Below are 57,671 nucleotides of genomic sequence, written 5' to 3' on the forward strand. Positions count from 1 at the left end.
AGTGACCGACTTTACCGGTATATCCGAGATGATAGAACATGGCATCGGCGACCTGCAAACCGTCTCCGCGCGTGCCCTCAATGCCGGTGTAGACATGGATATGGTAAGCGAAGGCTTTGTCGGCACACTCAAGAAGTCCGTCATGTCGGGCAAGGTAAGCATGAAAACCCTCGATGCGGCCTGCCGCCGTATCCTCGAAGCCAAGTATAAGTTAGGACTTTTCGACAATCCCTATAAATACTGCGATGTGAACCGTCCCGCACGCGACATCTTCACCAAAGAACACCGCGCCGCCGCACGCCGTATTGCCGCCGAGAGCTTTGTATTGCTAAAGAACGGCAGCATCAAGCAACATCCGGGTTCTCTGCCCGAGCCGCTGCTTCCGCTGAAAAAAGAAGGAACCGTGGCCGTCATAGGCCCGTTGGGCAATACACGCAGCAATATGCCCGGAACATGGAGCGTAGCCGCACGCCTCAACGACTACCCCTCTCTGTATGAAGGACTGAAGGAGATGATGTCCGGCAAAGTGAACATCACATACGCCAAAGGCAGCAACCTCATCGGCGATGCCGCCTACGAAGAGCGCGCCACCATGTTCGGACGTTCCCTGAACCGGGACAACCGTACGGACAAAGAACTGCTGGACGAAGCCCTGAAAACAGCCGCCGGCGCGGACGTTATCGTAGCCGCGCTCGGTGAATCTTCCGAAATGAGCGGCGAGAGTTCCAGCCGTACCAACCTTGACCTGCCCGACGTACAGCGTTCACTGCTGGAAGCCTTGCTGAAAACAGGCAAGCCCGTAGTACTCACCCTCTTCACCGGACGCCCGCTGACACTGACCTGGGAACAGGCCAACGTGCCCGCCATACTGAACGTATGGTTTGGCGGAAGCGAAGCCGCCTATGCCATAGGCGATGTCTTGTTCGGAGATGTCAACCCCGGCGGCAAACTGACGATGACCTTCCCGAAGAATGTAGGACAAATACCGTTGTTCTACAACCACAAGAATACCGGACGTCCGCTGCAGGCAGGCAAATGGTTCGAGAAGTTCCGCAGTAACTACCTGGACGTGGCCAACGAGCCGCTTTATCCCTTTGGATACGGCCTGTCTTATACCACCTTCGAATACAGCGACATCGCCCTGAGCACCCCGTCGATGGGACAGAACGGTTCCATAACCGCCGTAGTCACCGTAACCAACACCGGAAAACGCGACGGTGCGGAAGTCGTACAGCTATACATCCGCGACCTTGTAGGAAGCATCACCCGCCCCGTACGCGAGCTGAAAGGCTTTGAAAAGGTATTCCTTCGTGCAGGCGAAAGCAAGACCGTTTCCTTCAAGATTACTCCGGAGCTGCTGCGCTTCTATGATTACGACCTGAACCATGTAGCCGAGCCCGGAGAGTTCGACCTCTTCATCGGGGGAAGCAGTCAGGCCACCAAGACGGCGCGCATCACCTTGAAGTAAACAATCCGTCTCTCCTGAGGATACCAACCGTTTTATCCGGGGGAATCTCAGTTTCCTACCGGGGAAACCGAAATTCCCCACCGGGGAAACGGGTGTTTCTCCCTGAGGGAACCGCCGTTTCCTTACGGGGAAACAAAATTCTCCCGCCAGTATATAAATCATTGCACGTAAACAGTATGAAATCAGTAAACATCTATATCCCGCTTCTCCTGCTATTGTTCCTCGCAGGAGCCTGCGGTACAAAAAAATCCGACGGAACGTCCGGCACGTTGAGCGACGACGCCCTGCTGGACACAGTACAGCGCCGAACCTTCAATTACTTTTGGGACGGGGCCGAACCCAACAGCGGACTCGCGCGCGAGCGCATCCACATGGACGGGGTATACCCCGAAAACGACCAAAACGTAGTGACATCCGGCGGCAGCGGTTTCGGTATCATGGCAGTGCTCGCAGGTATCGACCGGGGCTACGTCACCCGTGAAGAAGGACTGGCGCGCATGGAACGCATCGTTTCTTTCCTCGAGACCGCCGACCGCTTTCATGGAGCTTACCCCCATTGGTGGTATGGCGATACGGGGCGGGTAAAGCCCTTCGGGCAGAAAGACAATGGCGGCGACCTTGTAGAAACCGCTTTCGTAATGCAGGCTCTCCTTGCCGTACACCAGTACTATGCAGGCGGCAGCCCGCAAGAGAAAGCCCTCGCCGCCCGCATCGACAAGCTATGGCGGGAAGTAGACTGGAACTTCTACCGCCAGGGCGACCAAAACGTACTCTACTGGCATTGGAGTCCCGAATACGGCTGGGAGATGAACTTCCCCGTACACGGTTACAACGAATGCCTCATCATGTACATCCTTGCCGCCGCCTCGCCTACGCATGGCGTACCTGCCGCCGTATACCACGAAGGTTGGGCGCAGAACGGCGCCATCGTCAGCCCGCATAAGGTAGAGGGTATCGAACTGCATCTGCGATATCAAGGTACGGAAGCCGGCCCCCTGTTCTGGGCGCAGTACTCTTTCCTGGGACTTGACCCCAACGGACTGAAAGACGAATATTGCCCCGGTTACTTCGGCGAAATGCGTAACCTGACGCTTGTAAACCGCGCCTACTGCATCCGTAACCCCAAGCATTACAAAGGTTTCGGACCGGACTGCTGGGGGCTGACCGCCAGCTACTCCGTAAACGGATATGCCGCCCACTCGCCCAACGAGCGCAACGACCGGGGAGTCATCTCTCCCACCGCCGCCCTGTCATCCATCGTATATACGCCGGAGTACTCATTGCAAGTGATGCGCCACCTCTACGGAATGGGCGATAAAGTATTCGGTCCTTACGGATTCTACGACGCTTTCAGCGAAACGGACAACTGGTATCCGCAACGTTATCTTGCCATCGACCAGGGCCCGATAGCCGTAATGATTGAGAACTACCGCAGCGGACTGCTCTGGAAGCTCTTTATGAGCCATCCGGACGTACAGCGGGGATTGCAGAAGTTAGGATTCACCGCCCCGCAAGCCACAGCCGAAGAATAACTTCGTTCTTTCTTGTACCTGTAAAGAGGATACGCCGAAGCTGATTTTGCTATCATAATCAGAGTTTCGCCGTATCCTCTTTTTGTTTTCCGGATAAAACTAAGTATCTTTGGAGCAACACCAATCAATCATCATCATGAAAAAGTTCCTATCAGCCCTCTGCGTGACGGCGCTGTCACTCCTTGTCTACGGACAGGACGGCCACCCCTCTTCCATCTCCGGCAACCGGCGGAATTTCTCCTTTGCCTGGCTCACCGATGTTCATCTCAACTCTTTCGCCTACGCCGAAGACGATTTACGGCAAGCCGTTGAGGATATCAATGCCAACCCCGATGTGGATTTCACCATTCTGAGCGGAGACGTGACGGAATTCGGCGATACAAAAGAGTTTCAATTACTCGAGGAGATATTGAAAGGCTTCCGGAAACCCTACCTGCTGTTGCCCGGCAACCACGACGTGAACTGGAGCGAGAACGGATGTACGATGTTCGATAAGATATTCCGGGCGTCACATTTCTGCTATGACTGGCAGGGGGTACGCTTCATCGGTTGCGGAGCAGGTCCGAGCCTGCGGATGGGACCACCCCATATCCCGCGTGAGGAAATCCTCTGGCTCGACTCCGTATACAATGCCACACCTGCGGCGCAACCCGTCATTTTCGTCAATCACTTCCCGCTGAACGCCGATTTAAGCAATTGCCGGGAAGTTCTTCGGATTCTTAAGACACGCAATACGCAGGCCGTACTCGCCGGACACCTGCACGTCAACCGCTCATACGATGCCGACGGCATTCCGGGAGTGATAGGACGCTCTTCCCTCAGACGGAAAGACCCGATAGGCGGATATAACCTGGTAAGCCTGAAGGGGGATACCCTGCTGTTCCGCGAACGCATCATCAAGACGGAAACCCGCCCGGCATGGGACACTATCGTCTTTCATCCCGCCATCCGGGAAGTATGGACTGTCAAGGATGTTACGGATATCGCTTCGCAAGGAAGCATAGACGGCAACCTGTACATCTATACCAATACCGCCGGAGTGGTTCGTGCGCTGGACGCCGACAACGGAAAAACCTTATGGAAGTACCGCACCGGGAATAAGATATTCTCCGCTCCTTTCATTACTCCGCAACTGGTAATCGTTTCTTCCTGCGACGGCTGTGTCTACGCCCTGAACAGACAGGACGGAAGCATGCGCTGGAAATACGATACCGGCTACCCGATTGTAGCCTGCCCTACGGTAGCGGATGATACCGTCTATATCGGCAGCGGCAACGGGAAGTTTTATTCCATCAATCCGGCGGACGGTACGGTCAACTGGATTTGCGAGGGATTGAAAGGGTATATCGAATCACGCCCCGCCACAGACCGGGAACGGGTTTATATAGGTACGTGGGGAGCAATGTTCTATGCCATCGACCGGAAAACGGGAAAGAAAGTCTGGGAATTCGACACCCGACGCGGCAGATACTTTTCACCGGGAGCCTGCTGGCCGGTAGTTCTTCCATACACCGCAAACGGCGGAAAGCAACAGGAACAGGTTATCGTACTCAGTTCCGACTATTTCGTACGCGCTTTCCAGCCGTCGACAGGAGAGATTCTCTGGGCTTCGGACGAAGCCAAAGGGCGAGAATCGCTCGGTTTCTCACCGGACGGAAAGACGATGTATATCAAAGGCATCAAGAACAACATCACCGCGGCAGATATTTCAAAAGGCGTTTACACACCGCTTTGGAATACCGCAATGCCTTACGAAAGCAACTTTATCCCTACCCGTATGGAGACGACGGAACAATACGTGTTCATTCCCACGGAGTTCGGGGTTGTCCACGCCGTACGAACCGACGGAAGCGGAATATCCTGGCAGTGGAAAGTGGCTCATTCGGCCGTCACCTCCTTGAAGAACGCAGGAGAAAGGCGACTGATTGTCATGACGATGGACGGAACGGTTACCTGTCTCAAATACTGAGTCTTCTACCTGTCTCCACCACCGCCGCCGATTGGAGACGGTGGTATCCACATAGCGAAAAGTCTGTTGATTTACAGGAAGTAAAAGAATAACAGCAGAAGCACATTGGCAACTATGACGCATCCGAAGCCGCCCAATATCCACGAGCGCAACGAACTCTTCTTACCGGAGAAAAAGAGTGCGTAACACATATTGACGGCGATATTACTTACTATCGCCTGCATACTGCAAGCCGTTATCAGCGAAACAGGCACGCTGCCCGTACCTTGCAGAAGATTCAGAATGAACGGGGTGATGTCGCTGAAACCGGAAACAAAGGAGAGTAAGGTCAGTCCGCCCTTACCGGCATATATCAGCGTATAATGGGTAGCTATCGTAAATACCACAAAAAGTACGGCAAAAATAAGCGCTACCTTAAATTCCAGCGGGTTACTGCCGTCCTCGTCTTCATCGGTCACTCCCGATACGGCGGGACGCTTCCACTTGGAATGCAGGAACCAGGCTGCTCCGGCGGAAACAGCGGACATAATCAGCAGATAGGGATAGATAACCGTCAAGGTAGCTACGCTGAATATGCCGATCAGTATCAGGAACCGCAAGAACATCATACTGACCGCCAGCAACATGGCGGCCACATATTCGGGCGCTTCCTGAGGTGACGCCTTACGGCTTTTACGCGCCAGCACGGATATGGTGGCGGTACTGCTGTACAACCCGCCGACGATACCGGATACCAAAATGCCGGATTCACGAAAGACGTATCTCTTCAGCAGATAAGAAAGATAGGAAATACCGGAAACCACTACCGTAGCGAGCCATATACCATAAGGCGTAAGATTGACGTCCGGTATCAGATTTTCGTTGGGCAGCATCGGAAGTATGATACCGCTAATGGCCAGGAACTTGGCGAGCGTAATCATTTCATCGTTCTTCATCCGCTGCGCCAGTTCGGTGAATGTATGTTTCAACTCCGTAAAGAGCAACACGGTCACAATCACCATTACATAAAACCAAGAGGGCTGCGTGGCGACAATAGGCGCAATGCAATACGTGATGAGCGCAATGACAATGGTGGTAACCCCGAACACGTGGAACTGGGCTTGCTTGACGTAATAGTTCAAGGCAAGCAACACTCCCAAGACAGCCCCGCCACCCATAAACAGACGGTAGTCCACCGGATCGAGAATATAGAGGAGATAACCCAGAATGCCGATAAAAGTAAAGGTACGGTCTGTACCGAACAAGGTGGTCTCCCCTTCGCGTTTCAAACTGATACGTCGCAAGGAAAGGCCTATAAGCAAAGAAAATACCGTCACCAAAATAAAAGTGACGAGTTCTTCCGGCAGGTATTGATATAGTTTCTCCATATACGAATTAACAATTACGGGACGCGATTAGTTTACTTCCATTCCTTAAACGGACGCTTCATCAACTGTGAATTGTAATAACGAATATCTCCCGTTACTTCCTGCCCGATAAAGTCCGGCTTCTCAAAAGGCTCGTTCTCCGAGGCCAGCTCCACTTCGGCAATTACCAACCCTTCATTCTCTCCATAGAACTCGTCTACCTCAAAAACATGGTTTCCACTGCGTACCAGATAACGGGTTTTATCAATAATGCCCGGTTCGCACAGTTTCATCAACTCCCCGGCCTCGGCCAAAGGAATCTCTTTCTCCCATTCGTAACGGCTGATTCCGGATGTATCGGATGCCCCCTTGATGGTAAGGTACCCCTGCCCGCCGCGTATACGTACTCTTACCGTCCGTCCGCACGCGCTACTGATATATCCCTGAATGATACGGTTCTGCGCGTATGCTTGCGACTTATACTCTCCTTTTACGAGAAACTTCCGTTCTATCTCCTGCGGCATATTTATCTTTAATTAGCCCAAGAAGGAATAACCGACCAACATGGCAACTACCAATACCAAAGCGGCAACTCCGATAATCAGCAGTACTTTCTTGGCTTGTTGTTCTTCTTTCCGGCTGTGCATTACTTTCTTTTTACTCTTTCCCATGGTGTTTCTTTAGTTTAAAGTTCAACGATAAACAAAGTAAAAGGAAATTCGGGAAGTTTGCAAGCATTTATAAAAGAAAAAAGCGGTAAGTTAACATCATTGATTATATGATGTTAACTTACCGCATATACGATATTAACTTGTTACCCGCAACCCGGTTAACTTGTTCCGGTCAATGATGTTAACCTGCCGAAGGACTAAATGTTGTCTCCGCCCGCAAACTCCATCAGGTAAGCTTTGACGAAACCGTCTATCTTACCGTCCATTACTCCGTTTACATCCGAAGTCTGGAAATTGGTACGGTGGTCTTTCACGCGGCGGTCGTCGAACACGTAGCTGCGGATTTGCGATCCCCACTCGATTTTCTTCTTACCGGCTTCCACCTTTGCCTGTTCCGCCATACGGTGTTGAAGTTCCTTATCGTATAGGATAGAGCGCAACTGACGCATCGCATTCTCGCGATTCTTAGGCTGGTCGCGCGTTTCGGTATTTTCAATCAGGATTTCCTCTTCCTCGCCTGTATAAGGGTCTTTGAACTGATAGCGCAGACGCACGCCGGATTCCACCTTATTTACATTCTGTCCACCGGCACCGCTAGAACGGAAAGTATCCCAAGAGATACGCGCCTGTTCGATATTCACTTCAATCGTATCATCTACCAGCGGAGTAACGAAAACAGACGCGAAAGATGTCATACGCTTACCCTGGGCATTATAGGGAGATACACGCACCAGACGGTGTACACCGTTCTCACCTTTCAGATAGCCGTAAGCATAATCACCCGCTATCTCAATGGTACAAGCCTTGATTCCGGCTTCATCGCCTTCCTGCAAGTTGGCGATGGTCGCCTTATATCCATGAGTTTCGGCATATCGCAGATACATACGCATCAACATGCTTGCCCAATCCTGGCTTTCCGTACCGCCAGCGCCCGAATTGATTTTCAGTACGCAGTCCATCTGGTCGGCTTCCTCACGAAGCATATTCTTGAGTTCAAGAGCTTCTACGGCGGCAGACGCTTTTGCATAGGCTTCATCCACCTCTTCTTCCGTTACCAGCTCATCCTTGTAGAAATCGAATGCAAGTTGCAGTTCGTCCGCCATAACCTTGACTTCATTATAGCCGGAAATCCATTGCTGCAAACCTTTTACTTTCTTCATCTGTGCTTCGGCTGCTTTCTGGTCATCCCAAAACCCCGGAGCCTGGGTGCGTAATTGTTCCTCTTCGACTTGTATTTTCTTTCCTTCAATGTCCAGATAGCGGTTCAACGCTTCGGTACGTTCCTTGATATCTTTCAGTTGTTCAATGGTAATCATATGCTTTCAATTCTATCTTTTCGGAGCGCAAAGATAGTGCAAAAGTCTGAAAAAATCGCATAAATCCGCTGCAATCAATGGAATAAGAGAGAGGGTGGACTATTCCGCCGCTACGTCCCAACCCGAAAGTACATCACCGTAGAAATAGAAAGTAACTTTAAAGACTGTCTCGCTATTCCCATCCGCCACCCGATAGCAACGGGTAGCATCGTAAGATTCCGTTTGCTTATATTCACCCAAAGCCAACGAGGGCAGTTCCTCTGTACCGGACGTTTTGGCTATAATCTGCCGCATACGTTTCTCTATCAACTCCATGACGCCTTTATGGGCAAAAGGATTCGCATCCGCCACATGAGGATAAACAGCTTCAATGATGCCGCCATTAGCTGCACGTACCGCCTTGACGCTGTCTGTATAAGCCTTGAACCGCTTCTTTACTTCAGGAGAACGCAGACCCGCCACCGTAAATACGGCGATACCTTGGGCGCCGCTATTCAAGGCGGTGTCCATACATTCAAACATCTCCGGACCGTCGGTGGCGGTCATACCACAGTACAACACGGTTTTATCATTCTTGTCGCGCGCATTCTCAACGGTACAATCGGAAATGAAGCTGACATCTTCCGTATAGAAAGTATGGTACACCATCGGGAAGACGATATCCAGATTCCATTTACCCCAGTCCTGCCGCACCATGCGTGAAGCCATTTTCGGAGTAGGAAACGGAGATGCCGCCATTGTCTTGCCGTACGAATGTACCACCTCGGCAATCATATTGGCAACTTCCGTTATCCGGTCGCAACGGAACTGCCGCCACTTCACGTCCGACGAAGGGTCTTCCTGCCCACGCGGATCATAACCATATTGTTCCTTGAACTCTTCGAGCATGGCGGGATGGTAACCGTAATCCCACGCGGCATATTCGCGATCCTGTACAATACCGTAATGCGGCCATAACGTGGTAGGAAGCACGACATCCACAAAACGGTTGTAATCAATGGCAATCCCGTTCAGTCCTTCGACTTCACAATACGACTTAATTTTCTCTTTGATAAATTCGCGTACCTCAGGCAACGCAGGACACAGGAATTTATAATAGTCCACGTATGCCGTAGTATCCGCGAGACTTTTTCCGTTACGGTTCACACTGAACCATTCGGGATGTTCCGCCAGAATCTTGTCGCGGTCATGCTCCAAATTCATGGTCCATAGCCATGCATATACTTCAATGCCGTGTTTATGGGCAATAGGAATCGCGATACGATAATCGTCGGGAGTGGGTGCGTTCAGCATTATCCCGTCCATGCCGATGTCATTCATCACTTGGCATACCGAATCAAAATTCATGCAAGGATGATAATCCAGCCATGTCCAGAACATGGGGTATTCCTTAACGGTAACTTCTTTTTCCTGTCGGCATGCATACAGGCCTACTATCAGAAACAGCACTAAGAATGGTGTCAAAAAGTTCTTCATCATATTAAACTAAGATTAAATATAAAATTCGGGAAAACTCCTCTTATATAAAGACAGGTGACAACGCTCCATCCCTAAGAAATCCGGTAAAAGTTTTCGTTAATAAATTCAAAGACGGGATTTTCCAGCCGGACAGAGAGAACATAAAAAAGGCAGAAGAACAATCATCTCCTGCCTGTAATATAATGTATTGACAATCCTTTATTCTTCGTACATCTTGTCAATCAGTTCCTTATAGTTCTTTGACACAACGGAGCGTTTCAACTTCAATGTATTGGTCAATTCTCCCCGTTCCATATTAAACGGTTCGGGCAATAAAGTGAAACGTTTCACTTGCTCGTAATTGGCAAACTGTTGCTGCAACGTATCGATACGGGCACGAAACAAAGCCTGCACTTTAGGATGTTGCAATAAATCGGCCATATCCTTATACTCAAGACCTTTTTCCTTAGCGTAGTTCTTTACCAAACCATACACAGGAACAATCAGGGCGGATACAAACTTGCGCTGATCGGCGATAATGGCAATCTGGTCGATATAACGGTCGATTGCCAGTTTGGTTTCCAAAGCCTGCGGAGAGATATATTTGCCATTGGAAGTCTTGAATAAATCCTTGATACGTTCGGTCAGATACAAATGATCATCTTTCAGATAACCGGCATCACCCGTATGGAACCAACCGTCTTTATCGATGGCTGCCGCAGTGGCTTCCGGTTTCTTATAATAGCCGGTAGTAATCGTCTTACCCCGGAGCAGGATTTCATTATTCTCTCCAATCTTTACTTCAAGATCGGGCATGACGGTTCCGACCGAACCGATTTCATATCCCTTGTCAAGGAAGCAGGAAACGGTAGCGGTAGATTCCGTCAGTCCATAACCCACTACCATATTAATGCCCACCGAATGCACGAATTCGCAGATTTCATCGGACACAGCCGCACCGGCGGTCGGGAAGAAATTACCGTTCTCAATACCGATTGTCTTTTTCAGCAGGGCATAGATAGTCTTTTCGTAGAACTTGTACTTCAGATGAAGCATCAGAGGCGGCGTCTTGCCCACACGCAGGTAATCGATGTTATGCATCTTGCCTACTTTGATGGCGTCCAGCATCATTGCTTTCCGCAATCCGGTTTCCTGCGCAATCTTTTCCTGTACGCCCGCATAAACCTTCTCCCAGAAACGGGGAACGCTGCACATCAATGTAGGACGCACTTCCTTGATAGTAGTCTGAATATCCGCCGGACGAAGATTGATACAAACCTGTACCCCTCTATGAATACAGAGATAAGTCCAGGCTTTCTCAAACACATGCGTCAGCGGAAGGAAGTTCATGGATACATCCTTATCCGTCATGGCGGTCAAACGAATATCATGGATACGGATAGCCTCCCTGTAATTGAAGTGGTGTAACATCACACCTTTCGGCTCTCCGGTAGTACCGGATGTATAAAGGATATTCGCGAGGTCGTCATCCGATGCGCGGGCGCTACGCTCTTCCACAACATCATTGTGGGGAAGCCCCTCACCCAATGCAAGAAAATCATCGTAGTAAATGGATGTCTTATCGCGGGGATCGAGCACCACGCTACGGTCGAAGATAATAAGTTTCTGCAAAGAATGGCAAAAACCGAATGCGCTGAAAGCGGCATCGTACTGAAACTGCTCGCCTACGAAAAGGAAACGTATCTGAGCGTCATTAATAATATACTGCGCCTGAGCCGAAGAACTGGTAGCATACAACGGTATGGTCACCAGACGATTGGCAAAAGCCGCAAAATCAGTAAATAAACATTCCGGTTTATTTTGTGAGAAGATACCGATATTTCTCTGTTCCTCTACACCCAAAGCCACCAACGCATTGGCTGCCTGACGTACCGTTTGAGAGAATTTATTCCAAGTGATGGGTATCCATTGTGATGTTTCATAGTCCCTGTATTTAAGGGCTACTTTGTCTCCATACTTCTCTGCCTGACGATGTACCATGACAGACAAATGATGATAAGTCATATTTTTAATAAATTGGTAAATATGGGCGCAAAGGTATTAGTTTTATTTGAAACTATCTCCCTTTTTCGGGATTTATCCGTAAGTTTGCAGAGTAATAACGAATATATAACTAATCTTGACGATGACAACCGACATACAGACTTTAGTTTCCGAAGCAACCGGACTGCTTAAATCATTGATAGCTATCCCCTCATTAAGCCGCGAAGAAGAACAGGCCGCGGACTTTTTACAGAACTATATCGAAATGCAGGGAATGACAACCGGAAGAAAAGGTAACAATATATGGTGCCTCGGCCCGATGTTCGATTTGAATAAACCGACGCTGCTGCTCAACTCTCATATCGATACGGTGAAACCCGTAAACGGATGGCGGAAAGCTCCGTTCAGCCCGTCGGAAGAAAACGGAAAGATTTACGGTTTAGGAAGTAATGATGCCGGAGCAAGCGTAGTCAGCCTGTTGCAGGTGTTCCTGCAACTTTGCCGGACTACGCAGGCATACAACCTGATTTATCTGGCTTCCTGCGAAGAAGAAGTATCGGGCAAGAACGGCATAGAGTCCGTATTGCCGGAACTGCCTCCCATACAATTCGCCATTGTGGGCGAGCCTACGGAGATGCAACCCGCCATCGCCGAAAAAGGATTAATGGTACTGGACATCACCGCTTACGGCAAATCGGGGCATGCCGCCCGAAACGAAGGCGATAACGCCATATATAAAGTATTAAACGATATCGCCTGGTTCCGCGACTACCGTTTCCCGAAAGAATCGTCTTTATTGGGGCCGGTAAAGATGAGTGTAACCATGGTAAATGCGGGAACCCAGCATAATGTCATACCCGACCGCTGTACATTTGCGGTCGACATCCGCAGCAATGAATGCTATACCAACCGGGAACTTTTCGACGAGATACAGAAGCATATCGGTTGTGAAGCCAAAGCCCGGTCTTTCCGTTTGAGTTCTTCGCATGTTTCTCCCGAGCATCCGCTGGTAAAAAAGGCTGTTGCGATGGGCAGAACGCCATTCGGTTCCCCTACTCTTTCAGACCAGGCGCTGATGTCCTTCCCGTCCATGAAAATGGGACCGGGCAAGAGCAGCCGTTCCCATACGGCAGATGAGTTTATCTTCATCAAAGAGATTGAGGAAGCCATTACACTCTATCTGGATTTGCTGGACGGGGCGACAATATAAGGCTACCTGTTCAGCCAAGGTTCGGGATTCAGTTTCTCCTTTTCACGGCGTAGCTGGAAGTGAAGTACCGTACGTCCGCCGTCAGCTCCATCCGAGAATACCTGACCGATAGCTTGCTTGGTAGTAACCGTGTCACCTTGTTTAACGGAAGCGGAAGACAGGTTGCAGTACACTGAAATATATGCTCCGTGGCGGATAAGGATATTAAACAGCCCGTTCAGTTTGAATACGGCCGCCACCTTACCGTTAAAGATGGCGCGAGCCTGCGCTCCCGGTTTTCCCTGAATGTCGATGCCTTTATTATCCAACTTGACATTGCGCAGTCCTTCCACCGCATATTGCCCGTAACGACTGGTTATGATATAAGCTCCGCTGATAGGCATAGGCAACTTGCCCCGATTATTGGCAAAGTCGCCGGATAGCTCACGGTCGGCCTTACTCATGGTATAAGTTTCCAGAGGAGCAGCTTTGTTTTTGGAAGCAGACGCCGCCGACTTATCCGTTTTCGCCCCTTCTTTCTTGCGGGCAGCCGCTTCGCGGCGCGCTTCTTCGGCGGCGCGTTTGCGGGCTTTCTCTATTTCTTCGGCAATCAGGCGGTCGATACGCGCATTGAGTTGATTGGCCTCGCGGCGCTTCCTGGCAATCTCGTTCTGCAATCCGCGTTGTTTCTTCTGCAAGCTGGTTACAAGGGTACGCTTTTCTTTCTCCTGCGCTTCCAGTTTTACTTTCTCGGCCTCACGCTCTTTCAGCAAATCGGCTTTGGCGGTCCGCACCTGCCTGAGTTCCGCCTTTTTCTTATTGACTTGTTCCTGCTTTTTCAGCACTTCTTCACCTTGCAGACGCTGGTAAGTGGCATACTCACGCACATAGCGCAAGCGGCGATAGGTCTGCGCCAAACTCCGGGCAGAGAAAATAAACATCAGTTTCTCCTCGATGGAACGGTTCTTATAAAGGTATTGAACGGATGACTCGTATTTCTTCTTCTTATCCTTTAAGTCACGCTGCAATTTTCCTAACTGGCGTTCCAACGACGATAACTCACGGTCTATCGCCTCCACATCCTTGTTTATAGTAAGGATATAGCGTTTGCGCTCCTCTATCTGGCCTGTCAAAGCGGCAAGTCCGTTCAGCTGGCTGCTTACGGTTTTCTTTGTGGTTTTCAGAAGTGTTTCCGATTCGGTAATCTGCTTTTGCAAAGCGCCGCGCTTGCTTTCCAATTCCTTTATCAGCCTGTTAGACTGTGCGAGGAGCGGAAAAGCCATACAGAAACAACTTATAAAAATACAAAGCAAACGTCTCATAAACTCATCAGCATTTCTAATATTTCATTTAACTCTACCTGCGTATACTTTGAAGACAATTCGGTAGGCGTCAGAGAAAACGAATCATTGGAAAAGTTGGACAACTCGACTTTGCCTTTCTCCAAGGAGGGAATACCCAGTTCCTTTCCCGACAAATCTTTCTTGCCGTCGGGTTTGGAAGCGTCGAACAGAATCTTTTCCAAATGGGCAAAGTCGGCTTTCTTCGGCAACACATCCTTCAATTCCTTACGGGTAGCACGCACATAACGTTTGCCCATACGGTCTACCAGCAATATCTCTTCGGGCGTCACTTCCATGCGCGCCACCTCTGTACGTATGATGGGCATCAGGAAAGAGAGCTGCATCCGTTCGCCGCTTATCAACTTCATCGTGCCGTTTACGGTGAAAACCGCATCTTTGGTAGGAACCGTCAACTTCACCTTAGACGACAGATAGCGGGCGCTTTCGGGTAATTTGGACGTCTCCGCCTTACGAGAGGTTTTACAACCCGCCAGACAGCAGAGGAGAAAGAGCATGAAGAGCAGCGTCTTACTATTGAATTTCGTTTGTTTCATCGCCTTATTACTTTTATCATTTACACTTTACCGCCTTACTTATCGCTGATATACTTCTTCTTCTGAATCTTCTGTTTCAGCGTTTTGGACTTACTGCCTATCTTCAATGCCTGTTTCCAGTATTCCAAGGCCTTGTCCGCGTCACCTGTCATATAGTAGATATCACCGCAGTGTTCCACGATAACATCGCTTTTGCCGCCATCATTCTTCATGGCATCGTCTATATACAAACGGGCTTCGGCATAGTTGCCTTTCTCAAACAGAATCCAGGCGTAAGTATCTAAGTAAGTGGCATTATCAGGTTCCGCCTTTACCGTCTTATAACTCATCTCCTCGGCTTTATCCAGATTACGACGCTCGACAGACAGGTAATAAGCGTAATTATTCAAGGCTCCGATATTGGAAGAATTATACACCAGCGCCGAATCATAAGCGGCATAGGCTTCCGTATTCAAATCTTTCGTATGATAAGCATCTCCCAAAATGGAATAGAAATCCGAAACGACCTCTTTCTTACTGTCCGCCGTGATTTGCGTCAACGCTTTTTGGCAGATGGAAATCACATCATCTGTCCGTTCCGCCTGATTATACGCAATAGCCAGATAGAAATAGAATTCCAGCATTTCAGGATTGGTTTCAACACCGGCTTCGCATAAATCAATCACATCCTTGTAATCCTCTTTGCGTACCGCCTCACCCAGCAGCATCATACGCGCGGCCGTATTGGTAGGGTCGATTGTCAATACCTGACGCAATACCGGAAAGGCTTCTTTGTTCATTCCTTTAGACAAAAGATACTGGGCGTAAAGCATCGGTATCCCGGCATCGTCCGGTTCCTGTTCCAGAATACGGTCGAAAAGGTTGATAACCCGCGTACTGTCCTTGCCGTCCTGCTCATTCTGCACTACGAACTGACGCATTACGTTCAGTTTTGTTTCCGAAGGAACTTTCTTGTTGAGCAATAAAGTATCCAACTGCCGCTGGTAGAGGTCTTTCTGACCGGTCGCCTCATAATAGGACGCCAACGAATACATCGCCATAGCATTATCCGGCTCGGCATCCAGCACCTTGCGGTACACGCTATATGCTTCTTCCTTCTTTCCGTTCTGCATATACACGTCTCCCAACACAACCTGATAACGGGAATCCATCGGATACTCCGCAACCAGACTCTCTATCTCATGGAAAGCATTCTTGTTATCTTTCATTTGCAGGTAAATACGGAACTTCTCCATACTCAACTGCTCGCTTTTGCCCATCTTCCCCTCAATCCGGTTCAAGGTGGCAATCACTTTATCGTACTTCTCCTGCCGGTTATAAATATCCAGCAAGGCATAAAGCGGATCCAGCTTGTCAGTGAAACGCACAGACATATCTTCCAGCAGCTTCATGGCCTTCTCCTTCTCGTCCTGTTGCTGATAAAGATTCGCCAGTCCCTGGCTGTACCAATAATTATCCGGATCATTCTCCACGGCTTTCTCCAATGCGGCCTGCCCCTGAGGCGCTTGTTTCAAGTACAAATAATACTGAGCCAGTTCATATAAAGCCGACGAAGCATTCGGATTGATAGTCAGGCAATGCTGCAACAAATCAAAGGCCGCGTCATAGTCTTTCTGAACCTTCAGGCGGGCTGCCTCCAAAAAGAAGTAATCGTACTTACGCTGCTGTTCCGGAGTGAGCACAACAGCCTCTGCCGGCCGTACCTTCATCTTCTGCCGGGAAGTACCGCAGGAAACAAACAGCACACAGGCCAATAAGCATCCGATTATTTGAATATTCTTATTTCTCATTCAAGCATCTTGTTATACGCCCGTATGTCCGAAGCCACCGGCACCGCGTTCCGTTTCATCCAACACATCCACTTCCTGCCATACGGCCTGCTCATGGCGGGCAATCACCATTTGGGCGATTCGTTCTCCATCCTCAATCATAAATGTTTCCGAAGAAAGGTTCACGAGGATGATACAGATTTCACCGCGATAGTCGGCATCGATAGTACCCGGAGAGTTCAATACCGAAATACCTTTCTTGATAGCCAAACCGCTGCGGGGACGGATTTGCGCCTCAAAACCTGCCGGCAAAGCGATGTACAGCCCCGTAGGCACCAGGCAACGCTGCAATGGCTCCAAAGCCATCGGTTCGGAAAGATTGGCACGGATGTCCATTCCGGCGGACAATTCGGTAGCATACGCAGGCAACGGATGTTTCGACTTATTTATAATTCGGACGGTCATACTATTATTTGCCATTTTAATGAAGTTACGATTGAGATTACTTTAATTCACTATTTAACGGGCAAAATTACGGATTTTGAAGCAAATAGTCATACATTTGCAGTTAAATAATAAGAAAGTAATAACATGATGGACTGGAATACCCTCATATCCGCCAAACGATTCGGTTTGGAAGAGTTTCATAAAGAGCGTCACGAGAACCGTTCTGAATTTCAGCGGGATTACGACCGCCTCATCTTCTCCGCGCCCTTCCGGAGGTTACAGAACAAGACACAAGTGTTCCCCTTGCCCGGCAGCATATTCGTGCACAACCGCCTGACACACAGTCTGGAAGTTTCCTGTGTAGGCCGTTCGCTGGGCAATGACGTAGCCAAAGCCATCCTTGCCCGCCGCCCCGAATTGCAAAACTCTTATCTGCCGGAAATCGGTTCCATTGTTTCCGCCGCGTGCCTGGCCCACGATTTGGGTAATCCGCCATTCGGACATTCCGGCGAACGCGCCATCTCCACGTTCTTTTCGGAAGGAAAGGGATTGGCATTGAAAGGGAAGCAGCCCGACGGGGAGCAACTCACCCCGACGCAATGGGAAGACCTGACACACTTTGAAGGAAACGCGAACGCCTTCCGTCTGCTTACCCACCGGTTTGAAGGACGCCGCAAAGGCGGCTTCGTCCTGACCTATTCCACCCTTGCCAGCATTGTAAAATACCCCTTTTCATCGAGTTTGGCAGGACAAAAGTCCAAATTCGGGTTCTTCACCACCGAGGAAGAAAGCTTCCGACGGATAGCCGAAGAACTGGGCATGAAAAAGCTTAATGACTCGCCTCTGAAATATGCACGCCACCCGCTTGTTTATCTGGTAGAAGCCGCAGATGACATCTGCTATCAGATGATGGATATCGAAGACGCTCACAAGCTGAAGATTCTCACCACGCAAGAAACGCAGGATTTACTTTTATCCTACTTCCCCGACGAGCGTAGAGCGCATATACTCGATACTTTCAAGATTGTGAGCGACACCAACGAGCAGATTGCCTATCTGCGCTCTTCCGTTATCGGACTGCTTATCGGAGAATGCACCAAAGCGTTCCTCGACAATGAAGCGCGGATTTTAGAGGGAGAATTCGAGGGCAGCCTCATCAAACATATTACCGAACGGCCTGCCGCAGCCTACAAACATTGCGCAGAGGTGTCTTTCCGGAAGATATACCGTTCGCGTGATGTATTGGATATAGAACTTGCCGGTTTCCGCATCATCAGCACTTTGCTCGAGCTGATGATTGATGCGGTATGTTCACCGGAAAAAGCATACTCGCAGTTGCTCATCAACCGGGTGTCCGGTCAATACAATATGAAAGCGACCGCGCTGTATGAAAGAATACAGGCCGTACTGGACTACATCTCTGGCATGACGGACGTCTTTGCCCTCGACCTCTACCGGAAAATCAACGGAAACAGCCTGCCTGCGGTATAACTATCTGCTTGGGAAGAATATCTTATTCGCTCCGGAAGTCAGATTACACGATTCCGGCTCGTTTTCGATGAATGACTGGATATGGCGAATACGCTTTTCCGCCAGGATTTCATCGACAGCGATTAAGATACCTGTCTCTTCCACATCACCGAAACCGTAATTAATAGCCGTACCGAACATACGCATTGTCGGGCTAAGGCTCATATACGCATTTACCAACGGCGGAATATTGTATCCCAGTTTACGGATTTCACCATTTAAAATCTTATAGTCTTCTTTAAATGTATCCTTACAGAATAAAGTAGCCAACTCATTCTCGTCAGATTCCAATTGCAGCGGTTTCATCGGAGTAATCAAGCTGTCTTTATCGGCGAAATGCTTCTTCAGGAAATAAAGAATCATGTCACGTCCCTTACGGATATAACTGGGGTACATAGTCACCTTTCCGAAGAAATACTTCACGTTGGGCATAACCACTGTCAGCGCGCCCAAACCGTCCCACAGATTATCCAGCGCAAACAGGCCTTTACTGTCGCGGCGGGTAGACTGATATTCGAGCGTCACGAACGAACGTCCGAGCTCAATGGTAGTGGGAAGATATTCATTCAGGAACTTCTCGGAGAAGTTAAACATGTGCGCAGTAGCCAGAATCGGCGCGCCGTGCTCGTCGAAACGTACGTCCGTACCGAGAATATAGCGATAACCGCCTAATATTTCTTCCGCTTCCGGATTCCAGACAATCAATTGTTTATAAGGATTATCCATCAAGTCATATTCGTCGAGGTCCATGGACATCCCTGTTCCGCCACCGGCAGCACGAAATGCTATCTCACGCAGACGTCCGATTTCCTTCATCGTATTAGGTGAATCCTGAGCGGTAACAATGTATATCTGATTATTACTCTTATTCGTCATGCGCAAGCGTTTGTCTTCGGTCAACTCCGCCTTCAGCAATTCTTTGCTTATCGGTGCAATAATATCTTCCATCTTCCGAGCTTCTATTTTTTAATATTCAATATTCAACTTATAATTTATACACGATATCCTTCACATACTGCGCCCACTGCGCAGGTGTTTTCGTCTTATCGAATGTTTGCCAGGGAATAGGCTTGCCTATCGTAATGGTAAATGTCTTATGGCGGTTCTTCAACATCTCGTCCGCCAGATACAGCATAGCGATATTGAACTTGATGCCCGACAGTTTGCAGAGATTGGCCAGATTATAAAAGAAATTGGAGTTACGGCCTTCAAAATGAATGGGCACTACATCGCGGTGCGACTCAACGCTCTTCACAATAAACGTCTTTTTCCAATCCAAGTCGCGGATAACTCCATTCCGGCGCCGCGAGCAAAGCCCGGCAGGAAACATAATGAGTTGGTCGTCCGACGCAAATCCGGCCTCTACCATTTTCGGAAAGTCCTTAGCCTGTTTGCCGGTCTTGTTAATAGGTATGCAGAGAGGAGCTAATCCACGCAGGTTCATGAGCAGGTCATTCACCATATATTTCACCTTTCCATCGTAAAAAGTACCGAGTACGTAGCCTAACGCCACCCCGTCCTGTCCGCCCAAAGGGTGATTGGAAACAAAGGTATAAAGTCCGTCTTTCGATAAGTTCTCCTCGCCCTTCACTATCAGTTTGGCATCCAGAAAGTCCAAACAGGCCTGCAGGAACTCCACCCCCACTTTATCTTTCGACTCTCTCAGAAAAACATTCAATTCATCTTGATGAACGATGCGCTTCAAATAAGACACGACAAACTTAGGGATATACTTCACATGCTTCGGAGCTTTCTCCCGAAGAATCTTATCAATGTCAATCAAAAATAAAGAGTCGTCAGCCATTCTTTTTATGATGAAATGATTGCGCAAAATTAACGCATCTTTTTAATTAAATGCAAATAATCGATAGAAAACTACACCCAAAATCTATCAAATAGCACCTAAAATCTATCAATTGATAGTTTTTACCCCAAAGATTGCTTAAAAACCACCCGACACAAAGCCGAAACTTTCGTAAACTTGCAATGCTGAAAGGCTAAACGAACAAGTAACCATTTAACAAAGCACATTATGAATAGTATTACATTTAAAAAAGATCTGCTCGGAGTTCAAAACGATTTATTACGCTTCGCGTACAAGCTCACCTCCGACCGTGAAGAAGCAAACGACCTTCTTCAAGAAACATCTCTCAAAGCTTTGGATAATGAAGATAAATACATGCCCGATACTAATTTCAAAGGTTGGATATATACGATCATGCGTAACATCTTTATTAACAATTATCGTAAGGTTGTACGCGACCAGACATTTGTAGACCAGACAGATAATCTTTATCATCTGAACCTGCCGCGCGATACCGCTTTTGAGAGTACGGAAAGCGCATACGACCTGAAAGAGATGCACCGCATCGTCAACGCATTGCCACGCGAATACAAAGTTCCGTTCTCCATGCATGTTTCCGGTTTTAAATACCGCGAGATAGCCGAAAAGCTGGGACTTCCGTTAGGAACCGTAAAGAGCCGTATATTCTTCACCCGCCAGAAATTACAACAAGACCTGAAAGATTTTGTTTAATCAATATCCCATATAAAATCATCCCATGAGATAAATGTATTTGTCTCATGGGATGAATCTTTTTGTCCCGTAAGATGATTTTATCCGTCTTACGGGACAAAATCATTCGTACAGGGAGACGATTATAAGCCCCTCACAAAATCACAGGGTTCACCCGCCAAGCGCCGTCAACAGGAAGCCGTGAAAGGTGAAGGGGATATAAGCGAACATTGTTTTATCCGAAACACACTATCCGTCCGGGATAAACGCACCATGTATTTCCACTAAACAGATAATGCGTTTCCGGCCGACAGACCATGCGTTTCCCCGGAGGATATTTTACTTTCCTACGAGGATAAATTCATTTGATACGCCTTTCATCACACATCCGTCCCGCCTGCCGGAGCAACCCGTCCACCCGCACCAATCCCCCACCAATCAAGCGACGCAACACTCTGTTCATTTTCAACAGAATAAGTAATCAACATGCTGTTGAAAACTTCTAAGTAAGATTTTAGTTAAAACATTGTGGGGAATTGTGGGGAAATGTGTATTTTTACCGTCGCTTATTATAATAAGGTGAAAATGATACGCTTTTTAGGCAATATTGAAGCAAAAACGGATACAAAGGGACGCGTATTCATCCCTGCCGGTTTTCGGAAACAGTTGCAGACTGCTTCCGAAGAGAGACTCGTATTGCGTAAAGACGTGTTTCAGGAGTGCCTGATACTCTATCCCGAAAGCGTCTGGTTCAAAACGCAAACCCAACTTCGGCGGCGGCTGAACAAGTGGAACGCCAAACACCAACAAATTTTCCGGCAGTTTGTAAGCGATGCGGAAATCATGGTTCCCGACGGGAACGGACGTATCCTGTTGCCTAAGCGCTACTTGCAAATGGCGGGCATACAAAGCGATGTACGTTTTATCGGCGTGGACAACACCATCGAAATCTGGGCGAAAGAAAAGGCGGAACAACCTTTTATGAATCCGGAAGAATTCAGCGAGGCATTGCAAGATATTCTGGGAGACGAGAATTGGGAAGAAACAGAGGCAAGCGATGAGACAGCAGAGTAGTAAACGATTCTAACTAAAAAATGAAGGAAGAAACAACATATCATATTCCGGTACTTTTGATGCCAAGCGTCGACGGGATGAACATCCGCCCGGACGGAACGTATGTAGACGTGACATTCGGCGGCGGCGGTCATTCCCGCGAGATAGTGTCACGCTTGGGCGAGGGTGGCAGATTGCTGGGATTCGACCAAGATGAGGATGCGGAACAAAACATCGTAAACGACCCGCACTTCACATTTGTACGCAGCAATTTCCGTTATCTGCATAACTTCCTGCGTTATCATGGTATCGGGCAAGTGGACGCCGTACTCGCCGACCTCGGCGTGTCGTCACATCATTTCGACGATAGCGAGCGGGGATTCTCTTTCCGCTTTGACGGCGCACTCGATATGCGGATGAACAAGCGCGCCGGGCTCACTGCCGCCGACATCGTAAATACATACGACGAAGAGCGTCTGGCCGACATTTTCTATTTGTATGGGGAACTGAAGAACAGCCGCAAGCTGGCATCCGTTATCGTCAAGGCGCGCGCTACCCGAAAGATTGGCACCATCGGAGAGTTCCTGGATATTATCAAACCGCTCTTCGGACGCGAAAGAGAAAAGAAAGAACTTGCAAAAGTGTTTCAGGCGTTGCGCATCGAAGTCAATCAGGAAATGGAAGCGTTGAAGGAGATGTTATATGCAGCAACGGAAGCATTAAAGCCCGGCGGACGACTGGTAGTAATCACCTACCATTCGCTGGAAGACCGCATGGTGAAAAACATCATGAAGACCGGCAATATAGAGGGCAAGGCGGAAAAAGACTTCTTCGGAAACGTACAAACGCCTTTCCGTTTGGTAAACAACAAAGTGATTATTCCGGATGACGACGAGATTGAGCGTAACCCGCGTTCGCGAAGCGCCAAACTGAGAATCGCGGAGAAAATCATAAAGTGATTAAGATGATAAAGCTATAAAGTGACAGGACGATGAATGAGACGGCTAATAAACAGGAAGAGGTGAAAGGCGAAAAGGTAAAAAGACGGACTTCGCTAAAGAACATCATAGGCGGTGACATTCTGGCTACGGACTTTTTCCGTCGTCAGACGAAGCTGCTCGTCCTCATCATGGTTCTTATTCTGTTCTATATCCATAACCGCTACGCCTGCCAGCAGCAGATGATAGAGATAGACAAGCTCAAGAAAGAGCTGATAGACATAAAATACGACGCTTTGACACGCAGTTCCGAACTGATGGAGCGAAGCCGTCAATCGCGTATCGAAGAATATATCGCGACGAAAGAAAGCGATTTGCAGACTTCGACCAATCCGCCGTACTTAATCAAATAAGTATAGGGAATGGAAAACAGACCGGTAAATAGTAAATAGTATAATAGTAAATCGAAACAGCCTTGGCAGTAAACAAGAAAAATATAATGACCCGTTACTTCTTCGTAGTCCTTGTTATGGGACTGATAGGAGTAGCCATTATCGTAAAAGGTACCGTCATCATGTTTGCCGAACGTCAGTACTGGCAAGATGTCGCCGACCGCTTTGTGAAGGAGAATGTTACGGTGAAGCCCAACCGTGGCAATATTCTTTCATCGGACGGTAAATTAATGGCGAGCTCCTTACCGGAGTACCGCATTTATATGGATTTCAAAGCGGGTGGAGAGAAGAAAGACACCATGCTGATGAATCATTTGGGCGAAATCTGCGAGGGATTGCACCGGATATTCCCCGACAAAAGCGCTGCCGAATTTAAAAGGCATCTGCTAAAAGGACGCAAAAAGGGCAGCCGCAATTACCTGATTTACCCGAAGCGCATCTCTTATATCCAGTATAAGGAAGCCAAAAGATTGCCGGTGTTCAACTTGAACAAATACAAAGGCGGTTTCCACGAACAGACTTACAACCAACGTAAAAAGCCTTTCGGCTCTTTGGCCGCCCGTACGTTGGGCGACCTCTATGCCGATACGGCGCAAGGGGCAAAGAACGGCATCGAGCTGGCATTCGACACGCTGCTGAAAGGACGTGACGGCATCACCCACCGCCAAAAGGTGATGAACAAATACCTGAACATAGTGGACATAGCTCCCGTAGACGGTTGCGACATCATCTCCACCATCGACGTAGGCATGCAGGATATTTGCGAAAAAGCGTTGATAGATAAGTTGAAGGAAATCAATGCCAGCGTAGGTGTCGCCGTCTTGATGGAAGTACAGACAGGAGAGATAAAAGCCATTGTCAATATGATGAAAGCGGGTGACGGCAACTATTACGAAATGCGCAACAATGCCATCAGCGATATGCTGGAACCGGGCTCTACCTTCAAGACCGCCTCTATCATGGTAGCCCTTGAAGACGGAAAGATTACTCCCGACACGGAAGTCGATACGGGTAACGGCATCATGATGATGCACGGCCGTCCGATGAAAGACCATAACTGGCACCGGGGCGGATATGGCAAAATCGATGTGACACGTATCCTGGAAGTATCATCCAACATCGGCGTTTCCTATCTTATCGACAAGCATTACAGCGACAATCCGCAAAAGTTTGTAGACGGATTGAAGCGTATCGGCATAGACCGCCCGCTTCATCTGCAAATAGCCGGAGAGGGCAAGCCTAACATCCGCGGTCCGAAAGAACGCTATTTTGCCAAGACCACGTTGCCCTGGATGAGTATAGGATACGAAACGCAGGTACCGCCGCTGAACATACTGACTTTCTACAATGCCATCGCCAATAACGGCACAATGGTACGTCCGAAATTCGTGAAAGCGGCTGTGAAAGACGGCGAGGTTGTGCATGAATTCCCTACGGAAGTCATCAATCCTAAGATTTGCTCGGACAATACGCTGACGCAGATACGGGAGATTCTGCACAAAGTAGTCTCCGAAGGTTTGGCCAAGCCGGCCGGAAGCAAACAGTTTGCCGTAGCCGGCAAGACGGGTACGGCGCAGATTTCGCAAGGCGCCGCCGGATATAAGGCGGGACGGGTGAATTATCTCGTCAGCTTCTGCGGATACTTCCCGGCAGAGGCTCCCAAATACAGTTGTATCGTTTCCATACAGAAACCGGGACTTCCGGCATCGGGCGGTTTAATGGCGGGCAGCGTATTCAGCAAGATTGCGGAAAGGGTATATGCCAAGAACCTGCGGTTCGATATACGCAGTGCGATAGACAGCACCACGAATGTGATTCCCGCGGTAAAAGCGGGAGAGATGAACGAGGCGTTGCGTGTGCTCAACACATTGGATGTTCCGGTGCAGAAGCAGTTCGAGGCACAGAAAGGGCGAGAGTTATGGGGACACAGTCAGGTCGCCCCGTCTGCCGTTATCCTGCAAAATCAGAAAGTTTCCGCAGGCATAGTGCCCAGCGTAGTGGGTATGGGGGCTAAAGATGCCGTTTATCTGCTGGAAAGCAAGGGGCTTAAAGTACGCCTCAACGGCATCGGCAAAGTAAGAAGCCAGTCCATTGCAGGTGGAAGCCGGCTGGTAAGAGGTCAGACGATAGCCTTGACGTTACGTTAATATAAGAATATACATATATATAATAAGGTATGAAATTAACCGAACTATTAAAAGCGATACAACCGGTACAAGTTATCGGCAGTACGGAAAAAGATATAACAGGAGTAAACATCGACTCCCGTTTAGTTGCGGCCGGACATTTGTTCATGGCAATGCGCGGCACGCAGACCGACGGGCACGCATATATTCCGACAGCCATTGAGCAAGGCGCTATAGCCGTACTGTGCGAAGACATGCCGGAAGAACCCAACCCCGATATTACATATATCCAGGTAAAAGACAGCGAAAATGCGGTAGGTAAGGTTGCCACCACCTTCTACGGCGACCCCACTTCCAAAATGGAGTTGGTAGGCGTAACCGGCACTAACGGCAAAACAACCATTGCCACCTTATTATATAATACATTCCGTTATTTCGGGTATAAAGTCGGACTGATTTCCACCGTATGCAACTACATCGATGACCAGCCCGTTCCAACCGAGCACACCACTCCCGACCCGGTTACCCTTAACCGCCTGTTGGGTGAGATGGCAGACTCCGGATGCAAATACGCATTCATGGAAGTCAGCTCCCACTCTATCGCGCAGCAGCGCATCAGCGGTCTGAAGTTTGCCGGCGGCATCTTCACCAACCTTACGCGCGACCACCTGGACTATCACAAGACTGTTGAAAACTACCTTAAAGCAAAGAAGAAATTCTTCGATGATATGCCAAAGAGCGCGTTCAGCCTGACCAATCTGGATGATAAGAACGGATTGGTCATGACTCAGAACACACGCTCGCGCGTATATACTTATTCATTGAGAAGCCTCAGCGACTTTAAAGGGAAAGTACTGGAGTCTCATTTTGAAGGCATGCTGCTCGATTTCAACAATCACGAGCTGGCCGTACGTTTTATCGGCAAGTTCAATGCTTCCAACCTTCTCGCCGTATTCGGCGCAGCCGTGTTATTAGGCAAGAAAGAAGAAGATGTGCTTGTTGCCCTCAGCACTTTACATCCTGTAACAGGCCGATTTGATTCTATCCGCTCCCCGAAGGGCATCACCGCCATTGTAGATTACGCCCACACTCCGGACGCTCTGGTGAATGTACTGAATGCCATCCACGACGTATTGGCAGGCAGGGGAAAAGTGATAACCGTAGTTGGCGCAGGTGGCAACCGCGACAAAGGGAAACGTCCTATCATGGCCAAGGAGTCCGCCCGTCTGAGCGACCGTGTTATCATCACTTCCGACAATCCCCGCTTCGAAGAGCCGCAAGACATCATCAATGACATGCTGGCAGGCTTGGACAAAGACGATTTGGAGAAGACAATCAGTATCACCGATAGGAAATACGCCATAAAGACCGCCTGTTTGCTGGCGCAACCGGGAGACGTTATCCTCGTTGCCGGCAAAGGACACGAAAACTATCAGGAGATAAAAGGTGTGAAGCATCATTTCGATGATAAAGAAGTACTTAAAGAAATTATGAATTGAGCAGTGTGAATTATGAATTTCAATGCAGCGTATCGTACGATATTCCCCGTATGCATCCCGATTCATAATTTATAACTCATAATTAGAAAAGACATGTTATACTACTTATTCCAATGGTTAGATAAATACGACTTCCCCGGTGCGGGTATGTTCGGTTATACATCTTTCAGGGCGTTAATGGCTATCATCCTGGCATTGCTCATTTCGAGTATCTGGGGTGACAGGTTCATTAATCTGTTAAAACGCAAGCAAATCACCGAGACACAACGGGATGCCGACATCGACCCGTTCGGCGTAAACAAGGTGGGTGTGCCGAGCATGGGTGGAGTAATCATAATCTTTGCCATTTTGATTCCCTGTCTGTTGCTGGGTAAGCTGAACAATATCTATATGATTCTAATGCTTATCACAACAGTCTGGTTAGGCTCGCTGGGATTCGCCGACGACTATATCAAGATATTCAAGAAAGACAAGGAAGGTCTGCACGGTAAATTCAAAATCATCGGCCAGGTAGGCTTGGGGCTCATCGTAGGACTGACGCTGTATCTCAGCCCGCAGGTCGTTATTCGTGAAAACATCGAAGTGGAAAAGCCGGGACAAGGTATAGAGGTAGTACATGCCGCTAAAGAAATCAAAGCTACGCAGACGACCATTCCTTTCTTTAAAAGCAATAACCTGGACTATGCCGACCTCGTATCTTTTATGGGAGAGCACGCCCAAACGGCCGGATGGATATTGTTCGTATTCATTACAATCTTCGTAGTGACCGCCGTTTCCAACGGCGCTAATCTGAATGACGGCATGGACGGCATGGCAGCGGGCAACTCCGCCATCATCGGTCTGACTTTGGGTATACTGGCATACGTATCCAGCCACATCGAATATGCCGGCTATCTGAACATCATGTATATCCCGGGCTCGGAAGAACTGGTAATCTTCATCTGCGCCTTCATCGGCGCCATGATAGGCTTCCTCTGGTACAACGCTTACCCGGCACAAGTATTCATGGGCGATACAGGCAGCCTGACCATCGGCGGCATCATTGCCGTATACGCTATCATTATTCACAAAGAACTATTAATACCGATTCTCTGCGGTATATTCCTCGTAGAGAACCTGTCGGTAATTCTGCAACGGGTATATTACAAAGCCGGCAAACGGAAAGGCGTCAAGCAGCGTCTCTTTAAACGAACGCCGATACACGACCACTTCCGCACCGGCATGAACCTGATAGAGCCCGGTTGCAAAGTGGTATTTACCCAACCGACGCAATTGTTCCATGAATCAAAGATTACCGTCCGTTTCTGGATCGTAACCATCGTATTGGCAGCGATAACAATTATAACGTTAAAGATAAGATAACAATTAAATGAAGAATTATGAATGAAGAATGAAGAATCTGGTTGCGCACTATTACGCTGCATGGCAATTCTTCATTCATCATTCTTCATTCTTAATTATAATAAAGTATGAGTAGAATTGTAGTTTTAGGAGCAGGCGAAAGCGGCGCGGGAGCTGCCGTACTCGCCAAAGTTAAGGGTTTCGATACATTCGTATCCGATATGTCCGCCATTAAAGACAAATACAAGGAACTGCTGGACAGGTATGACATTGCTTGGGAGGAAGGACAGCATACCGAAGAGCTGATACTCAATGCCGATGAGGTGGTAAAAAGCCCCGGTATCCCCAATGACGCGCCGCTGATTCTGAAATTGAAAGAGAAAGGTATCTCTATCATCTCCGAGATAGAATTTGCCGGACGTTATACAAACGCTAAAATGATTTGTATTACAGGTTCTAACGGTAAGACTACCACTACTTCGCTCATTTACCACATTTTCAAGAGTGCGGGACTGAACGTGGGACTGGCCGGAAACATCGGCAACAGCCTCGCCTTGCAAGTAGCAATGGAAAAGCACGATTATTATGTTATCGAGCTCAGCTCCTTCCAACTGGATAATATGTATAAGTTCCGTGCCAATATCGCCGTACTGATGAATATCACTCCCGACCATCTGGACCGATACGATCATTGTATGCAGAAATACGTAGACGCCAAATTCCGCATCACGCAAAACCAGACGCCGGAAGACGCTTTCATCTACTGGAACGACGACCCTATCATCCGCAGGGAATTGGAGAAGCACGGTCTGAAAGCGCATCTCTATCCTTTTGCCGCCGTGAAAGAGGACGGAGCCATCGCTTATGTGGAAGACGGCGAAGTGGAAATCAACGAACCTATCGCTTTCAATATGGAACAAGAGGAACTTGCCCTGCACGGAACCCATAATCTCTATAACTCATTGGCGGCCGGTATCTCCGCCAATCTTGCAGGCATCAGGAAAGAAGATATACGCAAAGCCCTATCCGACTTCAAGGGTGTGGAACACCGTCTGGAAAAGGTGGCGACCGTACGCGGCATCCAGTTCATCAACGACTCCAAAGCGACCAATGTCAATTCTTGCTGGTATGCTTTACAAAGCATGACAACCAAGACCGTACTGATTCTTGGCGGCAAAGACAAAGGCAATGACTATACCGAAATAGAAGACCTGGTACGCACCAAATGCTCGGCCTTGGTTTATTTGGGGCTGCACAATGAAAAGCTGCATGAGTTCTTCGACCGTTTCGGGCTACCCGTTGCCGATGTGCAAACCGGTATGAAAGATGCGGTAGACGCAGCTTTCAAACTGGCGCAGAAAGGCGAAACGGTATTATTGAGTCCCTGTTGCGCCTCATTCGACCTCTTCAAGAGCTACGAGGACAGAGGCGACCAATTTAAGAAATACGTAAGAGAGTTATAAATGGATTTATTAAAAAGCATATTCAAGGGAGACAAAGTAATCTGGATTATCTTCCTCTTCCTTTGCCTCATCTCCATCACAGAGGTGTTCAGTGCGGCCAGTACGCTTACCTACAAAAGTGGCGACCACTGGGGGCCTATCACTCAGCACAGCATTATCCTAATGGTGGGCGCTGTGATTGTGGTACTTATGCACAACATTCCCTATAAATGGTTCCAGGTATTTCCCGTCTTCCTGTTACCGGCTTCCGCGATACTGCTGGTGCTGGTCATGATGATGGAACGTATCAATGGCGCGGCGCGCTGGATGACATTCATGGGTATACAGTTCCAGCCCTCGGAGATTGCAAAAATGGCGGTTATCATCGTCACGGCTTTCATCCTGTCCAAAGGGCAGGACGAGGACGGCGCCAATCCGAAGGCGTTCAAACGGATTATGATAATAACCGGGATTATCTGCCTGCTCATTGCTCCGGAGAACCTGTCCACAGCCGCACTGCTGTTCGGAGTAGTCTTTTTGATGATGTTCATAGGACGTGTCTCCGCTAAAAAACTGTTGATACTGATTGGCGGTTTGGCATCGGTGGGTGTTATCGCCGTAGCTTTCCTACTGATGACAAAGAACAGCGATATACCTTTCCTGCACCGGTTTGATACGTGGCGTGCCCGTATCGAGAAATTCACGAGTGACAAGGAAGTACCCGCCGCCAAGTTCGACATAGACAAAGACGCGCAGATAGCCCACGCACGCATCGCCGTTGCCACCAGCAATGTTGTAGGCAAAGGTCCGGGTAATTCCGTACAGCGGGACTTCCTGAGCCAGGCATTCTCCGACTTCATCTTTGCCATTATCATCGAGGAGCTCGGACTGGTAGGAGGAGTCGTAGTTGTATTCCTCTACATCTGCCTGTTGATACGTGTAGGGCGTATCGCCAAGAAATGCGACCGTACCTTCCCCGCCTTTCTCATCATCGGCATAGCCCTGTTACTGGTGTCACAGGCCGTCTTCAACATGATGGTAGCCGTGGGGTTGGCTCCCGTTACCGGACAACCGCTACCGCTTATCAGTAAGGGCGGTACTTCTACGTTGATAAACTGCGCCTATATCGGTATGATATTGAGCGTCAGCCGATATACAGCCAAACTGGAAGAACAGAGGGAACATGATGCGCAAATCACCATGCAGGTAGAAACCGGCAGCGGAGACGAGAGTACTTACAGCGAGGCGCAAAGCGCCGCAGAGCCGACAGCCAAAATGCTGAACAGCGATGCAGAATTTGAATAAGATTAATTATCAGTAGTAGCAAATAGATGAACTCAGATATGGAAACAAAGAATAGCAAGCCGCGCATTATTATCAGCGGTGGCGGCACAGGCGGACACATTTTCCCGGCTGTATCCATCGCCAACGCGATTAAGGAGTTGCGTCCCGATGCGGAAATCCTGTTTGTAGGCGCAGAAGGGCGTATGGAGATGCAGCGTGTACCCGATGCCGGTTACAAGATTATCGGTCTGCCCGTAGCGGGTTTCGACCGCAAACACTTGTGGAAGAACTTTGCCGTATTGATGAAACTGGCGCGCAGCCAATGGAAAGCGCGCAGAATCATCAAGCAATTCCGTCCGCAGGTGGCGGTAGGCGTAGGCGGCTATGCCAGCGGCCCGACCCTGAAAACGGCGGGAATGATGGGAGTACCGACTCTGATACAGGAGCAAAACTCGTATGCAGGCGTCACCAACAAGCTGCTTGCCAAGAAAGCCTGTAAAATATGCGTTGCCTACGAAGGCATGGAGAAGTTCTTCCCCGCAGAGAAAATCATCATGACCGGCAATCCTGTTCGTCAGAATCTGTTCGGACATTCCGTTTCGCGCGAAGAAGCCGTACGCTATTTCAGTTTAGACCCGTCCAAAAAGACTATCCTGATATTGGGCGGCAGCCTCGGTGCGCGAACCATTAACCGGACTTTAACCGCGGGTCTTGACATCATCCGGCAGAATCCCGATATACAGTTCATCTGGCAAACCGGTAAAATATACATCGACCAGGTAAGAGACGCCATCACCACAGCAGTCGGTGAAGCCGTACACCATCCGCATATCAACGCCATTCCCAATCTGTATGTAACAGATTTCATCAAAGACATGGCGAATGCCTATGCGGCGGCCGACTTGGTAATCTCCCGTGCCGGTGCAGGTTCCATTTCAGAATTCTGCCTGCTGCACAAGCCTGTAATCCTTGTTCCGTCGCCCAATGTGGCGGAAGACCACCAGACCAAGAATGCGCTGGCGCTCGTCGATAAAGACGCCGCTATCTATGTGAAGGACGTGGAAGCCCAGGAGAAACTTCTGCCCGTGGCATTGGCAACCGTAAAAGACAGTGATAAGCTGAAAGAATTGAGCAACAACATCGCCAAACTGGCATTACCCGACTCGGCAACAATCATTGCCAAAGAGGTGCTGAAACTTATTAAATGACAAGTACATGAATATAGAGACCATAAAATCCGTTTATTTCGTCGGCGCCGGCGGCATTGGCATGAGCGCGCTGATACGCTATTTTCTTTCCAAAGGCAAATTCGTAGCAGGGTATGACCGCACGCCGAGCGCGCTGACCGAGCACCTGATTGCAGAAGGCGCACAGATACATTACGAGGAAGACGTCACCCTTATTCCGGAGAATTGCAAGGACAAAGGAAACACATTGGTTGTGTACACCCCTGCCATCCCCCAAGAGCATGCCGAGCTGGCGTACTTTCATGAAAACGGTTTTGAGATACACAAACGCTCCCAAGTGCTGGGCACCATCACCCGCAGCAGCAAGGGACTTTGCGTTGCCGGCACTCATGGAAAGACTACCACGAGTACAATGGCCGCACACTTGTTTCACCAGTCGCATATAGGCTGTACCGCTTTCCTCGGCGGCATTTCCAAAAACTACGGAACAAACCTGCTCCTGTCGCAGACCAGCCCGTATACTGTGATTGAAGCGGACGAATTCGACCGTTCCTTTCACCGGCTCTCTCCTTATATGAGCGTCATCACCGCCACAGACCCCGACCATTTGGATATATACGGTACATGCGAAGCCTATCTTGAAAGTTTCCGTCACTACACCACCCTTATCCAACCGGGAGGCGCATTGATTCTCCGTAAAGGCCTTGCCCTGCAACCGGACGTGCAACCGGGAGTAAAGATATATACCTACTCCCGCGACGAAGGAGACTTCCATGCAGAGAATATCCGCATCGGCAATGGTGAAATCTTCATAGACTTCGTTGCTCCGGACACCCGTATCAACGACATCCGGCTTGGCGTACCCATCGGCATCAATATAGAAAACGGCGTAGCCGCCATGGCGCTCGCCCACCTGAACGGAGTTACCGACGAGGAAATCAAACAAGGAATGGCAAGTTTCCGCGGAGTAGACCGCCGCTTCGACTTCAAGATTAAGACGGACAAGCTCGTATTCCTCAGCGACTACGCTCATCATCCTGCCGAAATCGCGCAAAGCGTAAAGTCCATCCGCGAGCTTTACAAGGACAAGAAGATAACCGCCATCTTCCAACCGCACCTCTATACCCGTACCAAAGACTTCTACAAGGACTTTGCAGACAGTCTTTCCCTATTGGACGAGGTGATTCTGACGGAAATCTACCCTGCCCGCGAACAACCCATTCCCGGTGTCAGCAGCCGGCTCATTTATGACAACCTGCGTCCGGGTATCGAAAAGTGTATTTGCAAGAAAGAAGATATTCCGGCCCTGCTTGCAAAGAAACCTATCGAAGTGCTGATAGTGTTGGGCGCCGGTGACCTGGATAACTATGTGCCTTCCATAACCCAGTTGCTCGAACAGCGGGCAAACAGTGAATCGTAAATCGTCAAACAGTAAATAAGCCTATGATTAAACGGATTTTACTTTCTATCGTCCTGCTGCTTATCCTCGCCTATCTGGTGGTAGCCATTACCGCTTTCAACCGAAAGCCGGCGGGTCGGGTGTGCCGCGATGTAGAGTTGGTCATCAAGGATACGGTATACGCCGGTTTCATCACGAAAAAGGAAGTGGCCGCCATGCTGGAGAAGAAAGGCATCAGCCCCATAGGCAAGAACTTAGACCGTATACGCACCAAGACTTTAGAGCAGGTACTCTCCAAACATCCGCTCATCGACGAAGTGGAATGTTACAAGACGCCAAGCGGCAAACTCTGTATCGAAGTAACCCAGCGCATCCCTATCCTGCGGATAATGAGCGCCAACGGCGAAAACTACTATCTGGACAACAAAGGCACCGTGATGCCGCCCGATGCAAAGTGCGTCGCCCACCTCGCCATTGTGACCGGAAACGTAGAAAAGTCGTTTGCCATGAGGGATTTATATAAGTTTGGTGTATTTTTGCAAAAGAATTCGTTCTGGGACGCACAAATCGAGCAGATTCATGTATTACCCGGCAGGAACATAGAGTTAGTACCGCGTGTAGGCGACCACATCATCTACCTCGGCAAACTTGACGACTTCGAACGGAAACTGAAACGGGTAAAGACATTCTACGAGAAAGGCTTAAACAAGGTAGGCTGGAACAAATATTCCCGTATCAGTGTTGAGTTCGGTAACCAGATTATCTGCACGAAAAGAGAATAGTTTCCGCGCAGCAAACAATAGACAGTAAATAGTAAAATAGTAAATAAGATAGTTATGGCAACAACAGATTTCATCGCCGCTATTGAGTTGAGTTCTTCCAAGATTTCCGGTATCGCAGGAAAGAAGAACAGTGACGGAAGCATTCAGGTGTTGGCTTACGCACGTGAAGATGCATCCTCGTTCATTCACAAGGGTGTCATCTACAATATCGATAAGACAGCGCAGGCATTGACTTCCATCACCAACAAGCTGGAAAGCCAGCTTAACAACTCCATTGCCAAAGTATACGTAGGCATCGGCGGACAGTCATTGCGCACAGTAAAGAATGCGGTGAGTCGTACACTGGAAGAAGAGGGCATCATCTCGCAAGAGCTGGTAGACTCCATCTGTGACGAGAACCTTGAAGTGCCGTTGGCAGACATGAGCGTACTGGATGTAGCCCCTCAAGAGTATAAGATAGACAACAACCTTCAAGCCGACCCGGTAGGAGTGGCGGGACAACACATCACAGGACAATTCCTCAACATCGTAGCCCGCGCCTCACTCAAGAAGAATCTGGAACACAGCTTCGAGCAGGCAAAGGTAGAGATAGCCGACCTTCTCATCGCTCCGATAGCCTTGGCAAACGCCGTTTTAACGGAAAACGAGATGCGTTCGGGCTGTGCATTGGTGGACTTCGGCGCCGATACGACTACCATTTCAGTCTACAAGAACAATATTCTCCGCTACTTGAGTGTATTGCCATTGGGCGGAAACACCATCACCCGTGACATCACCTCGCTGCAAATGGAAGAGCAGGATGCCGAAAAGCTGAAGCTGCAATACGGCAACGCCCTTTACGAAGAAGAGGAGGAGAGCGAAACTCCCGCCGTATGTACGACGGACGACGGACGCGCCATCGAACTGACTACGCTGAACAACATCATCGAAGCCCGTGCCGAAGAAATCCTTGCCAACGTATGGAACCAGTTACAGCTCTCCGGTTATGAAGACAAACTGTTCTCCGGAGTGGTATTCACCGGCGGCGGCGCCAACCTGAAGAATATTGAAGAAGCGTTCCGCAAGCAAAGCAAGATAGAGAAAATAAAGACGATGCGCTTCGTGCATAACACCATTCACGGTTTCAGTGACGTGCTGGCCAAAGACGGCATGCAGAACACGTTGCTCGGCCTTCTTGCCGCAGGCAATGAGAACTGCTGCCTGCAAGAGGTAAAACCTGCGCAACCGGCCGGTAATCCCACACCCAAACCCGTTGACATGTTCGGCAACGACGAAGCCCTGAAGGAACAGGAAGCCGCAGCCCGTGCCGCCAAAGCTCAACGCGAGAAAGAGGAAAAGGAGCGCAGAGAGAAGGAGCGTAAAGAACGGGAAAAGAAAGAAAAAGAGAAGAAGAAAGGTCCCAGCTGGTTTGAAAAGACCTTCAATAAGCTCTCCAACGAGATTTTCTCAGACGACGATATGAAATAATTAAAAACTCTATAATCATGGATGATATAGCACAATTCGATTTTCCGACCGATTCACCGAAAATCATCAAAGTTATCGGTGTGGGTGGCGGTGGCGGTAATGCCGTAAACCACATGTACCGGGAAGGCATACATGATGTAACGTTCGTGCTGTGCAACACAGACAACCAGGCGTTGAAAGACTCTCCCGTTCCTGTGAAGTTGCAACTCGGCAAAGAAGGTCTGGGAGCCGGAAACCGTCCCGCCCGTGCCCGTAAGGCAGCCGAAGAAAGTATCGAAGACATCAAGGCCATGCTGAACGACGGCACGAAAATGGTCTTCATCACCGCCGGAATGGGTGGTGGTACAGGTACGGGTGCAGCGCCCATCATTGCACAGACCGCCAAAGAAATGGACATCCTGACTATCGGTATCGTCACCATCCCGTTCCGTTGGGAGGGCGACAAGAAGATAGACCAAGCACTGGACGGCGTGGAAGAAATCAGTAAGCATGTGGATGCCCTGCTGGTTATCAACAACGAGAAACTGAGCGAAATATATAGCGAACTCTCCGTAGACGACGCTTTCGACAAAGCCGACGACACCCTTTCGGTTGCCGCCAAGAGTATTGCCGAAATCATCACCCTGCACGGCAAGGTCAACCTCGACTTCAACGATGTGAAAACCGTACTGAAAGACGGCGGCGTAGCCATCATGAGTACAGGATACGGCGAAGGAGACAACCGCGTAAGCATGGCTATCCAGAACGCCCAGCACTCTCCGCTGCTGAACAACAACGACATCTTCAACTCCAAGAAGGTATTGCTCAATATCTCTTACAGCTCCCAGCACAAACTGATGATGAGCGAAATGGATGAGGTAAAAGAGTTCATGAACCGTTTCAGCCGCGACTTCGAAACCAAATTCGGTATGGCTATCGACGACAAGCTGGAACAAAGCGTCAAGATTACCTTGCTTGCCACCGGCTTCGGCATCCAGGACATTCACATGAAGGAAATGGACGACCGCATCACCCAGCGTACCGCAGAAGAGCAGAAACGCCTCGCCGAACTGGAAGAAGAGGAAGAGCAAAGACGCTCACGCCGCGAAACATACTACGGAAAGGACGCCAATACCAAGTATCAGCGCCTGCGCCGCCGGCATATCTATATCTTCAACCCCGAAGACCTGGACAATGCCGACATCATCAGTATGGTGGAGAACTCCCCCACTTACCTGCGCGACAAGAGCACCCTGGCCGCAATCAAAGTCAAGGCGGAAGAAGCCGGAATACTCGCCACCGAAGAAGCGCAGGAAGCGGAGAACGGCGGCAACAGCGTAATCACCTTCTAAACCGCCTGCCGTTCTAAACTTCAGCCGTAAACAACAAATTGTAAACAGTAAAACAGTAAAGAATAAGATGGATTTATTTGAAAGAGTCAGCGAAGACATTAAAAACGCAATGAAGGCTAAAGACAAAGTAGCCCTGGAAACACTGAGAAACGTAAAGAAAGTATTCCTTGAAGCAAAGACCGCTCCGGGAGCCAATGATACCCTGACCGACGCCGACGCCCTGAAAATCATTCAGAAACTGACAAAGCAGGGCAAAGATGCCGCCGAGATTTATGTGCAACAGGGACGTCAGGACCTTGCCGACGCAGAATTGGCGCAAGTAAAGGTAATGGAAGCATATCTGCCCAAACAAATGTCTCCCGAAGAATTGGAAGCCGCTCTGAAGGCAATCATCGCCGAAGTAGGCGCTACCGGCGGCAAAGATATGGGTAAGGTAATGGGTGTGGCCAGCAAGAAACTTGCCGGACTTGCCGAAGGACGTGCCATTTCAGCCAAAGTAAAAGAATTGCTGGGATAAGGATTTTCCCAATCCCGCTACGCATAGAGCCGTACCTCAAGCGTCTCCCTTTTTGGAGAGGATAGCTTGGGGTACGGCTTTTTATTGCTGCATTATTCATCACCCGTCCTGGTCACAAATTCTCATATACCACGGCACAAAGTGTTCAAACGCATAAAAACAAAATGTTTTAGCCTATAAAAACAAAAAGTTTCAATAGGCGGAAACGAAATGTTCTGCGTAGTGAAACAAACTGTTCCATACCGCGAAACAAACTGTTTCAACGGTTGAAACCCTTTGTTTCCCCCTTTGAAACCCAAAACCGGATACAGTGAAACGGGATTATCCCCGGGGCGAAACTTAATCAAACAACTCTTTCAGGACTTCCAAAGACTTGAGTACGGGAAAATCAGGCAGATGCAAACGGTAATATTCATTCATTATCGCCAAACAACGGGCACGTTCCGTGCGGCTCATGGCAAAGAGATGCATGGTTTCATAATTCATGCGCATCAGCCCCGTCAGGCGTGACGCCTCTTCCTGCCCTATGTAATCGGAATGCAACTGCGGGCGTAACGGAGTAAAGCAAGCGTTCTGCAAATCGAAATAGTCACCGCTGTGGTAATCTTCCAGATTCGGATACAACCCGAGGAAGCGCGACAGCCGCATCAAAAAGACCAGATGAAAGTTGGCAAAACCGCTGCCGCATTCATCCAGCCAGACAATGGAATGCTGCAAATAAGCGAATAAAGGACGGTTTTCCGCTTCCTCGCGCAACGCACGATATAAGAACTCAGACAAAAACAGAGCGATGGCAGACTTATAAGGATCGTAAGGAATCGAAGTAAAAGGATAAAGAGACTTGGCCTCTTTCACCTTATATATAGTGGTATTCGGCCGGAAGTCCGCCTCCAACTCCACCAAAGACAGAGGCTGGAACAGTACCGACTTCACCGCAGCCTTACGCGAACGAGACACCGGAACCAGGAAAGAAGCCCGTCCGGACACCTCGGTATAGATGTCTACAATAATAGAAGTATCCTTATACTTCAAAGAATGTAATACGATTCCTTGCGTTTTCTGTAACATTTCCGTCCTTTATCAAGTTTCAATCCGGCTAACAAAGCTACAAAAAAAGCGCGAAACTACGGAATTTAAAGAAGGAGAATAAAAAAAACGAAGCAAAGACAGAAAAATTGAAACACCAATACATCTCTGATTATCAGAGGATAAAACCGTATTTAAAAAGAAACTCAGAAGAAATACCGCAAAATTTTTATCGGAAATGTTTGCCAATTCAAAAATAGTTTCTACCTTTGCAACCGCAAACGAAAGGAAAGTCGGATGCAAGAGCGGAAACGCTCACCAAGGATGGCCCGTTCGTCTATCGGTTAGGACGCAAGATTTTCATTCTTGAAAGGGGGGTTCGATTCCCCCACGGGCTACAATTAAAAGAATAAACGAATTAAAAAAGATTAGTCGAGATGGCAAATCACAAATCATCACTGAAAAGAATCAGACAAGAAGAGACAAGAAGACTTCACAACAGATACTATGGTAAAACCATGAGAAACGCTGTTCGTAAGCTTCGTGCTACTACAGATAAAGCTGAAGCAACAGCTATGTATCCTGGTATCACAAAGATGTTGGATAAGTTGGCTAAGACTAACGTAATCCACAAGAACAAAGCTAACAACTTGAAGTCAAAGTTGGCGGTTTACATCAACAAACTCGGTTAAGCTGATAAGTTACACAAAAGATATGAGAGGCCGGACTTTTTAGTCCGGCCTTTTCTGCATTCGCATCATCCCCGGACAATAGTTCCGAAACAAATTCTCACGGTGCTAAAAAGCTGTAAACAGCCCAAATTTATCAAGGCGTTGGCATGATATATCAAGGATTTTCACTATTTTTGCTTTGTTATTACAATAAGAGAAATTAGATTATGACTGAAGAAGAAAAGATAAACGGCGAAAGTAATTACTCGGCCAGTAACATCCAGGTTTTGGAAGGTTTAGAGGCCGTACGTAAGCGTCCTGCCATGTATATCGGCGACATTAGTATCAAGGGACTCCATCACTTGGTTTACGAAGTTGTAGACAACTCCATCGACGAAGCGCTCGCCGGTTATTGCGACCACATCGAGGTTACCATCAACGAGGACAACTCCATCACCGTACAAGATAACGGACGTGGTATTCCGGTAGACTTTCACGAAAAAGAACAGAAATCAGCTCTCGAAGTTGTTATGACCGTGTTGCACGCCGGTGGTAAATTCGACAAGGGCTCTTATAAGGTTTCCGGCGGTCTGCACGGTGTCGGCGTATCTTGTGTGAACGCACTGTCTACGCACATGACTACCCAGGTTTTCCGCAACGGAAAAATCTACCAGCAAGAATACGAATGCGGCCATCCGCTATACTCGGTAAAGGAAGTAGGCACTACCGATATCACAGGTACACGCCAACAGTTCTGGCCGGATGATACAATCTTTACCGAAACCGTGTACAATTACGATATCCTGGCAACCCGTATGCGTGAGCTGGCTTATCTGAACGCCGGTATCAAAATTACGCTGACCGACCTCCGCGTAAAAGAGGAAGACGGAAGCTACAAGCAAGAAATTTTCTATTCCGTAGAAGGTTTGAAGGAGTTTGTACGCTATATAGATTCTTCCCGCGAACATCTGGTGAACGATGTTATCTACATCAATACCGAAAAACAAGGTACGCCGGTAGAAGTGGCCATCATGTACAACACTTCCTACAATGAGAATATCCACTCTTATGTAAACAATATCAATACCATTGAAGGTGGTACTCACTTGGCAGGTTTCCGCCGTGCGCTGACCCGTACTTTGAAGAAATACGCCGAGGACAACAAGATGCTGGAGAAGGCAAAGGTAGAGATTTCCGGTGACGACTTCCGCGAAGGTCTGACCGCGGTTATCTCCATCAAGGTGGCCGAACCGCAGTTTGAAGGACAGACCAAAACGAAGCTCGGCAACAACGAGGTTATGGGAGCCGTAGACCAGGCTGTAGGCGAAGCGCTCTCCTATTACCTGGAAGAGCATCCCAAAGAGTCCAAAATGATTGTAGACAAGGTGATATTGGCGGCACAGGCACGTGTGGCAGCACGCAAGGCACGTGAGTCCGTACAACGCAAGTCGCCGATGTCGGGTGGCGGTATGCCGGGCAAACTGGCCGACTGCTCCAGCAAGGACCCGGAAGAATGCGAACTGTTCCTCGTCGAGGGTGACTCTGCCGGTGGTTCTGCAAAACAAGGACGTAACCGTGCTTTCCAGGCTATCCTGCCGTTGCGCGGTAAGATTCTTAACGTAGAGAAAGCCATGTGGCACAAGGCATTCGAAAGCGATGAAGTAAACAATATCATTCAGGCTTTGGGTATCCGCTTCGGTGTAGACAGCGAAGACAGTAAGGAAGCCAACATAGACAAGTTGCGTTATAAGAAAGTTATCATCATGACCGATGCCGACGTCGATGGCTCTCACATCGACACGCTGATTATGACGCTCTTCTTCCGCTATTTCCCGCAGGTGATACAGCAAGGTTATCTGTACATCGCCACTCCCCCGCTCTATCTTTGTACCAAGGGTAAGGTAAAAGAGTATTGCTGGACAGACCAACAACGCCAGAAGTTTATCGATACTTACGGCGGCGGTTCGGAGAATGCCGTTCACACCCAACGCTACAAAGGTTTGGGTGAAATGAACCCGGAACAGTTGTGGGAAACAACCATGAATCCGGAAAACCGTATGCTGAAACAAGTGCATCTTGAAAATGCCGCCGAGGCCGACTACACGTTCTCCATGCTGATGGGTGAAGATGTAGGCCCGCGCCGCGATTTCATTGAAAAGAATGCAACGTATGCAAATATCGATGCATAATTAGGGAATTAAAAATTGAGAATTAAGAATTAAAAAATGATAGTATGTCACCATCATTCATTTTTCAATTCTTAATTCTCAATTCTCAATTTTTTATTTACCAACCTCACATCTTACAACGAAGAAGCTCCGGACGGACAGGAAATACCTGTTGACCGGAGCTTTTCTTATATCATTCCTTGTTTCTTCATCTCTTCCGCCGCCAATTCCAGCTCGGCATACCAATCTTCACCGAATTTACGTATCAAAGGTTCCTTTAAGAACTTATACACCGGGACATCCTCTTTCTGCCCCAATAAGACAGCGGCCTTACAAACATCCCAACGATGATAGTTCACCGCTTTATAAGGCCCGTAATCGCCTATACGGATAGGGTAAAGATGACAGGAAACAGGTTTATAAAAGTCTGTCTTACCTTCTCGGTACGCTTTCTCTATGGCACAATAACAACAGCCTTTCTCGTCATAGCAAGTAAATACACAATCCTTATTATTAACGATAGAGGTTACCAGATCGCCCTCTTCATCCGTGTACACCACACCCTGCGCATCTATCACAGCGCGTGCTTCCGGAGAAAGCTCATCCCATATCACAGGCAGTACCTCTTCCAGCTTCTCTATCTCCTCAAATTCCACCGGAGCACCGGCATCTCCCTCAATGCAACATTCTCCTTTGCAAGCATCCAGATTGCAAAGGAACTTCTCACGCAGTACATCAAAAGAAACGACAACATCATCTATCTGTAACATAACATCTTCTTTTTTAAGCGTGCAAAAATACGAAAAAGGCGTGGATTACTAATAATCCACGCCTTTCAATATGCTAATAATACTTACTTTATCAAGTCCTTACCCGTCATCTCAGCCGGTTGCTTCATACCCAGAATATGCAGGATAGAAGGAGCAACATCCGCCAACACACCGTTTTCCACCTTAGCATCCTTGTTTGCCGTTACATAAACAAACGGAACGGGATTCAAAGAGTGAGCCGTATTCGGCGTACCGTCCTCGTTCAGGGCATGGTCGGCGTTACCGTGGTCGGCGATGACGATTACCTCGTAATCGTTGGCCTTGGCAGCTTCCACCGTATCTTTCACACAGTCGTCGATGGCTTTTACCGCCTTCTCAATAGCTTCGTAGATACCGGTGTGGCCTACCATATCGCCGTTCGCATAATTCACTACGATGAAATCGAACTTCTTGGTATTGATAGCCTCAACCAATTTATCCTTTACTTCGTAAGCGCTCATCTCCGGTTTCAGGTCATACGTAGCAACCTTCGGAGACGGAACAAGAATACGTTCTTCCGCATCGTACGGAGTTTCGCGACCGCCGTTGAAGAAGAATGTTACGTGAGCATACTTCTCCGTTTCGGCGATATGGAGCTGAGTTTTACCGTTGGCAGCCAAATATTCACCCAATGTATTCTGCACGTTTTCCTTATCGAAAAGGATATGTACACCCTTGAAAGAAGCATCGTACGGAGTCATACAGTAGTACTGCAAGCCGGGAATAGTGTGCATGCCCTGTTCCGGCATATCCTGCTGAGTTAGGACGACAGTCAATTCCTTGGCACGGTCGTTACGATAGTTGAAGAAGATAACCACGTCACCTTCCTTGATAGTACCGTCGCAGCCGGCATTTACAATCGGCTTGATGAATTCATCGGTTACACCTTCGTCGTAAGACTCCTGCATGGCCTGAACCATATCCGACGCAACCTTTCCCTCACCGTTTACAAGCAGGTCGTAAGCCACTTTCACACGTTCCCAACGCTTGTCACGGTCCATGGCGTAGAAACGGCCTACGATGGAAGCAATCTTACCGGCCGACTTTTCGCAATGCGCCGTCAACTGTTCGATGAAGCCCTTACCGCTCTTCGGGTCGGTATCGCGACCGTCCATGAAGCAATGGATAAATGTATTCTCGATACCGTATTCCTTTGAAATATCGCAGAGTTTGAACAGGTGGTCGAAAGAACTATGCACACCGCCGTTGCTGGTCAATCCCATAAAGTGGATGTTCTTGCCACGTTCCTTGGCGTAAGAGAAAGCGGAAACGATTTCCTTGTTCTTCAGGATGCTGCCGTCGGCACAAGCACGGTTAATCTTTACCAAGTCCTGATATACGATACGTCCTGCGCCGATATTGAGGTGACCTACTTCCGAGTTACCCATCTGTCCGTCGGGCAGACCGACATTCTCACCGCTTGCCTGCAACTCAGAATGCGGATAAGCCGCCAACAAGCTATCCCAGTAGGGAGTAGGCGTATTGAAAATCACATCATCTTTACCTTGATCGCCGATACCCCAGCCATCAAGAATCATTAAAAGGGCTTTCTTGCTCATAATTAGTATTGTTTTAATTGTACAAATCTCTTTTTTACGGAAGGAAAAGGGCGCATAAAACATTTTTGCCGATTTCTTTCAGGTACGGATTACACGGATTCCGCAGATTAAAGGCTACGCTATATATAGACTGAATGAGAAACCCGTGAAATCCGTGTAATCCGTACCTGAAACAAGAAACTGTAAGCGTCTTATGGCTTTGGCACAGCTCCCTTTTTCCGGTTGCAAAGGTACAAAATAGCGGCCAAACTATGCCACTTCAAAAAGTAAAAATAACATTTGCGCAAAGAGCCTCTCCCCGTAAATAACAAGAAATCCTAAAAAAGCCGTACAAACGCAGAAAGTCAGGCCTGATTTTCATACTTTTGCAGAGCTTTTAAATAAAATCAACTGAAATTATGGACGATTCAAACCCACGAACGTGCAATAGTGTTTACAATTAAAGCGAACGGAGACGTTGGTCGCAATGCCTCTGTTCGGACTAAAGAAAGGAGGCAAAACAATGAGAAAGTATCTCTACAGCGAAAACGGCTTCGTAGAAAAGGCCGAATGGAAACCTAACTGCTGGGTAAACGTGGAATGCCCGGACGACAGCGATTTCCAATTCCTTACCCAAGAACTGAAAGTACCCGAATCATTCCTTGAAGATATAGCCGATACGGACGAGCGCCCGCGTACGGAGACGGAAGGCAACTGGCTGCTGACTATCCTGCGTATTCCCATGCAGAGCAGCCAGCACGGCATCCCGTTTATCACAGTGCCCATCGGTATCATCACAAACAACGACATCATCGTTTCCGTGTGCTATCATCACACCGAACTGATACCGGACTTCATACAGCATACCCGCCGCAAAGGTATCGTCGTCAACAATAAGCTGACGCTGATTTTACGAATCATATACTCCTCTGCCGTATGGTTCCTGAAATACCTGAAGCAAATCAATAACGATGTAGCCACCGCCGAAAAGGAACTGGAAAAGAGTATCCGTAACGAAGACCTTCTTCAGTTGATGAAGCTGCAAAAGACGCTCGTATACTTCAACACTTCCATCCGAGGAAACGAAGTTATGATAGGACGGTTGAAGAATATCTTCCAAGATACCGACTACCTCGACCTGGAACTGCTGGAGGACGTCGTGATAGAGCTGAAACAGGCGTACAACACGGTGAACATTTACAGTGACATCCTTACGGGAACGATGGACGCCTTCGCCTCCATCATATCCAATAACGTGAACGCCATCATGAAACGCATGACGAGCCTATCCATCACACTGATGATACCCACATTGATAGCCAGCTTCTACGGCATGAATGTGGATATACATCTGGAAAGTTTTCCGCATGCGTTCATATTCATCATTCTGCTGTCCGCAATATTGTCGGCCGTAACCTTTATATGGTTCAGAAAGATTAAGTGGTTCTAAAACAGTTCCAGCTGTCCGTCACCCAGCAGATTAAAAGTCATGCGATGATAAGGAGTGGTTCCCCGTTCGGCGATAGCCGCACGGTGCTTCTTTGTGGGATATCCCTTATTATGATTCCAATCGTAGTAAGGGAACTCTTCGTGCAGCCGGTTCATATAATCATCACGATACGTCTTGGCCAGAATGGATGCCGCCGCGATGGAAAGATACTTACCGTCGCCTTTCACAACGGTGGTATGCGGAATATCCCCGTATTTCCTGAAGCGGTTACCGTCGATAAGCAAATGCTGCGGGCGCAACTGCAACCGGTCAACAGCGCGATGCATGGCAAGGAAGGAAGCGTTCAGGATATTTATCTTGTCAATCTCCTTGGGGGAGACAACACCTACCGCCCATGCCAGCGCTTCTTTCTCGATGACCTCTCGCAAAGCGTAGCGTTGCTTCTCGGTAAGTTGCTTGGAGTCGTTCAGCAAATCGTTCTCGAAGTCTTTGGGCAGAATAACGGCGGCGGCATATACGGCGCCGGCAAGACAGCCGCGTCCGGCCTCATCGCAACCGGCTTCTATCAGTTCTTTGTTCAAATAAGGTAACAGCATATATCACTACGTTAGAGCATACAAAGATAAATCTTTTCATAAGTAAACCGGACTTTTAAAGAGAATAAATAATATGCTTATCTTTGCCGGCAAATAAAACGACAACGGATATGTTTACAATTATCGGACTGATGCTCACCGGGATGCTGCTGGGCTATCTCTTACGAAAAAGGAATTTACACAGGATTCATACGGTTATCACAGTGTTAATCTGGGCGCTGCTTTTCATTCTCGGCATCGAGGTAGGCGGAAACGAGCAGATTATCAAAGGGCTGCATACCATAGGAATCGAGGCTGTCATACTAACCTTAGGCGGTACTTTGGGAAGTGTCGTCGCTGCCTGGGCATTGTGGAAAGCTTTATATAAGAAGAAAGGAAGAACGGCATGAAAGGCAGTCTTATTATAATCGGTTTCTTCGTTTTGGGTACGCTTTGCGGAGTTTTCCACCTGATACCCGTTGATGTAGTCATGGACAGCGAAATCAGCTTCTATGCTCTTTGCGCATTGATGTTCAGCGTAGGACTGAGTGTGGGCAACGACCCGCAGACATTAAAGAACTTCCGTTCGCTTAATCCGCGACTGGTCTTTCTGCCTGTCATGACGATACTGGGTACATTGGCAGGTTCCGCGGCGGTCAGTCTTATCCTTACCCACCGTTCCGTAACCGACTGTCTGGCGGTAGGCTCAGGATTCGGATATTATTCGCTCTCCAGCATCTTCATCACCGAATACAAGGGAGCCGAACTCGGTACTATCGCCCTGCTGGCCAATATCAGCCGCGAGATACTGACTTTGCTGGCAGCTCCGCTACTGGTGCGCTGGTTCGGCAATCTGGCTCCTATCTCTGCCGGCGGCGCTACGACAATGGATACCACACTGCCGATAATCACCCGTACTGCCGGACAGCAGTTTGTCGTCGTTTCCATCTTCCACGGGTTTGTGGTGGACTTCAGCGTGCCGTTTCTGGTCACCTTGTTCTGTTCGATATAGGTGATGGCAGATAGAAGTCTTGCATTGAGGTGAGAATACGGCATCGTTACAACAGATTCATCCCATGAGATAACTGTATTCGTCTTACGGGACAAAAAAAATCATCCCGTGAGATGAATAAATCCGTCCCACGGGATGAATAGTTTCGTCTTACGAGACGAATCGCGTATGCTTAGAACAAGCTCCAAGCCACGGTCAGCCCCGCCATAACGATGGCTACCATGCTCATCAGCTTGATAAGGATGTTAAGGCTCGGACCGGAAGTGTCTTTAAAGGGGTCGCCTACCGTATCGCCTACAACCGTGGCTTTATGCACTTCACTGCCTTTGCCGCCGAAATTGCCCTCTTCTACATACTTCTTGGCATTATCCCATGCGCCACCGGCATTCGCCATAAAGATGGCAAGTACGAATCCGCTGCTAAGACCGCCGATAAGCAGTCCCAACACACCGGGAACACCGAAGATAAGTCCGGTCATGATAGGAGCGACAATTGCGATGAGTGAGGGAACTACCATTTCGCGCTGCGCGCCTTTCGTGGAGATGGCTACACAGCGTTCATAGTCGGGCTCCGCCTCACCGGTCAGAATCCCTTTTATATCACGGAACTGACGGCGCACCTCATCTACCATGTGGGCGGCCGCACGACCTACGGCATTCATCGTCAATCCACAGAACAGGAAAGCCATCATACTGCCGAGGAACATACCCGAGAGGACTTTAGGATTCATCAGCGTAACATCGTAATGGTGCATGAAGTCGAAGAAAGTAGCGTCCTGCACGGACACCGCTTCACCGCCCACAAAGATGTCAGTGGTGCCCAGACGGGTCAGCCCGATACGGATTTCCTCGATGTAGGATGCAAGCAGGGCAAGCCCCGTCAACGCGGCCGAACCGATAGCGAAACCTTTGCCCGTGGCGGCTGTCGTATTCCCCAAAGAGTCGAGCGCATCGGTACGCTTGCGCACTTCCTCACCCAGACCGGACATCTCCGCATTACCGCCGGCATTGTCGGCAATAGGCCCGTAAGCGTCCGTAGCCAACGTAATGCCCAAAGTGGAAAGCATACCTACGGCAGCGATACCGATGCCGTAAAGTCCCAAGCCTACATTGGCAAAGTCGAATCCGGAAGCAAAAAGATACGAGGCAATGATGCCCACCACTACGGCAATTACCGGAATAGCGGTAGAGAGCATACCCAAACCGATACCGGAGATAATGACCGTGGCCGGCCCCGTCTTGCCGCTCTCACTCAGCTTCTGGGTGGGACGATAGGATTGGGAAGTATAATATTCCGTAGAACGCCCGATAACGATGCCTACCACCAGACCTACCACTACCGAACAGGAAATCCACATCCAGTTATCCAGCTTCAGCAACCAAAGAATAAGGAAAGTAGCAACGACTATCAGTACCGAACTCAAGTTCGTACCGAAAGCGAGGGAATTCAGCAAGTCTTTCATCTTGGCGTTCTCGTTGGTACGTACAGCGAAGATACCTATAATAGAGAGAATGATACCTACGGCCGCAATCAGCATCGGAGCGATAACGGCTTTGAACTGCATCAGCGTATCTCCCGAATGGATAAAAGCGGCGGCGCCAAGGGCGGCCGTAGCAAGGATGGAACCGCAATAGCTCTCGTAAAGGTCGGCGCCCATACCGGCCACATCGCCTACATTATCGCCTACGTTATCGGCGATGGTTGCGGGATTGCGCGGGTCGTCTTCGGGGATACCGGCTTCCACTTTACCCACGAGGTCGGCTCCTACGTCGGCGGCTTTCGTATAGATACCGCCGCCCACGCGTGCAAACAGGGCTTGTGTGGAAGCTCCCATACCGAACGTCAGCATCGTGGTGGTGATGATGCAAAGTTTATGGGTGGGTGTCATCACATCCACCGGGATAACTGCATTGAGCAGCAGATACCAGAAAGAAATGTCGAGCAGGCCGAGCCCCACTACAACCAGTCCCATTACCGCACCGCTGCGGAAAGCGACACGCAAGCCCGCGTTCAACGAGTTGCGCGCGGCATTCGCCGTACGCGCCGAAGCATACGTAGCCGTCTTCATTCCGAGAAATCCGGAAAGGCCGGAGAAGAATCCGCCTGTAAGGAAAGCTATCGGAACCCACGAGTTCTGCACTCCGAAGCCGTAAGCCATAATCGAGAAGAGAATCACCAGCCCCAGAAACACCCAGCCCACAATCTTATATTGCTGACGGAGATAGGACATGGCGCCTTTGCGCACGGCAGCGGCAATCTTAACCATTTGAGGAGTTCCCTCACTCTCTTTCATCATCTGACGGTGGAAATACCAGGCAAAGCAAAGTGCCAGAACGGAAGCGGCTGGAACCAGCCAGAAAAGCAATTGGTCCATAGCATAAATCGTATTAAAAGGTTGAACGAAAGCCTAAAAGTATTGATTTGGAATGAAATAAGCAAACGATTAACCGAATTTATGCCAGGGAGAGAACGCTTTATTCTATCGTTACAGCCGTACCGCAGGCAGTTACCATCAGCATACTGCCGCTGCCGCCTACCGTTTCGTAATCAAGGTCAACGCCAATCACAGCGTTAGCGCCCAACAGACGGGCTTGTTCCTGCATCTCGCGAAGCGCCGTGTCTTTGGCCTCGCGAAGCACTTCCTCGTACGAACCGCTGCGTCCGCCCACCACATCGCGGATACTGGCAAAGAAATCACGAAAGACGTTGGCACCGATAATCGTTTCACCGCTGACGATGCCAAAATAACGGGTGATACGTGCACCCTCGATAGTGGGAGTTGTTGTTACTAACATAGTTCCGTATTTTTAAGTTCTTGATATATCAGACGCAGAACAACTCAAAAAAGTTGCAAAGCATCAAAACATTTTACTGACGCGCTCGATACCTGCCGCCAATATATCTATCTCCTCTTTCGTATTATACAGGCCGAACGAAGCGCGTACCGTGCCTTCAATGCCGAGACGTTGCATCAGCGGCTGCGCGCAATGATGTCCCGTACGTACGGCAATGCCGAGACGGTCGAGTAAGGTACCCATATCGAAATGGTGGATATCGCCTACGAGGAAAGAAATGACGCTCCCTTTCTCTTGCGCCTCACCGAAGATGCGCATACCGGGAATCTCTTTCAGGCGGGACATAGCATACATAGTCAGTTCGTGTTCATGGGCGGCAATCTTCTCCATGCCGATGGCAGAAACGTAATCCAATGCCTTGGCAAGGCCGGTCGTACCGATATAATCGGGTGTTCCCGCCTCGAACTTGAAAGGGAGTTCATTGAAAGTAGTCCGTTCAAACGATACGTGTTGTATCATTTCGCCGCCACCCTGATAAGGGGGCATCTTGTCGAGCCATTCTTCTTTACCGTAAAGCACGCCCACACCGGTAGGCCCGTACACCTTATGACCGGAAAAAACGTAGAAATCCGCATCCAAGTCCCGTACATCCACCGGCATATGCGGAATGGACTGGGCACCGTCTACAAGCACGGGAACGCCCTGCTCGTGGGCATAGCCTATCATCTCCCCGACAGGGTTCACCGTACCCAGCACATTGGATACATGCGCCACGCTGACAATCTTTGTACGCTCGGAAAACAGCTGTTTGTACTCATCCAACAGAAGTTCGCCTCTGTCATTCATCGGAATGACTTTAATGGCAATCCCTCTCTTGGCAGCCAGCAACTGCCAGGGAACGATATTGCTGTGATGCTCCATAACGGAGAGAATCACCTCATCCCCCTCCTGCATAAACTCTTCACCGAAGCTGGACACAAACAGATTGATACTTTCCGTCGTACCGCGGGTAAAGATGATTTCATTCGTACTGCCGGCATTGATGAACTTCCGCACCGTCTCACGAGACGCCTCGTGCAGCTCCGTAGCTTGCTGCGAAAGAAAATGCACACCACGATGCACATTGGCGTTGACCGAATAGTACTCGTCCGTAATGGCGTCCACCACCTGACGGGGCTTCTGCGTAGTCGCACCGTTATCAAAGTAAACCAACGGCTTACCATATACCTCACGGGAAAGTATCGGAAAATCAGCTCTTATCTTTTGAAGGTTCATATCTTTTAAATTATGAATGAAGAATGAAGAATTGCCATGCGGGATGCTGCGCAGCCCATTCTTCATTCATCATTCTTCATTATTTACATATCGCGCACCCCTGACACTTGTTCAGTTCACCGCGGAAACGTTTCTCTACCAGCAGATGCAGGCGGTCTTTCAAGGCATCCAGACGGATTGTGTCGATTACTTCGTTTACGAAGGCAAACATCAACAGTAAACGGGCTTCACGCATGGAGATACCGCGTTGCCGCATATAGAACAGGGCGCTTTCATCAAGCTGGCCTACCGTAGCGCCATGACTGCACTTTACATCATCGGCGTAAATCTCCAGTTGCGGTTGGGTGTACATATGCGCTTCGCGGGTGGCGCAAAGATTACGGTTCGTTTGTTGGGAACTGGTATGCTGCGCGTCGGGACGTACCAACACCAGGCCTGCAAAAGTACCGACGGACTGGTCGTCGAGCACATATTTAAAGAGTTCATTGCTGGTGCAGTTGGGCACTGCATGGTCTATGGTGGTATTATTGTCCACATGCTGGTTCTTATCCGCGATAGCCATACCGCAAAGGTTCAGTTCGGCGCCCTCGCCGGCAAGCGTCACTTCGGTCGTATTACGGGTAGTACCGTTATGCAAGGTCATTCCATTCAGCAGAACGTTGCTGTTGGCCTCTTGTCTGACGTATAAACTGCTGATACGCACCGTACTGGTGTGCGTCTCTTCCAGTTCATAGAAATCGAAAGTGGCATTCTCACCGATGAACGCCTCTACCACCTGCGTTGCAAGGAAGTTTACACCGTCCATTGCATGGTCGCAGGCCAAAAGACGGGCTTGCGCACCTTCTTCCAAAATGATGAGCACACGACGGTTCACCATAAAGTTGACATCGCCGCGCAGGATGTTCACTAACTGGATAGGCTTTTCCACTACCACATTCTTAGGAACATACAACAATACACCGTCTTGCGCAAAGGCGGTATTAAAGGCCGTCACTCCATCTTTGGAAGTATCCGCCAGCTTGCCGTAGTATTTCTTCACCAATTCCGGATGCTGTTCCGCCATATCCTTCAAACTGCCGAAAATAACACCTTCGGGTAAATGCGACTTGGGCAAAGCCTTGCCATAGAAAGCGTCGTTCACAACAAAGTAAAGGGAAGTGCTCATATTCGGCACATCGCATTTGAATACTTCATAGGGGTTGACAGGAATGTCCAGACGGTTCAGGTTCAGACCGTAGTCGGGTTCAAAGAACTTGCTGACATCGGTATATTTGTATTTCTCCGTCTTACGGGTAGGAAAACCAAGCCGCTCGAAATCGGCAAACGCGGCCGCACGCGGGGCATTCAGCACCTCGGCGCTGTGGCGGCATATCATCGCTTCCGTTTGGGAGAAAAGGTCTATATATTGTTGCTCTACACTCATGTTGTCTAATTATGAGTTTTGAATTACGAGTGATGAATCGCCGCGCTATTACATTGCAGAGCGATTCATCATTCGTAATTCATAATTTATAATTCACTTGCTTCTTTCTTTATCCAATCGAAGCCGCGTGCTTCAATCTCCTTCGCCAGTTCGGGGCCACCTGTCTTTACGATACGTCCGCCAAGCAATACATGGACGGTATCCGGTTTCAGGTAGTCCAACAGACGTTGATAGTGAGTGATAACCATCGCACTGGTCCGGGGAGTCTTCAGCTTGTTGAAGCCATCGGCCACAATACGCAGAGCGTCTACATCAAGACCGGAATCCGTTTCGTCGAGAATGGCGAAAGTAGGTTCCAGCATAGCCATCTGGAAGATTTCGTTACGCTTCTTCTCACCACCGCTGAAGCCTTCGTTTACGCTACGGTTGGCAAGTTTGTTATCCAACTCGACAATGGCGCGCTTTTCGCGCATCAGCTTCAAGAATTCACTGGCTGACAAGGCGGGTAAATGGCGGTATTTGCGCTGTTCGTTAACGGCAGCACGCATAAAATTCACCATAGAAACACCCGGTATCTCCACCGGCATCTGGAATGAAAGGAAAATACCTTCATGGGCACGGTCTTCGGGACTCATAGCCAAAAGGTCCTTACCGTTGAAAGTTACGGTACCGCGTGTAACCTCGTATGCAGGATGTCCCACCAGCACATTACTCAAGGTGCTCTTCCCGGCTCCGTTTTGTCCCATCAGGGCGTGTACCTCACCGTCACGAATCGTAAGGTTGATACCTTTCAATATTTCTTTGCCATTGATGCTGGCATGCAGGTCTTTTATTTCTAACATTATACTTTTAAATTAAGAATGAAGAATTAAGAATGAAGAATAACCATGCGGCATAACAGTGCGTGGTCTATTTCATCATCCTTAATTCTCCATTGTTTATTTTAATTCTTCATTCTTCATTCTTAATTCCTCATTTATCCTACGCTTCCTTCCAATGAAATAGCCAACAATTTCTGAGCCTCCACGGCAAACTCCATAGGCAGCTTGTTGAGTACTTCTTTTGCATAGCCGTTTACAATCAGCCCGACGGCATCTTCCGTAGAAATACCGCGCTGATTGCAATAGAATATCTGGTCTTCGCTAATCTTGCTGGTGGTTGCCTCGTGTTCTACAATGGCCGTCTCATTATGGATATCCATGTAGGGGAAAGTATGCGCACCGCATTTATCGCCCAGCAGCAAGGAGTCGCACTGGCTATAGTTGCGGGCATTGTCCGCCTTTTGGGCTACACGCACCAGCCCACGATAAGAATTCTCGCTCCGTCCGGCGGAAATACCTTTGCTGACAATAGTACTGCGGGTATTCTTTCCAAGATGAATCATCTTTGTACCGGTATCCGCCTGTTGATAGTTGTTGGTGACCGCCACACTGTAAAATTCCGCCGTAGAGTTGTCACCGGAAAGGATGCAAGAGGGATATTTCCAGGTAATGGCCGAACCGGTTTCCACCTGTGTCCAGGACAGTTTGCTGTTTATGCCCTTGCAGTGCCCGCGCTTCGTTACAAAGTTATAGACGCCGCCCTTGCCTTCGGCATCTCCCGGATACCAGTTTTGAACGGTACTGTACTTCACTTCGGCACGGTCGTGTACCACAATCTCCACAATAGCGGCGTGCAATTGGTTTTCGTCACGCATCGGCGCCGTACATCCTTCCAAATAGGAAACGTACGAATCATCATCGGCTACAATCAACGTTCTTTCAAACTGCCCGGTATTGCGGGCATTGATACGGAAGTAAGTGGACAGCTCCATCGGGCAGCGTACCCCTTTCGGTATATAGACGAAAGAACCGTCGGAGAATACCGCGGAATTCAGCGCCGCAAAGAAGTTATCACGATACCCCACGACCGAGCCCAGATACTTCTGCACCAAATCGGGATGCTCGCGTACAGCCTCGCTGAACGAACAGAAAATAATTCCCTTTTCCATAAGCGTCTCCTTGAAAGTCGTCTTTACAGACACAGAGTCCATTACGGCATCCACCGCCATACCGCTCAGCGCCATTTGTTCTTCCAAAGGAATGCCCAGTTTATTAAAGGTCTTGACCAACTCCGGGTCTACCTCGTCCATGCTTTTAGGGCCGTCCTTCTTCTTGGTAGGATCGGCGTAGTATGAAATAGCCTGATAATCTATCTCGGGAATACGGAGATGCGCCCATGTAGGCATCTCCAGCGTCAGCCAGTGACGGTACGCTTTCAGACGGAACTCCAGCAACCACTCGGGTTCTTCCTTTTTCTCAGAAATCAACCGCACCACATCCTCATTCAAGCCACGCTCAATGATGTCTGTATGTACGTCGGTCGTAAAACCGTACTTGTACTTCTCCTGAGTGAGTTCCTTTACATATTTATTGGGTTCTTCTTGTTGCATTATTCATTCAATATATATTGTTCTGTAACATGCTTAGCCGCGGGAAAGAATATCCCGGCAAACGACTTCATAGGATAATATAACACCGATTCCTTCTTTTTTGTTTGGCTGAGCAGCGTATTGTCCGCATCCATGAATTCAATGACGCCGACCAGCAGACTCACCAGTAAAAGGGACTTCAACGCCCCCAGTCCGGAACCCAGCCAACGGTTCAGCCAGCCGAGTGAAACCGCTTCCATTGCCTTTGTCAGCAGCGAGGCTACCAGTGTAAAAACCAGCGGCACGGCTATCCAAATCGCGATGAATGCCAGTACTTGCGCCACCGTCATCGAATCGGTAACCTTAGAAAACACCTTTTCGGCCACGGAAGCATACAAAGCCTTTGCTGCCAGCAAACCGACAATCAGCCCCAGCAGAGTGGCCAGTTGTTTCACGAATCCCTTCATGAAGCCAATAACCGCTCCCGCACCGATAATTACCAATATTACGATGTCTATAACAGCCATATATGATATTAAAAAGGCACGGATTACACGGATCAACACGGTTTTTCTTTTAACCAATCCGTGAAATTCGTGTAATCCGTGCCTAAAGATTTACTGTTTTCTTACAAAGTCTGTTTTACCTCCACTTCTTCGTAAGATTCTATGATATCTCCCACCTTGATATCGTTGCAGTTTGTCAAACTGATACCGCATTCAAAGTTGGTACCTACTTCCTTCACATCGTCCTTGAAGCGCTTCAATGCATTGATGTTGCCTGTGAAGATAACGATACCGTCGCGAATCAGACGAGCCTTGTCACTGCGTTTCACCTTTCCGGTCTTCACCATAGCACCTGCCACGAGACCCACTTTGGTAATGTTGAACACTTCGCGAACTTCGATAGTCGCCGTAACCTGTTCTTTCAAAGTCGGCGCCAGCATACCTTCCATGGCAGCCTTCACCTCTTCAATGGCATCATAGATGACAGAATACTTGCGGATATCCACACCTTCCTGTTCAGCCAGTTTAGCGGCAGCACCCGAAGGACGAACCTGGAACCCTACAATAATCGCATCCGAAGCGGCAGCCAGAGATACATCCGATTCGGAGATAGCACCGACACCCTTATGAATAACGTTCACCTGTACCTGTTCGGTAGACAGCTTAATCAACGAGTCGCTCAACGCTTCAACAGAGCCGTCCACGTCACCCTTCACGATGATGTTCAGTTCGTGGAAGTCGCCCAATGCCAAACGGCGGCCTACTTCATCCAGTGTCAACATCTTCTGTGTACGCAAGCCTTGTTCACGCTGCAACTGTTCACGCTTGTTGGCGATTTCACGCGCTTCCTGTTCGGTTTCGATTACATGGAATGTATCACCTGCGGCCGGCGCTCCGTTCAAGCCCAAAATCAAAGCCGGCTCCGAAGGACCCGCCTCTTTCAGACGCTGGTTACGCTCGTTGAACATGGCTTTCACCTTACCGTAGCTTGTACCTGCGAGCACAATGTCGCCCATCTTCAAAGTACCGTTGGATACCAGCACCGTAGCTACATAGCCACGACCCTTATCCAATGAGGACTCGATGATGGAACCGGTAGCACGGCGGTTCGGGTTTGCCTTCAAATCCAGCATTTCAGCTTCCAGCAATACTTTCTCCATCAAATCGCTTACACCAAGACCTTTCTTGGCGGAAATATCTTGAGACTGGTACTTACCGCCCCATTCCTCAACGAGGAAGTTCATGGCGGCCAGTTCTTCTTTAATCTTATCGGGATTAGCGGTCGGCTTATCAATCTTGTTGATGGCGAATACGATAGGCACACCGGCAGCCATAGCATGGTTGATGGCTTCTTTGGTCTGCGGCATCACGTTGTCATCGGCAGCTACGATGATAATGGCAATATCCGTCGCTTTGGCACCGCGGGCACGCATGGCGGTAAACGCCTCATGACCCGGAGTATCGAGGAACGTTATCTTACGTCCGTCTTCCAACGTCACGTGATAAGCACCGATGTGCTGTGTAATACCACCGGCTTCACCGGCAATAACATTCGCCTTACGGATATAGTCGAGCAACGAAGTTTTACCGTGGTCTACGTGACCCATTACCGTTACAATCGGAGCGCGATGCTCTAAATCTTCCTCGGCATCTTCTTCCTCAACGATAGCCTGGGCTACTTCCGCACTTACGTATTCAGTCTTGAAGCCGAATTCTTCTGCCACCAGATTGATTGTTTCGGCATCCAGACGTTGGTTAATGGAAACCATCATACCGATACTCATACAAGTAGCGATGACCTGTGTTACGGAAACATCCATCATGCTTGCCAACTCATTGGCAGTCACGAATTCAGTCAGCTTCAGTACCTTGCTTTCCGCCATTTCCTGGTCTTCCAGTTCCTGCATACGGTTGGATGCCAAGTCGCGTTTCTCCTTACGGTATTTCGCTCCCTTGTTCTTACCCTTAGAGGTCAGACGCGCCAACGTTTCCTTTACCTGTTTCGCTACATCCTCTTCACTTACCTCCTGCTTGATTACAGGTTTCTTGAAACGGTCTTTGCTCTTGTTCTTGCCGGCTTGTTG

Annotated in this window: 49 protein-coding genes and 1 tRNA gene (2 of these 50 running past the window's edge); 26 read left to right on the plus strand and 24 right to left on the minus strand. The window is 48.8% G+C overall.

The window, feature by feature from the left end:
• The 3 genes from bglX to BHV73_RS00650 form a co-directional block, all read left to right on the plus strand.
• Window positions 1-1,468: the 3' portion of a beta-glucosidase BglX gene (bglX, locus tag BHV73_RS00640; RefSeq protein ID WP_286735922.1), read on the plus strand. It extends 866 nt beyond the left edge of the window; 1,468 of the gene's 2,334 nt are visible here — the last part of the coding sequence; its start codon lies beyond the left edge, outside the window; its stop codon occupies window positions 1,466-1,468.
• A gap of 176 nt (window positions 1,469-1,644) precedes the next feature.
• Window positions 1,645-3,000 (plus strand): glucoamylase family protein, encoded by a 1,356-nt coding sequence (locus BHV73_RS00645; RefSeq protein WP_286735923.1) that lies wholly within the window; start codon window positions 1,645-1,647, stop codon window positions 2,998-3,000.
• Between the two features lie 136 nt (window positions 3,001-3,136).
• Window positions 3,137-4,969, plus strand: coding sequence for an outer membrane protein assembly factor BamB family protein (locus BHV73_RS00650; protein WP_286735924.1), 1,833 nt, complete (start codon window positions 3,137-3,139; stop codon window positions 4,967-4,969).
• A gap of 71 nt (window positions 4,970-5,040) precedes the next feature.
• Here the strand turns inward: BHV73_RS00650 and BHV73_RS00655 are convergent, their stop codons facing one another.
• The 6 genes from BHV73_RS00655 to BHV73_RS00680 form a co-directional block, all read right to left on the minus strand.
• Window positions 5,041-6,336 carry an MgtC/SapB family protein gene (locus tag BHV73_RS00655; protein WP_286735925.1) on the minus strand — a complete coding sequence of 432 codons (1,296 nt, stop codon included), beginning with the start codon at window positions 6,334-6,336 and terminating at the stop codon, window positions 5,041-5,043.
• Between the two features lie 32 nt (window positions 6,337-6,368).
• The gene (locus BHV73_RS00660; RefSeq protein ID WP_286735926.1) at window positions 6,369-6,839 is read right to left on the minus strand and encodes a CYTH domain-containing protein; all 471 of its coding nucleotides are present in this window, start codon (window positions 6,837-6,839) and stop codon (window positions 6,369-6,371) included.
• Between the two features lie 12 nt (window positions 6,840-6,851).
• Complete coding sequence (locus BHV73_RS00665; protein WP_009121777.1) at window positions 6,852-6,986, minus strand: hypothetical protein; 135 nt, start codon at window positions 6,984-6,986, stop codon at window positions 6,852-6,854.
• Between the two features lie 197 nt (window positions 6,987-7,183).
• Complete coding sequence (gene prfB / locus BHV73_RS00670; RefSeq protein ID WP_009121776.1) at window positions 7,184-8,302, minus strand: peptide chain release factor 2; 1,119 nt, start codon at window positions 8,300-8,302, stop codon at window positions 7,184-7,186.
• Between the two features lie 99 nt (window positions 8,303-8,401).
• The gene (locus tag BHV73_RS00675; RefSeq protein WP_286735928.1) at window positions 8,402-9,781 is read right to left on the minus strand and encodes a glycoside hydrolase family protein; all 1,380 of its coding nucleotides are present in this window, start codon (window positions 9,779-9,781) and stop codon (window positions 8,402-8,404) included.
• A gap of 198 nt (window positions 9,782-9,979) precedes the next feature.
• The gene (locus tag BHV73_RS00680) at window positions 9,980-11,785 is read right to left on the minus strand and encodes an AMP-dependent synthetase/ligase (protein ID WP_022218267.1); all 1,806 of its coding nucleotides are present in this window, start codon (window positions 11,783-11,785) and stop codon (window positions 9,980-9,982) included.
• Between the two features lie 121 nt (window positions 11,786-11,906).
• Here BHV73_RS00680 and BHV73_RS00685 point away from each other — a divergent pair, with 121 nt between their 5' ends.
• A complete protein-coding gene (locus tag BHV73_RS00685) occupies window positions 11,907-12,974 on the plus strand; it encodes a M20 family metallo-hydrolase (RefSeq protein WP_009120323.1) in 1,068 nt (355 codons plus the stop codon).
• 2 nt (window positions 12,975-12,976) lie between these two features.
• On the opposite strand, the gene BHV73_RS00690 is transcribed toward BHV73_RS00685, so the two are convergent.
• From BHV73_RS00690 to dut, 4 genes are read right to left on the minus strand one after another with little or no spacing between them, the layout of a single operon-like run.
• The gene (locus tag BHV73_RS00690; RefSeq protein WP_286735932.1) at window positions 12,977-14,275 is read right to left on the minus strand and encodes a murein hydrolase activator EnvC family protein; all 1,299 of its coding nucleotides are present in this window, start codon (window positions 14,273-14,275) and stop codon (window positions 12,977-12,979) included.
• Complete coding sequence (locus tag BHV73_RS00695; RefSeq protein WP_022218270.1) at window positions 14,272-14,850, minus strand: DUF4292 domain-containing protein; 579 nt, start codon at window positions 14,848-14,850, stop codon at window positions 14,272-14,274. Before BHV73_RS00695 ends, BHV73_RS00690 begins: the two co-directional genes overlap by 4 nt.
• Before the next feature lie 35 nt (window positions 14,851-14,885).
• Entirely contained in the window at window positions 14,886-16,640 is a 1,755-nt protein-coding gene (locus BHV73_RS00700) for a tetratricopeptide repeat protein (RefSeq protein WP_286735935.1), read from the minus strand.
• Between the two features lie 12 nt (window positions 16,641-16,652).
• Window positions 16,653-17,084: a dUTP diphosphatase gene (gene dut / locus BHV73_RS00705; protein WP_022218272.1), complete on the minus strand. Its 432-nt coding sequence runs from the start codon at window positions 17,082-17,084 to the stop codon at window positions 16,653-16,655.
• Between the two features lie 126 nt (window positions 17,085-17,210).
• Here dut and BHV73_RS00710 point away from each other — a divergent pair, with 126 nt between their 5' ends.
• Window positions 17,211-18,557, plus strand: a complete 1,347-nt coding sequence (locus BHV73_RS00710; protein ID WP_286735937.1) for a deoxyguanosinetriphosphate triphosphohydrolase — start codon at window positions 17,211-17,213, stop codon at window positions 18,555-18,557.
• Here the strand turns inward: BHV73_RS00710 and glsB are convergent, their stop codons facing one another.
• Both glsB and glsA read right to left on the minus strand, forming a co-directional pair.
• Window positions 18,558-19,544, minus strand: a complete 987-nt coding sequence (glsB, locus tag BHV73_RS00715; protein ID WP_009120317.1) for a glycine N(alpha)-acyltransferase GlsB — start codon at window positions 19,542-19,544, stop codon at window positions 18,558-18,560.
• Between the two features lie 37 nt (window positions 19,545-19,581).
• Window positions 19,582-20,400 (minus strand): lyso-glycine lipid O-acyltransferase GlsA, encoded by an 819-nt coding sequence (glsA, locus tag BHV73_RS00720; protein WP_286735939.1) that lies wholly within the window; start codon window positions 20,398-20,400, stop codon window positions 19,582-19,584.
• A gap of 228 nt (window positions 20,401-20,628) precedes the next feature.
• Between glsA and BHV73_RS00725 the strand changes: the two genes are divergently transcribed.
• From BHV73_RS00725 to BHV73_RS00795, 15 genes are all read left to right on the plus strand, one after another.
• Window positions 20,629-21,132 (plus strand): RNA polymerase sigma factor, encoded by a 504-nt coding sequence (locus BHV73_RS00725; RefSeq protein WP_009120315.1) that lies wholly within the window; start codon window positions 20,629-20,631, stop codon window positions 21,130-21,132.
• Window positions 21,133-21,696: 564 nt separating this feature from the next.
• Entirely contained in the window at window positions 21,697-22,185 is a 489-nt protein-coding gene (mraZ, locus tag BHV73_RS00730) for a division/cell wall cluster transcriptional repressor MraZ (RefSeq protein WP_286735941.1), read from the plus strand.
• A 20-nt stretch (window positions 22,186-22,205) separates the two neighbouring features.
• The gene (rsmH, locus tag BHV73_RS00735; protein ID WP_009120313.1) at window positions 22,206-23,123 is read left to right on the plus strand and encodes a 16S rRNA (cytosine(1402)-N(4))-methyltransferase RsmH; all 918 of its coding nucleotides are present in this window, start codon (window positions 22,206-22,208) and stop codon (window positions 23,121-23,123) included.
• Window positions 23,124-23,155: 32 nt separating this feature from the next.
• Window positions 23,156-23,515 carry an FtsL-like putative cell division protein gene (locus BHV73_RS00740; protein WP_009120312.1) on the plus strand — a complete coding sequence of 120 codons (360 nt, stop codon included), beginning with the start codon at window positions 23,156-23,158 and terminating at the stop codon, window positions 23,513-23,515.
• A gap of 86 nt (window positions 23,516-23,601) precedes the next feature.
• Complete coding sequence (locus BHV73_RS00745) at window positions 23,602-25,701, plus strand: PASTA domain-containing penicillin-binding protein (protein ID WP_087413124.1); 2,100 nt, start codon at window positions 23,602-23,604, stop codon at window positions 25,699-25,701.
• Window positions 25,702-25,730: 29 nt separating this feature from the next.
• Window positions 25,731-27,179: a UDP-N-acetylmuramoyl-L-alanyl-D-glutamate--2,6-diaminopimelate ligase gene (locus tag BHV73_RS00750; RefSeq protein ID WP_009120310.1), complete on the plus strand. Its 1,449-nt coding sequence runs from the start codon at window positions 25,731-25,733 to the stop codon at window positions 27,177-27,179.
• Between the two features lie 93 nt (window positions 27,180-27,272).
• Complete coding sequence (mraY, locus tag BHV73_RS00755) at window positions 27,273-28,541, plus strand: phospho-N-acetylmuramoyl-pentapeptide-transferase (protein WP_009120309.1); 1,269 nt, start codon at window positions 27,273-27,275, stop codon at window positions 28,539-28,541.
• A 107-nt stretch (window positions 28,542-28,648) separates the two neighbouring features.
• A complete protein-coding gene (gene murD, locus BHV73_RS00760; RefSeq protein WP_009120308.1) occupies window positions 28,649-29,983 on the plus strand; it encodes a UDP-N-acetylmuramoyl-L-alanine--D-glutamate ligase in 1,335 nt (444 codons plus the stop codon).
• Window positions 29,984-31,267, plus strand: a complete 1,284-nt coding sequence (locus BHV73_RS00765; protein WP_278423840.1) for an FtsW/RodA/SpoVE family cell cycle protein — start codon at window positions 29,984-29,986, stop codon at window positions 31,265-31,267.
• A gap of 38 nt (window positions 31,268-31,305) precedes the next feature.
• A complete protein-coding gene (murG, locus tag BHV73_RS00770) occupies window positions 31,306-32,454 on the plus strand; it encodes an undecaprenyldiphospho-muramoylpentapeptide beta-N-acetylglucosaminyltransferase (protein ID WP_118046442.1) in 1,149 nt (382 codons plus the stop codon).
• Between the two features lie 7 nt (window positions 32,455-32,461).
• Window positions 32,462-33,853, plus strand: coding sequence for a UDP-N-acetylmuramate--L-alanine ligase (gene murC, locus BHV73_RS00775; protein ID WP_286735949.1), 1,392 nt, complete (start codon window positions 32,462-32,464; stop codon window positions 33,851-33,853).
• Between the two features lie 23 nt (window positions 33,854-33,876).
• Window positions 33,877-34,614, plus strand: a complete 738-nt coding sequence (locus BHV73_RS00780; RefSeq protein ID WP_281695838.1) for a cell division protein FtsQ/DivIB — start codon at window positions 33,877-33,879, stop codon at window positions 34,612-34,614.
• A 54-nt stretch (window positions 34,615-34,668) separates the two neighbouring features.
• The gene (ftsA, locus tag BHV73_RS00785; protein ID WP_009120302.1) at window positions 34,669-36,081 is read left to right on the plus strand and encodes a cell division protein FtsA; all 1,413 of its coding nucleotides are present in this window, start codon (window positions 34,669-34,671) and stop codon (window positions 36,079-36,081) included.
• 17 nt (window positions 36,082-36,098) lie between these two features.
• Window positions 36,099-37,412: a cell division protein FtsZ gene (gene ftsZ, locus BHV73_RS00790; RefSeq protein WP_009120301.1), complete on the plus strand. Its 1,314-nt coding sequence runs from the start codon at window positions 36,099-36,101 to the stop codon at window positions 37,410-37,412.
• 67 nt (window positions 37,413-37,479) lie between these two features.
• Window positions 37,480-37,929 (plus strand): GatB/YqeY domain-containing protein, encoded by a 450-nt coding sequence (locus BHV73_RS00795; protein ID WP_009120300.1) that lies wholly within the window; start codon window positions 37,480-37,482, stop codon window positions 37,927-37,929.
• 339 nt (window positions 37,930-38,268) lie between these two features.
• On the opposite strand, the gene recO is transcribed toward BHV73_RS00795, so the two are convergent.
• Entirely contained in the window at window positions 38,269-38,997 is a 729-nt protein-coding gene (gene recO, locus BHV73_RS00800) for a DNA repair protein RecO (RefSeq protein WP_009120299.1), read from the minus strand.
• Window positions 38,998-39,281: 284 nt separating this feature from the next.
• On the opposite strand from recO, the gene BHV73_RS00805 reads away from it, so the two are divergent.
• The 3 genes from BHV73_RS00805 (at window position 39,282) to gyrB (ending at window position 41,815) form a co-directional block, all read left to right on the plus strand.
• Window positions 39,282-39,353, plus strand: a tRNA-Glu gene (locus tag BHV73_RS00805).
• Window positions 39,354-39,392: 39 nt separating this feature from the next.
• Window positions 39,393-39,647: a 30S ribosomal protein S20 gene (rpsT, locus tag BHV73_RS00810; protein ID WP_005656082.1), complete on the plus strand. Its 255-nt coding sequence runs from the start codon at window positions 39,393-39,395 to the stop codon at window positions 39,645-39,647.
• 206 nt (window positions 39,648-39,853) lie between these two features.
• Complete coding sequence (gene gyrB / locus BHV73_RS00815) at window positions 39,854-41,815, plus strand: DNA topoisomerase (ATP-hydrolyzing) subunit B (RefSeq protein WP_009120297.1); 1,962 nt, start codon at window positions 39,854-39,856, stop codon at window positions 41,813-41,815.
• A 167-nt stretch (window positions 41,816-41,982) separates the two neighbouring features.
• Here the strand turns inward: gyrB and BHV73_RS00820 are convergent, their stop codons facing one another.
• Window positions 41,983-42,564, minus strand: coding sequence for a DUF3109 family protein (locus tag BHV73_RS00820; RefSeq protein WP_087426113.1), 582 nt, complete (start codon window positions 42,562-42,564; stop codon window positions 41,983-41,985).
• A gap of 83 nt (window positions 42,565-42,647) precedes the next feature.
• Window positions 42,648-44,162, minus strand: a complete 1,515-nt coding sequence (gene gpmI, locus BHV73_RS00825; RefSeq protein WP_195621462.1) for a 2,3-bisphosphoglycerate-independent phosphoglycerate mutase — start codon at window positions 44,160-44,162, stop codon at window positions 42,648-42,650.
• A gap of 502 nt (window positions 44,163-44,664) precedes the next feature.
• Here gpmI and BHV73_RS00830 point away from each other — a divergent pair.
• The gene (locus tag BHV73_RS00830) at window positions 44,665-45,591 is read left to right on the plus strand and encodes a magnesium transporter CorA family protein (RefSeq protein WP_039950135.1); all 927 of its coding nucleotides are present in this window, start codon (window positions 44,665-44,667) and stop codon (window positions 45,589-45,591) included.
• Here BHV73_RS00830 and rnhB read toward each other — a convergent pair.
• Window positions 45,588-46,187, minus strand: a complete 600-nt coding sequence (gene rnhB / locus BHV73_RS00835; RefSeq protein ID WP_195621461.1) for a ribonuclease HII — start codon at window positions 46,185-46,187, stop codon at window positions 45,588-45,590. The genes BHV73_RS00830 and rnhB overlap by 4 nt on opposite strands.
• A 110-nt stretch (window positions 46,188-46,297) precedes the next feature.
• Here rnhB and BHV73_RS00840 point away from each other — a divergent pair, with 110 nt between their 5' ends.
• Both BHV73_RS00840 and BHV73_RS00845 read left to right on the plus strand, forming a co-directional pair.
• Window positions 46,298-46,576 carry a LysO family transporter gene (locus tag BHV73_RS00840; RefSeq protein ID WP_009120290.1) on the plus strand — a complete coding sequence of 93 codons (279 nt, stop codon included), beginning with the start codon at window positions 46,298-46,300 and terminating at the stop codon, window positions 46,574-46,576.
• Entirely contained in the window at window positions 46,573-47,178 is a 606-nt protein-coding gene (locus BHV73_RS00845) for a LysO family transporter (protein ID WP_009120289.1), read from the plus strand. Before BHV73_RS00840 ends, BHV73_RS00845 begins: the two co-directional genes overlap by 4 nt.
• Window positions 47,179-47,350: 172 nt before the next feature.
• On the opposite strand, the gene BHV73_RS00850 is transcribed toward BHV73_RS00845, so the two are convergent.
• From BHV73_RS00850 to infB, 8 genes are all read right to left on the minus strand, one after another.
• Window positions 47,351-49,552 (minus strand): sodium-translocating pyrophosphatase, encoded by a 2,202-nt coding sequence (locus tag BHV73_RS00850; RefSeq protein ID WP_009120288.1) that lies wholly within the window; start codon window positions 49,550-49,552, stop codon window positions 47,351-47,353.
• 100 nt (window positions 49,553-49,652) lie between these two features.
• Entirely contained in the window at window positions 49,653-49,973 is a 321-nt protein-coding gene (locus BHV73_RS00855; RefSeq protein WP_009120287.1) for a heavy metal-binding domain-containing protein, read from the minus strand.
• A 63-nt stretch (window positions 49,974-50,036) separates the two neighbouring features.
• Window positions 50,037-51,248, minus strand: a complete 1,212-nt coding sequence (locus BHV73_RS00860) for an aminotransferase class V-fold PLP-dependent enzyme (RefSeq protein WP_087426155.1) — start codon at window positions 51,246-51,248, stop codon at window positions 50,037-50,039.
• A 79-nt stretch (window positions 51,249-51,327) separates the two neighbouring features.
• Window positions 51,328-52,671: a Fe-S cluster assembly protein SufD gene (gene sufD, locus BHV73_RS00865; protein ID WP_087413130.1), complete on the minus strand. Its 1,344-nt coding sequence runs from the start codon at window positions 52,669-52,671 to the stop codon at window positions 51,328-51,330.
• An 86-nt stretch (window positions 52,672-52,757) separates the two neighbouring features.
• On the minus strand, window positions 52,758-53,513 hold the full coding sequence (sufC, locus tag BHV73_RS00870; RefSeq protein ID WP_009120284.1) for a Fe-S cluster assembly ATPase SufC: 756 nt from the start codon (window positions 53,511-53,513) through the stop codon (window positions 52,758-52,760).
• Window positions 53,514-53,647: 134 nt separating this feature from the next.
• Window positions 53,648-55,102: a Fe-S cluster assembly protein SufB gene (gene sufB, locus BHV73_RS00875; RefSeq protein WP_009120283.1), complete on the minus strand. Its 1,455-nt coding sequence runs from the start codon at window positions 55,100-55,102 to the stop codon at window positions 53,648-53,650.
• Complete coding sequence (locus BHV73_RS00880) at window positions 55,102-55,608, minus strand: CvpA family protein (RefSeq protein WP_009120282.1); 507 nt, start codon at window positions 55,606-55,608, stop codon at window positions 55,102-55,104. Before BHV73_RS00880 ends, sufB begins: the two co-directional genes overlap by 1 nt.
• A 101-nt stretch (window positions 55,609-55,709) precedes the next feature.
• Window positions 55,710-57,671: the 3' portion of a translation initiation factor IF-2 gene (infB, locus tag BHV73_RS00885; RefSeq protein WP_087413131.1), read on the minus strand. Its footprint extends 990 nt past the window's final position; the window shows 1,962 of its 2,952 coding nt (coding positions 991-2,952); its start codon lies beyond the right edge, outside the window; the stop codon is at window positions 55,710-55,712.

The sequence above is a fragment of the Bacteroides sp. 44_46 genome, from assembly GCF_001915465.1.
GTDB lineage: Bacteria > Bacteroidota > Bacteroidia > Bacteroidales > Bacteroidaceae > Bacteroides > Bacteroides clarus.

Bases quoted from the DNA above. Each gene is read 5' to 3' on its own strand.
- BHV73_RS00645 (WP_286735923.1), top strand. From the start codon at position 1,645: ATGAAATCAGTAAACATCTATATCCCGCTTCTCCTGCTATTGTTCCTC.
- BHV73_RS00650 (WP_286735924.1), top strand. From the start codon at position 3,137: ATGAAAAAGTTCCTATCAGCCCTCTGCGTGACGGCGCTGTCACTCCTT.
- BHV73_RS00655 (WP_286735925.1), bottom strand. From the start codon at position 6,336: ATGGAGAAACTATATCAATACCTGCCGGAAGAACTCGTCACTTTTATT.
- BHV73_RS00660 (WP_286735926.1), bottom strand. From the start codon at position 6,839: ATGCCGCAGGAGATAGAACGGAAGTTTCTCGTAAAAGGAGAGTATAAG.
- BHV73_RS00665 (WP_009121777.1), bottom strand. From the start codon at position 6,986: ATGGGAAAGAGTAAAAAGAAAGTAATGCACAGCCGGAAAGAAGAACAA.
- prfB (WP_009121776.1), bottom strand. From the start codon at position 8,302: ATGATTACCATTGAACAACTGAAAGATATCAAGGAACGTACCGAAGCG.
- BHV73_RS00675 (WP_286735928.1), bottom strand. From the start codon at position 9,781: ATGATGAAGAACTTTTTGACACCATTCTTAGTGCTGTTTCTGATAGTA.
- BHV73_RS00680 (WP_022218267.1), bottom strand. From the start codon at position 11,785: ATGACTTATCATCATTTGTCTGTCATGGTACATCGTCAGGCAGAGAAG.
- BHV73_RS00685 (WP_009120323.1), top strand. From the start codon at position 11,907: ATGACAACCGACATACAGACTTTAGTTTCCGAAGCAACCGGACTGCTT.
- BHV73_RS00690 (WP_286735932.1), bottom strand. From the start codon at position 14,275: ATGAGACGTTTGCTTTGTATTTTTATAAGTTGTTTCTGTATGGCTTTT.
- BHV73_RS00695 (WP_022218270.1), bottom strand. From the start codon at position 14,850: ATGAAACAAACGAAATTCAATAGTAAGACGCTGCTCTTCATGCTCTTT.
- BHV73_RS00700 (WP_286735935.1), bottom strand. From the start codon at position 16,640: ATGAGAAATAAGAATATTCAAATAATCGGATGCTTATTGGCCTGTGTG.
- dut (WP_022218272.1), bottom strand. From the start codon at position 17,084: ATGACCGTCCGAATTATAAATAAGTCGAAACATCCGTTGCCTGCGTAT.
- BHV73_RS00710 (WP_286735937.1), top strand. From the start codon at position 17,211: ATGATGGACTGGAATACCCTCATATCCGCCAAACGATTCGGTTTGGAA.
- glsB (WP_009120317.1), bottom strand. From the start codon at position 19,544: ATGGAAGATATTATTGCACCGATAAGCAAAGAATTGCTGAAGGCGGAG.
- glsA (WP_286735939.1), bottom strand. From the start codon at position 20,400: ATGGCTGACGACTCTTTATTTTTGATTGACATTGATAAGATTCTTCGG.
- BHV73_RS00725 (WP_009120315.1), top strand. From the start codon at position 20,629: ATGAATAGTATTACATTTAAAAAAGATCTGCTCGGAGTTCAAAACGAT.
- mraZ (WP_286735941.1), top strand. From the start codon at position 21,697: ATGATACGCTTTTTAGGCAATATTGAAGCAAAAACGGATACAAAGGGA.
- rsmH (WP_009120313.1), top strand. From the start codon at position 22,206: ATGAAGGAAGAAACAACATATCATATTCCGGTACTTTTGATGCCAAGC.
- BHV73_RS00740 (WP_009120312.1), top strand. From the start codon at position 23,156: ATGAATGAGACGGCTAATAAACAGGAAGAGGTGAAAGGCGAAAAGGTA.
- BHV73_RS00745 (WP_087413124.1), top strand. From the start codon at position 23,602: ATGACCCGTTACTTCTTCGTAGTCCTTGTTATGGGACTGATAGGAGTA.
- BHV73_RS00750 (WP_009120310.1), top strand. From the start codon at position 25,731: ATGAAATTAACCGAACTATTAAAAGCGATACAACCGGTACAAGTTATC.
- mraY (WP_009120309.1), top strand. From the start codon at position 27,273: ATGTTATACTACTTATTCCAATGGTTAGATAAATACGACTTCCCCGGT.
- murD (WP_009120308.1), top strand. From the start codon at position 28,649: ATGAGTAGAATTGTAGTTTTAGGAGCAGGCGAAAGCGGCGCGGGAGCT.
- BHV73_RS00765 (WP_278423840.1), top strand. From the start codon at position 29,984: ATGGATTTATTAAAAAGCATATTCAAGGGAGACAAAGTAATCTGGATT.
- murG (WP_118046442.1), top strand. From the start codon at position 31,306: ATGGAAACAAAGAATAGCAAGCCGCGCATTATTATCAGCGGTGGCGGC.
- murC (WP_286735949.1), top strand. From the start codon at position 32,462: ATGAATATAGAGACCATAAAATCCGTTTATTTCGTCGGCGCCGGCGGC.
- BHV73_RS00780 (WP_281695838.1), top strand. From the start codon at position 33,877: ATGATTAAACGGATTTTACTTTCTATCGTCCTGCTGCTTATCCTCGCC.
- ftsA (WP_009120302.1), top strand. From the start codon at position 34,669: ATGGCAACAACAGATTTCATCGCCGCTATTGAGTTGAGTTCTTCCAAG.
- ftsZ (WP_009120301.1), top strand. From the start codon at position 36,099: ATGGATGATATAGCACAATTCGATTTTCCGACCGATTCACCGAAAATC.
- BHV73_RS00795 (WP_009120300.1), top strand. From the start codon at position 37,480: ATGGATTTATTTGAAAGAGTCAGCGAAGACATTAAAAACGCAATGAAG.
- recO (WP_009120299.1), bottom strand. From the start codon at position 38,997: ATGTTACAGAAAACGCAAGGAATCGTATTACATTCTTTGAAGTATAAG.
- rpsT (WP_005656082.1), top strand. From the start codon at position 39,393: ATGGCAAATCACAAATCATCACTGAAAAGAATCAGACAAGAAGAGACA.
- gyrB (WP_009120297.1), top strand. From the start codon at position 39,854: ATGACTGAAGAAGAAAAGATAAACGGCGAAAGTAATTACTCGGCCAGT.
- BHV73_RS00820 (WP_087426113.1), bottom strand. From the start codon at position 42,564: ATGTTACAGATAGATGATGTTGTCGTTTCTTTTGATGTACTGCGTGAG.
- gpmI (WP_195621462.1), bottom strand. From the start codon at position 44,162: ATGAGCAAGAAAGCCCTTTTAATGATTCTTGATGGCTGGGGTATCGGC.
- BHV73_RS00830 (WP_039950135.1), top strand. From the start codon at position 44,665: ATGAGAAAGTATCTCTACAGCGAAAACGGCTTCGTAGAAAAGGCCGAA.
- rnhB (WP_195621461.1), bottom strand. From the start codon at position 46,187: ATGCTGTTACCTTATTTGAACAAAGAACTGATAGAAGCCGGTTGCGAT.
- BHV73_RS00840 (WP_009120290.1), top strand. From the start codon at position 46,298: ATGTTTACAATTATCGGACTGATGCTCACCGGGATGCTGCTGGGCTAT.
- BHV73_RS00845 (WP_009120289.1), top strand. From the start codon at position 46,573: ATGAAAGGCAGTCTTATTATAATCGGTTTCTTCGTTTTGGGTACGCTT.
- BHV73_RS00850 (WP_009120288.1), bottom strand. From the start codon at position 49,552: ATGGACCAATTGCTTTTCTGGCTGGTTCCAGCCGCTTCCGTTCTGGCA.
- BHV73_RS00855 (WP_009120287.1), bottom strand. From the start codon at position 49,973: ATGTTAGTAACAACAACTCCCACTATCGAGGGTGCACGTATCACCCGT.
- BHV73_RS00860 (WP_087426155.1), bottom strand. From the start codon at position 51,248: ATGAACCTTCAAAAGATAAGAGCTGATTTTCCGATACTTTCCCGTGAG.
- sufD (WP_087413130.1), bottom strand. From the start codon at position 52,671: ATGAGTGTAGAGCAACAATATATAGACCTTTTCTCCCAAACGGAAGCG.
- sufC (WP_009120284.1), bottom strand. From the start codon at position 53,513: ATGTTAGAAATAAAAGACCTGCATGCCAGCATCAATGGCAAAGAAATA.
- sufB (WP_009120283.1), bottom strand. From the start codon at position 55,102: ATGCAACAAGAAGAACCCAATAAATATGTAAAGGAACTCACTCAGGAG.
- BHV73_RS00880 (WP_009120282.1), bottom strand. From the start codon at position 55,608: ATGGCTGTTATAGACATCGTAATATTGGTAATTATCGGTGCGGGAGCG.